Genomic DNA, 45,150 nt, shown 5'->3' with positions numbered 1-45,150 from the left:
GCACGCGCTCGTCGGGCTGCGTCTGTCGCTGTATCCGGCCGCTGCCGGCCAGGCGCCTCGGGCCTCGGACGGAGCACGCGCATGATCCGGCTTTCCAACCCGTCCTTCCGACCGCGACCATGATCGGCGAAATCGACATCTTCGGCGTATTCGTGCCGGCCCCGCTCGTGCTGATGCTGATCGCCTACCTGATCAACATCGTCGTGCGCGCCGTGCTCGAGCGCGTCGGCTTCTACCGCCTCGTCTGGCACCGTTCGATCTTCGACCTCGGCATCTACGTGTTCGTGCTTGCCGCCGTCGTCATCGCTTCCCACCATCTCGTGGCTTCCTAACGTGAAAAAAACCTGGCTCTCGGCAGGGCAAATCCTGCTCACCCTGATCGTCGTCGTCGTGGCCGGCCTCGTGCTGTGGCGGATCATCAACTACTACATGTTCTCGCCGTGGACACGCGACGGGCACGTGCGCGCCGACGTGATCCAGGTCGCGCCGGACGTGGCGGGCCTCATCACGTCGGTGCAGGTCGCCGACAACCAGGAGGTCAAGCGCGGCCAGGTGCTGTTCGTGATCGACCAGGCGCGCTACACGCTCGCGGAACGGCTCGCTGAAGCGACGCTCGCGCAGCGCCGCGCGACACTGGCCCAGGCGAAGCGCGAATACGCGCGCAACCTGCAGCTCGGCAACCTGGTCGCGAGCGAGCAGGTCGAGGAAAGCCGCACGCGCGTCGAACAAGGCGAAGCCAGCGTCGCCGACGCACAGGTATCGCTCGACACCGCGAAGCTGAACCTGCAGCGCACGACGATCGTGAGTCCCGTGGACGGCTACCTGAACGATCGCGCGCCGCGTGTCGGCGAATACGTGCCGGCCGGCCGCGCGGTCCTGTCGGTCGTGGACCGCCATTCGTTCCGTGTCGACGGCTACTTCGAGGAAACCAAGCTGCGCGGCATCCATATCGGCCAGCCGGTCGACATCATCGTGATGGGCGAGCCGCATGCGCTGCGCGGCCACGTGCAGAGCATCGTCGCCGCGATCGAGGATCGCGACCGCACGCAGGGCGCGAACCTGCTGCCGAACGTGAACCCGGCGTTCAGCTGGGTGCGGCTCGCACAGCGCGTGCCGGTGCGCGTCGTACTCGACGAAGTGCCCGACGATTTCCGGATGATCGCCGGCCGTACCGCGACCGTGTCGATGCGCGACGCCGACACGCGCCGAAACGACAACACAAAACCGGCTGCCGGTGCCGGCTCGGCCCCGGCACCGGTCACCGCGGCGTCCGGGGCCGCCGCCAGCGCGGCGGGAGCATCGCAATGAACCGGCACGGTCTGCGCGTCGCGGCCGCACTCGCGCCGCTTGCGCTCGCACTCGGCGCATGCAAATCCGTCGGCCCCGATTACACGCTGCCGCAGCAGGCGTACGTGAATGCGCCGCTCGCGAACCATGCGCTCGACGACGCGAACGGAACGCTCGTGTCGCGCGACGCGGTGCCCGGCAACTGGTGGCAGCTGTACGACGATCCCGTGCTCGACGCACTGGTGCGCGATGCGCTGAAGTCGAACACCGACCTGCGCGTCGCCGCGGCCAACCTCGCGCGGTCGCGCGCGGCGCTGGAAGTCGCGAGCCAGCAGGGCGGCTTCTCGGGCGGCGCCGAAGCCGCGGTGCAGCGCGCGCAGGAATCGGCCGAGCAATACCTGCTCGAGAACAAGCTGCCGGTCGTCAACGAAGGCGCGGTCGGCATCAACGTGTCGTACGAGCTCGACCTGTTCGGCAAGCTGCGGCGCGGCGTCGAAGCCGCACGCGCGGACAGCGAGGCCGTCAAGGCGGCCGGCGACCTGGCGCGCATCACCGTCGTCGCCGACGTCGTGCGCGCATATGTCGAATCGTGCTCGGCCGGCGACGAGCTGGCGATCGCGAGGCAGTCGCTCGCGCTGCAGAAGCAGCGCGTCGCGCTGTCGCAGCGGCTGCGCGATGCCGGGCGCGGCAACCAGACCGACGTGACGCGCGGCGTGACGCAGGTGCGCACGCTCGCGGCCGACATCCCGCGCTTCGAAGGGCGCCGCAAGGTCGCGCAATACCAGCTCGCCGCACTGCTCGCGCGCGCGCCGGCCGACCTGCCGAAGGCCGTCGTCGAATGCGAACGGCTGCCGAAGCTGCGTCAGCCGATTCCGATCGGCGACGGTGCCGCGCTGCTGCGCCGCCGCCCCGACGTACGCGAAGCCGAGCGGCAGCTCGCCGCCGCGACCGCGCGGATCGGCGTCGCGACCGCGGCGCTGTATCCGTCGATCAGCATCGGTGCGTCGGCCGGCTCGGTCGGCGTCGCCGCCGACCTGTTCTCGTCCACCACGAATCGCTGGTCGTTCGGCCCGCTGATCAGCTGGTCGTTCCCAGTCAACGGCCAGCGCGCCCGCGTGCGCGAAGCCGAGGCGTCGACGGGCGGCGCGCTCGCGCATTTCGACGGCGTCGTGCTGAACGCGCTGCGCGAAACACAGTCGAGCCTCGCGACCTATGCGGCCGACGTGCAACGTACGGACGCCTTGCGCACCGCGTACGAATCGGCCCGCAATTCCGCCGACGAAACCCATCGTCTCTATGCGGCCGGCCGCGAGTCGTTCCTCTCCGATCTCGACGCGACGCGCACGCTGACGAGCGTGAAGGCGCAGGTTGCGGCGGCCGAAGGCCAGGTCGCGGCCGATCAGGTGCGGCTCTTCCTCGCGCTGGGCGGCGGGTGGGACGGCGACGGTACGGCGGCCGCGCGCGGCAGCGCCCCCGCCGCCGCGCGTGCCGCCGCAACGATCAAGGACGGCGAGTCGCCACGGTAGCGTCATCGCCTTCAATACATCACCCCGGTGCGGCAAAACGCACTGCGGTGGCAGGTTTTACTGATTCGCGCCATAGCATCCGGATGGCGACGCGTCCCTGCGTTGACGGTAGACTGGGCGATGCATTTCCATTCATCCGCGGCTGCCGATCCGGCAGCCGCCTTCATTCGGAGCGTCATCATGCGAACCAGTGCCCGCAACCATTTCGCTGGCCAGGTCGGCGCCGTCAAGCCCGGTGCCGTCAACGACGAAATCACGCTGCACACGCAGGACGGCCTCGACATCGTCGCCGTGATCACCCACGGCAGCGCGGCTTCGCTGGGCCTCGCGGCGGGCACGAAGGCGTTCGCGCTCGTCAAGGCATCGTCGGTCATCGTGATGGTCGACGTCGACAGCAGCAAGGTATCGGCGCGTAACTGCGTCGCGGGCACCGTCGCGACGGTCACGAAGGGTGCGGTCAATTCGGAAGTCGTGATCAAGGCCGCGGGCGGCGCCGAAATCGTCGCGATCGTCACCAATGACAGCGTCGATCGCCTCGGCCTCGCGAGCGGCTCGGCCGCATCCGCGATCTTCAAGGCATCGAGCGTGATCGTCGGCGTCGAGTGAGCGCGTGACGGTCGCGACGGAGAACCGCCCAGTGCCGCGCGTTCGCGCGGCCCGGCTGCCATCCGGCGGCATGCGATGACAGCCGCGCTCGATCCCGCGCGGGAAAGCGCGCTGCACGCGCTCCGATCGGCGGCCGCGCATGCCGACACGCCCGACGCACGGCTGTTCGGCGTGCTCATCGCGGCTCGCGCGTGCCGTAACGAACTCTCGCTGCTGGGGCTGTCCCCCGACCAGTTCGCCGGCTTGCTCGCCCGGCAGTTTCCGTATCTGGCGCCCGTCGCCGCACTGATGCCAATGGTCACGTTGGCAGTGTTACCAGCCAACCATTCTGCGTTCGTCGCGACGCTGCGCTCGCGGCTGATGGACGACGCGAATCCCGGCGTCGCCCGCGACGATGCCGACTGCCTCGCGTCGATCATCGCGCATGCGTGCCTGCGCCCCGACCATCTCTGGCGCGATCTCGGGCTCGACGGGCGCGACGCGGTATCCGCGATGCTCGATCGTTATTTCCCCGCGCTGGCCGCGCGCAACGTCACCCACCTGCGCTGGAAGAAATTCCTCGCACTGGAAGTGGCGGCCTCGCTCGGCGCGCCGCCGGGCCCCGCACCGGGGTGCCCGGGCTGCGAAGATTTCGGTTTCTGCTTTCCTCGCGCGCGATAGCCATCGCGTCGACCAGCCTGTCCACTTGCGTCATCGACGTCATGAACCAGTGCGCGACACGCATCCCATAAACGGTCACCTGGCGGCGCATGTTGTCCGCCGTCCATGACCGCGGTCAATGTCGATGCCGGTGATGAATGTCCGGAAAGTGCGCGTGACTGTGCGTGATCGGTAAATGCACGTGCGAATGCGAGTGCGGCTCGTTGCCGTCGTACGCAAAATCGTGCGTGTGCTGGTGATGTTCGTCGTGCCGGTGCCGGTGCGCATGCTCGAGTCGCTCGTGCTCGTGCATGTGCTCATGCCGCTCGCGCACGTGCAGCCAGATACCGAATGCCATCAATGCGGCGGCGACCCAGAACGTTGCCGGCGGCAGCGCAGGCCAGATCAGCAGCGACAGCACGACGCCGAACAGCGGCGCGATCGAGAAATACGCACCGGTCCGCGCGCTGCCGAGATGGCGCAGCGCGACGACGAACAACACCAGGCTGATCCCGTAGCCGCCGAGCCCCGTCAGCATCGCAGCGGCCGTGACCGGTACGGCAGGCAGCGGCGCGCCGGTCGCCAGCGCAATGCCGATGTTCACGGGCCCCGCGATCAGCCCCTTGACGCACGCGATGACCATCGCGTCGTTCGCGGCGACCTTGCGGGTCAGGTTGTTGTCGATCGCCCAGCACAGGCAGGCGCCGACGATCAGCAACGCACCGACCGGCACGCCGGCCCGACCCGGCACCCACGACAGCAGCGTGCCGCCGGCGACGATCGCGACCATGCCGAGAAACACCTGCGTATCCACGTTCTCGCGAAACACGACCCATGCGATGACGGCCGTCAGTACGCCTTCGAGATTGAGCAGCAGCGCACTGGTCGCCGCCGGCGTGCTCGACAGCCCGAGCATCAGCAACGCCGGGCCGGCCACACCGCCCGCCACGATCGCACCGGCCAGCCACGGCAGGTCGGCGCGCTGCAGCGGCGCGGCATCCGCGGCCGGTGCGCGGCGGTTGTGCAGCCTGCGCAGCAGGATCCCGATGCCGAGCCCGACCCCGCTGCCAAGATAGAACAGGCCGGCGACCATGAACGGCGACATCGCGCCGATCAGCGCCTTGGCGAGCGGTGTTGCCGCGCCGAACAGCGCGGCGGCCGTGAGTGCGACCAGAATCGCGGAATGTCTCGGGTTCATGATCCGGTTTGAATGGACGTTGAAAATCGGTGGACGCGACTCCGGATCGCGTGGGCGCGGGTTTCCCGCACCTTTCGAAATGCAAGCTGCGTCGTGCAATCAGGAGCCTGTCGGGATTATCGCGCGTCGCCCTGTCGCGATGCGCCCGACCAGATCGCTCACGTCCCGGCCGGCGATTCCGATATTGCTATTTCAGGAAACCGAATTATCAAGCGACGACGCCAATAAATTAAGGTATGCAAATCGTTTTCCTGGAAATGGAAAAGCATGCAGTCCCGATTGACGAGCGTGCCTCGTCCGGTTGCATTGCCTGGTTGACGCGGGATAGGTAGGTGCTGGCCGGCAAGCGCCGGGGGAGGCAGTCCTGACCTGCCTCCGTCGAGGCAGGTCAGTCCGTCGTGTCATGCGCCGCGTGCGACATGCATGCGGGTACGCGCCGTGCGGCGGACGGCGGTGGCGTTACTCGTTGCCGGCCACTTGCTGCTCGACCTGCGGCGTAGCGTCGGTCTGAACTTCTGCTGCATCCGCCGCCTGCGGTGCAGTCGCGGCCTCGGCCTGCTGCTCGGCCTTCGGCGGCTGCTGTGCGCCCTTGGCCGCTTGCGCGGCGCCCTTGCCGGGACGGCGCGACTTCAGCCGGCGTGCCCGTGCCGCGTCCTCATGCGTGACGCGCCCTGCTTCGTTACCCTGCAGGTCGACGCGCACCGCGTCTTCGACGAGGCACGACCAGTAACGGTTGCCGCGGCACCACGTCGACATGGCTTCGCGCAGCTCGGCCTCGGTGAGGCCAACGGCCTGAGCTTCGCGCGCCAGGTCGTCCCAGATGCCGACCTTGAGCGGCACTTTGGGGGCCGGATTCTTCGGGAACGCGCTCGGAAACTTCCGCTGCAGTTTGCCGATCGCGACGATGACCGGATCGACCGGTGCCGACGGCTTGGCCGAAGCGGGCTTCGCGCGATGCGGTGCCTTCGCACCGGCCCCGGCCTTGGCGCCAGCGCCCGGTTTGGCACCGCGGGACGGCCGGTCGCCCGACGTCGGCTTTGCGCCGGTGTCCGCCGGTGCTGCCGGCCGCTTCGCGTTGCGCTCCTGCTTGGCCTTCGCTGCGAGCTGCGCCCGCAATTCGGCAAGTTGTTCAAAACCCATAAATTCAATCCACCAGGAATATAAGGTGTGGTTCGTGCGGCCATGCCGCGCGGCTCGAAAGCTCGCCGCCGTGCGGACGGCCCGTCTGCCGCCGATGCGGGACACTATGGGGCCGCATCGCGCACGCCACGCTGTTTTCAGGCACCCGGCCACGATGCCGGACAAGGCAGGGGTGGAAGTATACCGGTACGCGCGGTGGCCGGTTGACTCGCCGGTCTGCATTTGCCCGCCCCCGGAGGCCGGAAAGGCGTCCGCGCGGTCATGTTGCGCATTATATGGATACGCTCCCGGATGTCACGCCATTCGAGGACGTCACGGAAATCGGGCCGAAACCCGGCCCGGCTTCGGCAGCGGCCCGCCTCTCCCGTGCGGCATTCCGCGTGACGCGCGTCCTGCCAACGTCACGCGACAGGCCGTCCGACAGCCCGCGGCCGCACCGGACGCCCCCTCGATTCGTTGCGTTCGCATCGATCTCGTCGTGTACGAAGATGCCGGAAAATGCGTAGTATGGCCGGATTGACGTCGTCGGCAGCGCATCTCGGTCCGTTTCGCTGCACGCCCGATCAACCGGCGATGTTCTCCTTTGCCTGCGAAAAGAACCGGTTGTACGAAACGGAGCGGATACATGGTTCCCCGACACGACATCGCGCACGACGGCATCACGCGCGAGGAAATTCACCATCGGCACATCGACATGCGCGGCTATCGGCGCAGCGACGGCCTGTTCGAAGTGACGGCCTGCCTCGCGGACCGCAAGACCAGCGATTTCACGCCACCGGGCGGTACGCGAACGGTCGCGGCGCTGTCGCCGATCCACGACCTCGGCGTGACGCTCGTCTTCGACGCCGACATGGTCGTTCGCGCGATATCCACGTTCATTCGCTCGCATCCCTATGCGCAGTGTCCGGGCGGCGGCGACTCGCTGCAGGTGCTCGTCGGCCTGAGCATCGGCGCCGGCTGGAACAGCGAGGTTCGCAAGCGCCTGCCGTCCTGCGACACGTGCACGCACTTGAAGGAATTGCTCGGCCCGATTGCCACCACCGCCTATCAGACGATGGTCGGCATGCGGCGCTCGTCGCTGGACTACCGCGACAGCGAAGGAAAGCCGCTCAAGATCGACAGCTGCCACGCGTACAGCGCCTCGCGCGATCTCGTGAAACGTCTTTGGCCCGAATACCATCGGCCTTCGTCAACGGCAAAAGACGGCTAGGGTTTCGGTATTCGACCGGTTGTGCGTCCGCACGACCCGCGCCGCAAATCGCCACAACCACAACGCCGTCAAAAGACGCCCAGTGCGAGTCCCGCGGCAAGACCCGCACCCAGTTCCGCGCAGCGTGCGAGATCGTCGCCGTCGATCGTCTTCGCCGCGAGGATGCGCTCCGTTGTCTGCGCGTGGGTACAGACGATCAGCCCGGGCGCCACGTTCTTCAGCCGCCATCCGGTCGCGATCCGGTCGATCTGGCGCAACGCGTTCTGTCCGTCGCTTCCCGCGCAGATCATTGCCGCATACGGACGGCCGTTCACGCGATCGAGCGCCGCGTAGTAGCAGCGGTCGAAGAAGTCCTTCATCAGCCCGGACATCGCCGCGAGATTCTCCGGCGTCGCGAACAGGTATGCGTCGGCGGCCAGCACGTCGTCCGCGCTCGTCGCATCCGCGCGCTGCAGCCTGACGTCGATGCCGGGTTGCTCGCGCGCCGCGCCGGCAGCCGCTTCGGCCATCTGTTGCGTGCCCCCGGTCATCGTGTGATAGACGATCAACAGCGTCTTCATGGGTAGTTGCTCGCGTTCGGCTTCGGGTGCGCCGGCTTCGCTGTGCGCAGAGCATCCCGACGCACGGTCAGTCCGGTGTGGCGCGCACGGCATCGCCGTCATCCGGCCGCGTGTAGTACGCGAGAAACATGTCGGCCGCGGACTCCGCGACTTTCCGTTGCTCCTGCGCCGTGAGCGGCGGCTGACCCATCGTGATCTGCGGCCAGAACGCAAATGCCTTCACGACGCCATGCAACTGGTGCGCGGCGAACACCGGATCGGTGACCGACAGGCGGCCGGCCGCCGCGGCCGCACGCACCCAGACCGTCACGTCTTCCTCGCGCTCGCCGAGACGCTCGACCATGTCGCGCGCGCGATCCGGCGAATGGATCGCCGCCCCGATCGCCACGCGCGCGAGTGCGAGAAACGCTTCATCGTTCAGCAAGCGCAACTTGCGGTCCAACAACGCGAGCAGTTGCTCGCGCAGCGGCACGTCGGCGCGATAGGTCGGCGAGCTGCCGGTCTGCGTCGCTTCCCACAGCTTGTGCAGGATCGCCGCGAACAGCGTTTCCTTGCCCGGGAAGTGGTTGTAGACCGTGCGCTTCGAGACGTCCGCGCGCGCAGCGATACGATCCATGCTGGTCGCGTCGTAGCCTGCCGCGAGAAATTCCTCGATCGCCGCATCGACGATGGCCGCGCGCTTTCGATCGGTCAGGCGCAAGGGGGGAGTGCTGGTTTCCATACGAAAATTTTACATCGGGCAGTTTACTTATCCAAAAAATAAACTACACTGTTTAGTGTACTTTATTCTCCGGACGCCCCGACATGGCATCGCCTCTCGTTCTGATTCACCGTATTCTGGGTTTCGCCGCCGCCCGGCGGGGCCGCGCGCTGTCCGGCGGGTCGCCGCAGCACAACGGCGAGCGTTTCACCAATGTCGCGCCGCGTCCTGTCGAAGGATTCAGCAAGACACTCGGGATCGCGTGGAACATGCTGGTCAACAAGCCGCGCAACACCGTACCCACCGGCCCCGTGCCCGTCGATACGCTGACTCGCGCGACGCTCGATGCCGCCCCCGATCGCAGCCTGTACCGGCTCGGCCATTCGACGCTGCTGCTCAAGCTGCGCGGCGAATTCTGGCTGACCGATCCCGTATTCGCCGAGCGTGCGTCGCCGTTCCGACGCATCGGCCCCAAGCGCTTTCATGCCCCGCCGATCGCGCTTGACGATCTCCCGCCGCTGCGCGGTGTGATCCTCTCGCATGATCACTACGATCACCTCGACCGCGATACGATGCTGGCGCTTGCCGCAACCACCGATGTGTTCGTGACCACGCTGGGCGTCGGCGACCGCCTGATCGAATGGGGCATCGACGCAAGGAAAGTTCGTCAGCTCGACTGGTGGCAGAGTGTCGATGTGGCCGGCCTGACGTTGACGGCGACACCCGCGCAGCACTTTTCCGGGCGCAGCCTGTTCGACGGCAACAGCACGCTGTGGGCGTCGTGGGTCATCGTCGACGACGACCTGCGCATGTTCTTCAGCGGCGACACCGGTTACTTCGACGGGTTCCGGACGATCGGCGAGCGCCTCGGACCGTTCGACGTGACGCTGATCGAAACAGGCGCCTATGATGCGCAATGGCCGTACGTGCACATGCAGCCGGAAGAAACCGTGCAGGCGCATATCGATTTGCGCGGACGCTGGCTGGTCCCGATCCATAACGGCACGTTCGATCTTGCAATGCATCGCTGGCAGGAACCGTTCGAGCGGGTCACGGCGCTGGCGCTCGTGCGTGGCATCGAGTTGTCGACGCCCAGGATCGGTGAGCGCCTCGATCTCGACGCACCGCATCGCGGCGAGCGGTGGTGGCGCACGGTCGACGAGCATGCGACGGCGCCGGCAACGAAATCGCGCCGCTGGCAACTTTGCGCGTCGCAGGCGACGAAGTAGCCGCTCCACCGATCGTTGCGCTTTCCGGCAATGCGGCCATGCCGCGATTCCGGATGGCGCATGCGTTGCCGGAGCATCTGCATATCGGCGGCCTGCCCGCCCCCGATTACCTGAATAGAGAAGTCATGCATCCGGCACCCGTCCAATATACCCCCGGCCAACGAGACGACGACGTCGCCGTCGCTTCATTCGACGGTGCAGATCAACGACCAGCCGGCCGCAGCCCCATGTGCGCTCTGCGGCAAACGCTCGCGGCACGTGTCTCGAAGTGGACCGAAGGCGCCGACCACGTCACCACGCCCATTCCGAACCTGAGCTTCCACCGCCGGGAAGCGCCGACTCAGCCGATGGACTGCATGGTCGAGCCGAGCTTCGGTCTTGTCGTTCAGGGCACGAAGCGGGTCATTCAGAGCGGCGACGCCTACATCTACGACGCCAACCGCTTTCTGATCACGTCGCTCGATTTGCCTGGTTCGACCCAGGTCATCGAGGCCAGCCACGAGAAGCCGTTTCTCGGGATCGGTCTCAAGCTCGATTTCCGTGTCCTGACGGAATTGATGATGCAGGTCGCACCAGATCGCGACGAAGCCCCCGTGGGCCGCGGCCTCGTCGTCGGCGACATGACCGAATCGCTGTACGATGCACTGAACCGCTTGCTGGCGTTACTGGACGACCCGAACGCCATTCCCGTTCTCGCCCCGTATGTCGAGCGGGAAATCTACTATCGCCTGCTGACGAGCGACCAGGGCGTTCGTCTGCGTCAGATCGCGTCTGCCGGCAGCCAGGGCAACCGCGTGTCACGTGCGATCCGGTGGTTGCGTGCCCACTATGACGAGTCGCTGCGAGTCGACGATCTCGCAGCGCAAGTCCAGATGAGCAGTTCGACGTTCCATCACCACTTCCGCCAGCTCACGGGCATGAGTCCGCTGCAGTACCAGAAATGGATTCGGCTCAACGAGGCACGTCGGCTGATGCTGTCCGAGCGACTCGACGCCGCATCGGCATCGTTCAGGGTCGGGTATGCGAGCCCGACCCAGTTCAATCGGGAATACAGCCGGTTGTTCGGCAATTCACCACGGCGAGATATCGATAACCTGCGCGGCGGGATGGATGTCGTTCTGTCGATCGCAGCAAGTTATTGATCGCGGGCAATGATGGGGGGAGAAGAGAGGCGGGTGCTCCGTTTTGGCCGAATCCGCGGAACACCAGTATCGGCTTCACCCGTATTTGATTGAGCCGGTTGAATCGGGGGAGCGCGACAGAATGCGCGCGTCGTGCCCACTCAGGATCAAATTGCTCAACATCTGTCCGGGGAACTCTCTTGGCTGTCTTGCGCGTGACAACGATCGCGCTCGCGGGAGGCGCATCCTGCACCCATAGCCGGACCCGTGGCGGACTCGCGGTCACTCACCCCTTTCTGAAGGTATCTGGGCTTCCCCTCCCAACAACCGCGGTGCCTGTTTCAGCATTCTGGTCCTTGGGCGCATATGCCCATCTACCGACTTCTCTCGAGGCGCCACGCATCACCAAATCGTGCGACTGACATGACGCGTTGTCACGTGACAACTCGCGTTGAATATCAGCACTGCGCGTCGGGCCAGAGTGTCGACATGATCTCAAGCTGACCACGACTAGCAACGAATCCGCCGCCCGCAGGCCTGGGTCACCCAAAAGCATTTCATCAACCACAAATTACGTATCAAAAGATACATTTTGTATCGATCATCTGTGCATCGATGGCAACGGCAGACGGAAACGCCATGCGCCCCCATTTCCACGAGCCATTTCGTTCATTTTGCGTGAAACAACATGAAGAATGTGGCGCAAGCCATTGCCAGACAAGGATTTCCAAGAATACCCCGTTTCTCGAAAATGTTTCACGACACGATCCGCCTGCGTTGTCACGCGCCGTTTGGCGCGTGAATTCTCACCTATTCAGCCGGTTTCTCGGTGTCGCGGTCGCAGATGCGCGCCGGGATGCATTGACGGCAACACCGGCGTTCGACGAGACCACACCCCTCCCCTGCCGACTGGCGGACGAAACGAAACCACGTAGAGCCCCCCAAATAAATGGGGACATATCACTGACATTCGATACACCTGCAACGGATCCATATTATTCCAGGCAGTCCCAAGGACTCATGCAAGGGCAAGTGCGCGTTTGAGCAGGGAGTCAGCAGCGGTTCGTTCAGAGCGATAAGCCGCTCTCCATAACTCGCCATCCTCAGGCGCTTGCTCACGGTGATACCTGAGCGGCTTCTCTCGATCAATCCATCAAGCGGCCAAGTCAGGAGTTTTGGTTGTCACGTGACAACTCGCCTCATCAGATAGTCGAGCAAGGTCAAGAGCCGAATATCGGATATAGAAATGGAATAGTCGAGGGTCGACACCAGGGCCTGGTCAGAAACCTCCTGGCGATGTACCGCGATGCCCGGGACCGATTTCCAGCGACTTGTCACGTGACAACTGGATGCTTCTTCGATGTCCAAGATCCTAACCAATCGAAATCGCTACGAGTAAAGCGAGAGATGGAGATCTGTCGCGGCAGCCGGTTTTCACGCTGCGTCTTATCGTCGACATGAAACCGAGCAAATCTTTTCCTGGCTCTAGTGATCGCATTGGTGAAGCGATCGAAAGTTATATTTTTACTAGAACATTTTTGTTGATAGCAAATAGACCATTTGGCCTACTTGTCACGTGACAACCACATAGACCGTCAAGATATGCATTGCATCGAATGCTTTTCTGGACATTTTGCCAATAACTACATATATTATGCAAAACTCCTTGGAGGAATTTAATGGCTTTCAAGATCGCCGTCAGTAATCAAAAAGGTGGGACTGGGAAGACAACCATCTCCGTCAACATCGCGGCCGCGTTCGAGGCCGGCGGCAACAAAGTCGCGTTGATCGATGCCGACCCTCAAGGCACATCTGTCCGCTGGGTCACGAGTGGCGAGAACACCCTGCCGATGACGGTCCTTTCGCTGGCGCCCGCCGGCCGCGGCATTGGTGGCGAGATCAAGAAGCAGGATGCGAACTTCGACGTGATCGTCGTCGACTGTCCCGGCAACCTCGAAGATCCGCGCATCGCATCCGTCCTTGAAGTCGCCGACTTTTGCCTGGTGCCGCTGTCGCCGTCGCCGGCCGACCTGTACAGCACCGTCGCGATGATCCGTATGATCGAATCGATGCGCGCCGTTCGAAACCCTAATCTTTCTTCCGCATTAATGCTGAATAGCGTCAATGGAAAAACTAAAATGCGTGAAGAAATTTTAAAAATTCTAAGGGCTGAAGAAATAGGGGAGCATCTGCTCGACAGCCAGATCGCGCAACGCGAGGTCTATCGTCAGACATTCGCGCTCGGCACCACGATCCACCACCACAATCGATACCTGAAGGGCCTGAAAGAGGCCCGCGCGGAAATCGAAAAGCTGGTCACGGAAATGGCCCAATACATCGCGTCGACGCGCGCTACCGGAGCCGCCCATGGCTAAGGACACTTCGAAAGACAAGAAACCCACCGGCAACCTGCACCTCGCTGCCGGCCTGTTGCGCGGACTCGCGCAGGAAAATGCGGCCCTCGAAACGCGGCTGCCCGAACCCGCGGCCGTTGCAAATGTTGCCGCCGAGGCGACGCCTGCTGGCACGCCCCCCGCAGTCACGCCCGCCGGGACGCCAGATCTTGGCGCACCTCAGAAGGTGCTGGTCAAGGACTGCATCCCGAATCCGTTCAACCCGCGCGTGTTCTACTCGGAGTCGAGCCTGCACGAACTCGCGCTGACGTTGAAACGGGAAGGGCAGATCGAGCCGATCAAGGTCACGCGGCTTCCCGAGTTTCCCGGCAAGCTCGTCGTGATCGACGGGCAACGCCGGCTGCGGGCGACGAGCATCAACGGCGACGAGACCATCAACGCCACGTTCCGCACGGACCACACGCCCGAGCAGCTCTATACGATCGCGTATCGCGCGAACCACGACCACGAACGCCAGACGATCTTCGACGACGCGGTTGCGTGGAAGCGCCTCCTCGACGAAAAGGTCTTTTCCGACCAGAACACGCTGGCGGAAAAGATCGGCAAGGACAAGGCATCGATCAGCAAGACGCTGTCGCTCAACGCACTGCCCAACACGCTGCTGGAGCGGATGGCCGGCGCGAACGACGTGGTCGGCCTGCAGGCGGCGTACTTTCTGAAGCTGATTTTCGAACGCCTGGGCGAACCGACGGCCGACCGGCTGCTGACGGCCGTGATCGACCGGAAAAAATCGGTCCGCGATCTCGAGAATTTCCTGCGTGCGCAGAGCGACGGCAACAAGAAAACGGGCCGCACGCGCTACAGCGTCCGTCACGACTTCGCGCTCGAATCGCGCGCGATCGGCCAGTTGAAGACCTACCCGGACGGCCGTCTCGATCTGCAGCTCAAGGGCGTCGACGCGTCCCATCAGGAGGCGCTTGCCGACCAGCTCAAGATCGTCATCGATGCTTACGTCGCCGAGCTGGCGACGGCCGCGCAAAAGTAACTAACGCGCCCAAAGCAGAAGGCCTCGCATCCGCGTTGCACCGCGAAGCCGGACGACCGCAAAGTCCGGCGCGCGATGCAGCTCGGCTGCGAGGCCTGGATCAGTTGCCTGCGAGACTGCTTTTGAGCAGGAATTCCAGCAGGTCGTCCGAGGTCGGTTCGCCCCAGGTATCCAGTGCCAGCCATCGGAAGAAGCTGGTCTGCGCGAGCTTGCTCGCCTTCTTCTTCGGCGACAGCGTCAGGTCCTTCGAGCCCACTACCGTCTCGTTGTAGCGTTCGAGCAGCTTGGTCTGGTCATCGATCTCCAGTTCGCGGAAATACGCGCCGGCTTCCTCGACCTTCGCCGCCAGATACTTGTCGCGAATCTGCTCCTGCTTGCTCTGCGCGGATTCCTTCGCCGGTGCGACCGCCTCGGTTCCCTGCCCGTCTGCCAGCGTATAGCCGTGCGTCAGCGCCTTGCGGAAATACGCGGCCACGTTGTCGACCGGCGCCGCATTCTTCTTCGTTGTCCGATTGAGCGTATAGGCGATCGCCGCCTTGATGCGCTGCACGCCGTATTGCGTGATCAGCCGGCGCGCTTCCGAACGCGGAATGCCGAACTTGGCGACTTCCTCGACCAGCGCTTCGTTCTTGACGTCGCCGTCTTCCACCGTATCGGCGCTCTGCTTGCGCGTCACCTTGAACTGCACGGCTTCCACGCTGCGGCCGGACTTGTGTTCGATCAGCTCGAGCGTGTGATCCGATACTTCGTTCACCTCCTGAATGCACGGCACCAGGACCTTGCTCTTGAACAGCTTGTATTCCTTGTACGACTGCGACGCCTTGTCCTGGCCGAGAATGAGGTCACGGAATTTCGGCAGCGGGATCTTTGCGGTGATGCCGATCCCTTCGTAGCGCACCGTGTTTTCCCACAGGGCGAGCGAGTGCGACCGCCGGAATTCGCGAGCGATCCGCATATCGATCAGCGCGTAGATTTCGGGGTTCAGCAGTTCGCTGCGAATCTGGTCCGAGAAACTGTACTTCAGCACCGATTGCTCGAGCTCCGCGCCGGCGAGCAGGCCCGACGCTTTCCAGACCGTCGAACGGTCCGCGGCCAGGTAGTCCCAGTTGACGACGGTACTGATCAGCGAGTTGACCGTGTCCTTCACGTACTTCGTGTTGTTGCTGTTCAGCCCGCTTTCGTGCGAAAGCGACGCGATCGAGATCGAGAAGCTGGTCCGGCCAGGCTCGAACGCCTCCTGCCGAAGTGCGTTTTTGATCAGCGAGCTGAACATCTTGCGCTGCTGCAGCCCGATCTTTCCGGACTTGGGCGCGATATGGATCGCCTGGACCGCCTTGCGCAGCAAGTCGGGAGGCTCGGGTGTCTGAAACAGTGAAACCTGTTTGTCTGAGCCTTTGCTTGCGGGCTTGCGCGGCATCGTGATGTCCGGATAAGGTGACCTTGTTGATAGCAGACTTTATACCTTTTCTCGTCCGGGAGCAACGTCATTGCTCCAGTATCACTTTCACTATCACGTCTAACTATCAGATAAAAAAGGGGAAATTTCGATTATTTGATTTGCAAGGAGCCCCATATCCATCTACCTTTGGAAAAAAATGCTTCCCAAAAGCCGCTACCTTTCGTGTCCGGACACCGAAACCCGGCACGAGATTTGCCCCCAACGAAGGTAACCATCCATGGGAGACAATCGACCGCAATCGAGATCGTCGGCGGAATTCGTGGTGCCCTGCAGCACAGCACGTTTTTCCTCCCATAACTTGCTACCTTCATCGATTCCCACAGGAGGGTACCTTTCAGCGTCATCGATTTCATTGTTTTCGATCCCGCCCGCGGAAATCGCTCCCATAAATGGCAACCTGCCATTTCCCCCATAGCAGGTAACCTTTATGCTCCAACGATCCAGTCCATGGGAAAGGTTTCCGGAACACCACCGTGAATTTCAGCCAATCGACCCGAGCAGGTTCCCATAAAAAGGTACCTTCGAGATACCCCATAACTGGCTACCCAAAGAAAATCGCTGTGCCTTGGGGGACTCATGGATCGAGAAAAACGCCCCATAAAAGGCTACCCTCAAGCATCCCCATAGACGACTACCCAGCGCGATTTACGACCGATTTCCCATAACCGGGTACGCTCGCCCCATATCCACAACCCCCAATCCCCACAACTCGGTACCCCATTCCCCAAATCCACAGACCTGAAACCCCAGACCCTTCCACCTGTGCTCCCATAAATGGGTACCGAACACCGCTCAAACCCTTGTGGCACAAGGCTGTGAGCCGTCTAAAAGTAGTTAAAGAAGTAAACGTGGTTTACAAAAGATGTAAACACACGTGTGCTCCCACAGAAAGACGAACCCCATAAACCGCTACCTACGGTAGCCGTCTGTGGTACGGAAAACGCGCGGAACGACTGATCCAGCCGTGCAGAACCTGAGATTGGGACCCTGTCCTGCGAGGGTTTCAGGCCCGACAAGGCTTTCCGGAGGGGTGAGTGCCTACTCACAAACGCCGAAACGTAGAAACCTATGGGAGGAAACCACGAGGAAATCCTCCGATTCGGCGTACAGGTTCCCGTTTATGGGATCGACGAATCCACTTCCTGATTACCCGCGCACTTGCGTTTGGCCGACAGAGCAGGTCCGTGGCCACCGCGGTGGCCGTCTTCGGAATCGCCGGCAGCAGTTCGAAATCATCGTGGATTGCGGGCGAGTGGATTTTTGTCCTCGTGATCCCGCGTCCGTGGACAACTTTTTACCGGTCGCCAGCCGGCATGTTTCGAACAAATTCAGCCTGTGGACTGTGCGCAGAGGCAATCGTCCCGGACTGCGTGTCCACGCGGCGGCCTCCCGATTTTCTACCTTTGGACCAACCGAGCCGTCGCACTGTGGCTCTGGCAAGCCGCCAAAAGCCGCACGACCGACCGCGAGCGATCGTCATGGCGAACACCTTCCGCACAGGTCGCCGGCTCCAGGACCGATCCGAAAATCGTTCCGAGCCGACGTGAAGATCCGGTCTATGACGAAGCTCACCGTCGCCAAATCGCAAGTGGCTCCCGGAAAGGCTCACCTTTCGGTACCGCACTGGGTTCGGCAAACCGTGTCGATCGCGATACCGCTCAACGGGCGGGCCACCTAAGCGATCAAATAAAAAGTCTGTGGCAAAGCTCGAGGTGTGATGTACCCGCAAGCACAGTCGCTTGCGCTTTCTCGACGCATGCGTGAAGTGACGCCGATCGACGTCTTCACCACACAGTGTTCGGCTTTTCGTCATACGTACCCGTCAATGACGACCTTCACCTCGACAGGTCACCCAAGCCACAGGTGACCGCCAACATCACGGCGCGTCGAACCGAATCGTGACCGTTTATGGGAGGAACCGTCGCTCGAGCCGCGTCGAATGGCAACGTGACGCACAGATCGACTGCTGCTGCGGGGATCATGGATGAGCATGTCGACATCACCACCTGTGAAACAGCGGCCTATCGTGCGTGCCCAATCCGTCGCCGTTCCCGTACCGGGCGATAAGCGTCGCGGTCTCTAGCACATGACGCCGGTGCGGAGCCCCATCTTCTCCCATACATGTATCCCGATTCCGTCATCACGTTCACGCCACATTTTTCGCGACACGGTTATGATGCACAGGTCCTGATCGCGACATGACAACCGATCAGGACAGGGGCGGTATCTCGATGGTTGTTCAATCCGTGATAGTCATCAAAAAAGAGAGTTCAGCGATGCAAATCCAGATCAGAAAACTCGCGCTGGCTGCTACCGCAGCCGCTTTCCTGTTCGGCTCGGCAGCTCCCGCGTTTGCACAGACCGACGCCGCCAGCGCGCCTGCCGCACAGGATGCGAAGGCAGCGAAGAGCGAAGCACGCAAGGCGGCCAGGGCCAAACGCAAGGCCGAGCGCAAGGCTGCTCGTGCGAAGAACACCGCCGAGCTGAAGAAACTCGAAGATGCCGGTTACAAGCCGGCGGCCAATGATCCGAACTATCCGCAGAACCTGCAGAACGCGGAGAAGAAAGCCGGCGCTGCAGCAAGCCAGTAAGCGTCGTCCGACGGCAAGGCGCGGTGTGAGCCGCGCCTTGCCGTGTGCATCACGATCACGCGGTGCACGCCTGAAATCACGTTCCGTGAATTTCCGTTGTTTGATTCGGAATCCTGCCTTTCTCGTTACGCACGACCGACTCCTCGACGCGGTCAGTGCCGTCCGTCCCGCGCGGTCGCGTTCCCCGTCGTTTTCAGCCAGTCCTTGAATGCACGCACGGCATCGTCGTTTGCCCGCGCGGACGCGACGTACGTGAAGTAGCGCCACGGCGGCAGCGCCGGTTCGCTGAACGGCTGCACGAGCCGCCCTTCGGCGATATCGTCGGCGACGAGCGCGATCGGTCCCATGGCGACGCCCAGCCCGTCGAGCGCGCCTTGCAGCGTCAGGTAGAAATGCTCGAGCGTGAGCGAGTGCCGCGGTGCAAGATTCGGATGCCCGGCCGCCGCGAGCCACTCGGGCCACATGCCGGGATAGGTGGCCGCGTGCAGCAGCGTGAAGCCCGCGAGATCGGCCGGCGTGTCCAGCGGCCGTCCCTCCAGCAGCTTCGGCGCACACACCGGCAGCCGAACTTCCGACAGGAATTCCTCGGCAACGTAACCGTCGACGGCTTGCGGGCCGCCGCGAACGATCAGGTCGACCTTGTCGCGCAATTTCTCGATCGGCTCGTTCGACGTCGACAACCGCACCTCGATGGCCGGATGGGCGACCTGGAACGATGACAGCTTCGGCACGAGCCAGCGTAGCGAAAACGTCGCGGGCGCGCTGACGCGCAGCACGCGCTGCTGCGCGTGACCGAAGTGTTGCGCGGTGGCGAGCGCGATCCGGTCCAACGATGCGCCGACCTCGGCGAGATACGCACGGCCGGCGTCGGTCAGCTCGACGCGCCGGTTGTGGCGTTCGAACAGCGGCCGCCCGAGCCACGCCTCCAGTTGCTGCACGTGCCGGCTGATCGCGCCGTGCGTCACGCACAGCTCGTCGGCGGCCAGCGTGAAACTGCCGAGCCGCGCGGCGGCTTCGAACGCGCGCAGCGAATTCAACGGGGGAAGTCGTCGGGCCATTGCTTCGTTTCGCGTGATTTTTACTCACACGAAGGTTCAGGTTTAATCGTTTGATCGGGCGATCCAGCTCCGCCAATATGGCACACAAACGGCCGGCACGGCCGAACGAGTGTCTGAATTTCTCACATGGAGTGCGGAGCATGCCGAACGTGGTGGTAGTAGGCGCCCAATGGGGCGACGAGGGCAAGGGGCGCGTCGTGGACTGGCTGGCGGCCCAGGCCGATCTCGTTGCGCGCTACAACGGCGGCCACAACGCGGGCCATACGCTGGTCGTCGGCGACAAGACGTACAAGCTCGCGCTGCTGCCGAGCGGCATCGTGCGCGGCAAGCGCGGCGTGATCGGCAACGGCGTCGCGCTCGATCCGGAAGCGCTGCTCGCGGAAATCGGGCGGATGGCCGGGCTCGGGCTGTTGGTGACGCCGGACAATCTGTCGATCGCCGAGAACGCGACGCTGGTGTTGCCGATTCACCGCGCAATCGACCAGGCGCAGGAGCGCCAGCGCCGCGAACCAATCGGCACCACGCTGCGCGGGATCGGGCCGGCCTACGAGGACAAGGTCGGGCGCCGCGGTCTGCGCGTCGGCGATCTCGCGGAGCCTGGCCGGCTTGCCGCCAAGCTCGACGTGCTCGTCGATCATCACAACGCGTGGTTCCGGGGCCTGGGGCTCGACGAATACGACCGCGACGCGATGCTGGCGACGCTGGTCGGCCTCGCGCCGAAGATCCTGCCGTTCGTGCGCCCTGTCTGGGCCGATCTGAACGACGCGACCGATCGCGGCGAGCGCATCCTGTTCGAGGGTTCGCAGGCCGTGATGCTGGATATCGACTGGGGCACGTACCCGTTCGTGACGTCGTCGGGCACCGTGGCGTCGGCCGCCGCGGCCGGCACCGGCCTGGGCGCGTCGAAGCTCGGCCATGTGCTGGGCGTGACCAAGGCGTATGCGACGCGTGTCGGCGGCGGCCCGTTCCTCACGGAGCTGAACGACGTCACCGGCGAAGCGCTGCGCGCGCGCGGGCAGGAATTCGGTGTCAATACCGGCCGGCCGCGACGCTGCGGCTGGCTCGATGCCGCACAACTGCGTCAGGCCGTCAGGATCTCGGGCATCGATTCGCTCGCAATCACGAAGCTCGACGTGCTCGACGGCTTCGAGTCCATCGCGCTGTGCGTCGGTTACGAACTCGACGGTGCGCGTGTCGACCATCTGCCTGTGAGTCTCGATGCGCAGGCGCGCGCGAAGCCTGTATACGAAAGATTCGACGGCTGGCATGGCACCGTGAAGGGCGTGCGCGAGCGCGCGGCGCTGCCGCGCGCCGCTCAGGATTTCATCGCGCGCGTCGAAGCGGTCGCGGGCGCACCGGTGTCGATGATCACGACCGGTGCGGAGCGTGACGACACGATCGTGTTGCGCAATCCTTTCGACGTGGCGGCCGCTGCGTGACGCGCGAAACGGGGAGGGCGTAAATTGCGCCGCGGCATCGCGGCCGGCGGGGCGTTTTTGCCGGCCCGATGCCCAATGCCCGTTGATGCTCGGGTGCGTGCACGCGCGGCCCGGATGCCATGCGACAAGCGATTCCACGGCACGATTCGGCATCCGGATTACGCCGCGTACGGCGAACTGGACACGCCTGCAGCGCTGCTGTACTGTTCCGCACAATTCGCGCCAGACCGGCCTGTGCCGGAGCCGCCGGCACCCAGGCCGCACGGCGGCGCGACGTGATCTCAATCCCGGGGACAGGTCGATGGACACGTTACAGATGATGCGCATTTTCGTCCGGGTTGCGGAGGAGGGCAGTTTCACGAGCGCGGCCCATCGCCTGGACATCACGACGGCCTACGCATCGCGTTCGGTCGCACAACTCGAAACGCATCTGCGCACGCGCCTGCTCAACCGCAGCACGCGCCGCATTGCGCTGACCGACGCCGGGCAGCGCTATCTCGACCGCTGCCAGCGGATCCTCGGCTATATCGACGAAGCGGAAGCCGAGGCGGCCGACGCACAGGCGAAACCGTCGGGGCGGCTGCACGTTCACGCGACGACGAGTTTCGGCCAGTCCTACGTGGTGCCCGCGGTCGTGCGCTACCGTGAGCGTTATCCGTCGGTCGCGGTCGAGCTGACGCTGTCGCAGCACGTGCCCGACATCATCGACGAAGGCTACGACGTATCGCTGCAGTTGAGCACGACCGAACTGCCCGATTCAGGGCTCGTGTCGCAGCGGCTCGGTGACGTGGGCAGCGTGCTGTGCGCGTCACCCGCGTACCTGAAGGCGCGGGGTACGCCGCACACGGTGAGCGACCTCGAAGGTCATGCGTGCCTGCAGATCGTCACGTCGCTCTTTCCGCGGGACCGCTGGCATCTCGACGGCCCCAATGGTCGTGAAACGTTCGAGCTGCCGTTGCCGGATTTCCAGGTAAACATCGCCGAAGCGCTTGGCGCCGCGCTGCGTGCCGGCCTCGGGATCGGCTCGCTGCCGATCCCGGCCGCCCTGCCCGGGCTCGCGAGCGGTGCGCTGGTGCGCGTGCTGCCCGAATACCGGTTGCAGAAGCTGACGGTCTATACGCTGTACGCGTCGCGTCAGTATCTCGACGCGAAGATCCGCACGTTCGTCGATTTCCTGCGCGAATGCGTGCCCGAGTTGCTGGCCGCCGACGAGGCTGCGGTGACCGCGTCCTGCGCGTCACGCAATTCCTGATTCAGGCATGGTGCGGTGCGCGAGCGCCGCATACCGATCCTTACTAGCTTAAATAATACGTATTCCTATATTTTATGGCGGCGCTGGCTATTGGCGCACACCCGGCTCGCCACCTGTATCTTTTGTTTCGCGACAGCGTGGTGCCCACGTCGTCGGCCGAATACTTCGCCCGTGCATCGACGAAGCCGTGCTGGCCGAACGGGCGAATGAGAGCGGGAAGAAGGGCGGGGCACGCACGCGCATACGGCCCGCGTGAAGCGGCTTATGGCGCGACGCGCGACAGCGGCACCGCTTCGCCTCGCAGCCTCGCGACGTCGCGGCCCGGCGCGTCGCCGAACAGCCGCGCGTATTCGCGGCTGAACTGCGACGCGCTGACGTAGCCCACGCTGCGGCACGCTTGCCGCGCATCCATCGCCGACAGGCACATCAGGCGGCGCGCCTCCTGCAGTCGCAGCACCTTCTGGCATTGCAACGGGCTCATCGACGTGACCGCACGGAAGTGGTGATGAAAAGTCGACGGGCTCATGTCGACCTGCCGCGCGAGCGAGTCGACCGTCATCGGATCGCGGTAGTGGTCGCGAATCCACGCGACCGCGCGCGAAATGCGCTGCGCCGTCGAACCGGCCTCGCCAACCTGCGCGACGCGTGCACCCGACGGACCGCACAGCAGCCGAATGAGGATTTCGTCGACGATCAGCGGCGCGAGCAGGTCGAGCTCGACCGGTTGCGCCATCAACTGCATCAGCCGCGCGACGGCGTCGACGATTTCCGGCGTCGCGTCGTGCGTGTCGAGCGCGCCGCAGTCGACGGTTTTCGGCAACCCGCGCGGGAACACGCGTGGCGTGAGCGCGGCGATGCGCGCAGGATCGAGTTCGAGCTGCGCGTAAAGGAACGGCTCGGCGGGCGTTGCGCGCGTCACGCGGCCGGTGACGGGCACGTCGGCCGTCGCGACCAGCATCCGCGCTTCGTCGATCGTGTAGGTGTCGTCGCCGACCCGCATCGACTTCGCGCCTTGCCCGACGATGCTCATGCACGCGTGGTGCACGCCGTGGTTCCACTGCGCCGGCGCGCCGGACGCGCGTGAGATGCGCATGCCGCGCACCGGGAGGTCGAACCACCCGTCGTGCGGCGCGTAGGCGGCGATCAACGCCGCGAGCCGGGCCGCGTGCGGCCGTGCCGGCGACCGCGGGGCGTGATCGGGCAGGGGGCGCGGTTGCGGTGGCGTTCGGGCGTCGGTTTCCATGTTGCGTGAGCGGATGGCGGAGTGAGCGAGGCGAGGTGCGCGGCGGCGATTCCCCGTCGAGAAACAGGCAGGGGCGCCGGCACGGCGGTCACATCGTACGACCAGTTGCGTGCGCCGGATTGCCCAAACCTGTCGGAAATTAGCCCGATCATCCGGACCTGCATGGTCGGTGGTCGCATCGCCCGTCGTTGCGAGGTGTGCAGCGCACAAATTCGGAAATTAAGGCAAAACAATCGCAGGATCGGGCAAGCTATTTCCCGGTGGTTTTCATACCATTGCACCTGCTGAAAGAAATGTGTTCCAGTGCGTTCGTGTGACGCAGGCAAAACCGTCGCATGATCCGCTGCCGCTGCCGCTGCCGCTGCCGCTGCCGCTGCCGCTGCCGCTGCCGCTGCCGCTGCCGCTGCCGCTGCCGCTGCCGCACGTGTTGCCGCCGCGAATCGCTGGAAAAGACTCAGGACTGCTATCGAATGATCGTACATCGGGCCGGCCGAGGCTGGCTTGTGCCCGTTGTATGCCGGCTCGCGCCCGTCGCGAGCGTGCCGACCGGCCCGGCGTGGCCGGCGTCGGCGCCGCTGCATTGGCCGGGCTGATGCGGATCGGCACGCGACGTGCCGGCGGGTGCAGGTGGAACGGCAGCCGTCCGCGCAGGGGAATCCGGACAAATGGACCAACTTCAATCGATTCGGGCATTCGTGACGGTGGCAAGAGAAGGCGGGTTCCGCCGCGCGGCGACGCGGCTGCGTGTGTCGACGGCGATGGCGAGCCGGTTGGTCGATGCGCTCGAAACGCGGCTCGGCGCGCGCCTGCTTCAACGCAGCACCAGCCACCAGTCGCTGACGGAAATCGGCGAGCTGTATCTCGCGCGCGTCGAGCGGATTCTGGGCGCGATCGACGAGATCGACGGCCGTTTCGTCGCGATGGGCAGCAAGCCGGAAGGGGCGTTGCGCGTGGCCGCGCCGGTCGCGTTCGGGCTCAGCCAGTTGAGCGCGTTGCTCGATCGTTTCGTGCACCTGTTTCCGGACGTGCGGCCGACCGTGACGCTGACCGATGCGTACGTCGACCTGACTGCCGAGGACATCGACGTCGCATTCCTGATCGACGGTATGCCGGTATCCGGTGCGCACGCGCTGCATACGCTGGCCGCGTACGAATCCGTGCGCGTCGCGGCGCCGGGTTACGTCGCCGCACAGGGCGGCGCGGCGGCATCGGGCGGCTGGCCGGATCTCACGACCGTCCGGTTCGAACCGCCGGCGGCCGACGACGACCCTGCGGCCGCGATTCGACCGGGCTCGGCACCCGGCAATGCGGGCGTCGGCCATCTCGAGATGGCACGACGGCTGGCCGTGGCCGGCATGGGCGCGGCGGTGCTGCCCGCGTATCTCGTCGACGCCGATCTGGCGGCCGGCACGCTGGTGCGTATCGCACCGGTTCGCCCGCTCGCGCCCGTCACGCTGAAGCTCGCGCATGTGCGTGCCGCGCGTCTGTCGGCCGCCGCGCGCGCGTTCATCGAATTCGCCGGCGCCGCGTTCCGGCCCGCGCGCTAGCGTCCCGGCTGGCCGCCGCGGCAACGCGTGCCCGTCGGGGCCGCGGGCTCGCCGTTCCTTTTTACGGAAGCAGTTCGGCAAACGAACGCTCCGCAGGGTGCACCGCACACCCGAAGCACGTGCCCGCATGCGTGTCGGACGGAAGCGAGAGCATTCCGCCCGCGCATGCAGGCCGCGAGGAGATCTGGTGATTCCCATTGAATGTCGTCTATTTGTGAGAGGTCGCTCCATGCGCGTCGAACGGGTTCCATACCGCTTGATCACTGTCGCGGCAGCCGCGGTTTTCCTGGCTGCCTGCGGAAAAAAAGAATCGGCACCGCCGCCGCAAACACCTGAAGTCGGCGTCGTCACCGTCCAGCCGCAGGCCGTACCGGTCTTCACCGACCTGCCGGGCCGCACCAGCGCGTTCCTCGTCGCGCAGGTGCGCGCGCGGGTCGACGGCATCGTGCTGCGCCGTGAATTCACCGAAGGCAGCGACGTCAAGGCCGGTCAGCGTCTGTACAAGATCGACCCGGCGCCGTACGTCGCCGCGCTGAACAGCGCGAAGGCGACGCTCGCGAAGGCGCAGGCGAACCTCGTCACGCAGAACGCGCTGGTCGCGCGCTACAAGGTGCTGGTGGCCGCGAACGCGGTCAGCAAGCAGGACTACGACAACGCGGTGGCCACGCAGGGCCAGGCCGCGGCGGACGTCGCGGCCGGCAAGGCGGCGGTCGACACCGCGCAGATCAACCTCGGCTATACGGATGTCGTGTCGCCGATCACGGGCCGCGTCGGCATCTCGCAAGTGACGCCGGGCGCGTACGTGCAGGCGAGCCAGGCGACGCTGATGTCGACCGTGCAGCAGCTCGATCCGGTGTACGTGGACCTCACGCAGTCGAGCCTCGAAGGGCTGAAGCTGCGCCAGGACGTGCAGAGCGGGCGCCTGAAGACGAGCGGCCCGGGCGCGGCGAAGGTGTCGCTGATCCTGGAAGACGGCAAGACCTATTCGGAAGCGGGCAAGCTGCAGTTCTCGGACGTGACGGTCGACCAGACCACCGGCTCGGTGACGATCCGCGCGGTGTTTCCGAACCCGGGCCGCGTGCTGCTGCCGGGGATGTTCGTGCGCGCGCGGATCGAGGAGGGCGTGAACGAGAACGCGTTCCTGGTGCCGCAGATCGGCGTCACGCACGACCAGAAGGGGCAGGCGATCGCGCTGGTGGTGAACGCCAGCAACAAGGTCGAGCCGCGTCCGCTGAAGACGACCGGCATGCAGGGTCAGAACTGGATCGTCGAAGGCGGTCTGCAGGCGGGCGATCACGTGATCGTGCAGGGCGGCGAAAAGGTGCGCCCGGGTGCGACCGTGAAGACCGTCGAGGCGCAGCTCGCGCCGGCGCCGGATGCGGCGTCCGCCGTAGCGGCGGGTGCCACGCCGGCGAGTACCGCCGCCAATGCTGCTGCGAGTTCGGCCGCCGCGTCGGCCGCGCAATAACAGGGAGTCCGTTTCATGGCCAAGTTCTTTATCGATCGCCCGATCTTCGCGTGGGTGATCGCGATCGTGCTGATGCTGGCCGGCGTCGCATCGATCTTCAAGATGCCGATCGCGCAGTATCCGACGATCGCACCGCCGACGATCCAGATCCAGGCGAACTACCCGGGCGCATCCGCGAAGACGGTGGAAGACACGGTGACGCAGGTGATCGAGCAGCAGATGAGCGGTCTCGACAACTTCCTGTACATGTCGTCGACGAGCGACGACTCGGGCAATGCGACGATCACGCTGACCTTCTCGCCGGGCACGAATCCGGACGTCGCGCAGGTGCAGGTGCAGAACAAGCTGTCGCTCGCGACGCCGAACCTGCCGCAAGTCGTGCAGCAGCTCGGCATGCAGGTCACGAAGTCGAGCAGCAACTGGCTGATGTGGTTCGCGTTCAACTCCGAGGACGGCAGGATGTCGAAGGAGGACCTGACGAACTACGTGGCCTCGCACGTGCTTGATCCGCTGAGCCGCGTGAACGGCGTCGGCCAGACACTGCTGCTCGGTTCGCAGTTCTCGATGCGGATCTGGCTCGACCCGACCCGCCTGACCAACTACGGCCTTACGCCGATCGACGTATCGACGGCGATCACGCAGCAGAACGTGCAGATCGCGGGCGGCCAAATCGGCGGCACGCCGGCGAAGCCGGGAACGGTGTTGCAGGCGACGATCACCGAATCGACGCTGCTGCGCACACCCGAGCAGTTCGGCAACATCCTGCTGAAGGTCAACCAGGACGGCTCGCAGGTTCGACTAAAGGACGTCGGCCGCGCGGCGCTGGGTTCGGAGAACTATACGTTCGACACGAAATACATGGGGCAGCCGACGGCCGGTCTCGGCATCCAGCTCGCGACCGGTGCGAATGCGCTGGCGACCGCGACTGCGTTGCGGGCCAAGATCGACGAGCTGTCGAAGTATTTCCCGCACGGTCTGGTCGTCCACTACCCGTACGACACGACGCCGTTCGTGCGCCTGTCGATCGAGGAAGTGGTCAAGACGCTGATCGAGGGCATCGTGCTCGTGTTCCTCGTGATGTACCTGTTCCTGCAGAACCTGCGGGCGACGATCATCCCGACGATCGCGGTGCCGGTCGTGCTGCTCGGCACGTTCGCGATCATGGGCGTCGCCGGCTTCTCGATCAACACGCTGTCGATGTTCGGCCTGGTGCTTGCCATCGGCCTGCTGGTCGACGATGCGATCGTGGTGGTCGAGAACGTCGAGCGCGTGATGGCGGAAGAGGGCTTGTCGCCGAAGGAGGCGACCCGCAAGGCGATGGGCCAGATCACCGGCGCGCTGGTCGGCGTGGCGCTCGTGCTGTCGGCGGTGTTCGTGCCGGTGGCGTTCTCGGGCGGCTCGGTCGGTGCGATCTATCGCCAGTTCTCGCTGACGATCGTGTCGGCGATGGTGCTGTCAGTGCTCGTCGCGCTGATCCTGACGCCGGCACTGTGCGCGACGATCCTGAAGCCGGTTCCGCAAGGGCATCACGAAGAGAAGAAGGGCTTCTTCGGCTGGTTCAACCGGACCTTCGATCGCAGCCGCGATCGCTACACGGGCGGCGTGAATCACGTGATCCGGCGCTCGGGCCGCTGGCTCGTGATCTACCTGGCCGTGTTCATCGCGGTCGGCGTGATGTTTACGCGCCTGCCGAAATCCTTCCTGCCCGATGAAGACCAGGGCTACATGTTCATGATCGTGCAGACGCCGTCCGGCTCCACGCAGGAGACGACCGGCAAGACGCTCGACAACATCAATACGTACCTGACGACCGCGGAGAAGGACGTGGTCGACTCGGTGTTCACGGTCAACGGCTTCAGCTTCGCGGGCCGCGGCCAGAACGCGGGCCTCGTGTTCGTGAAGCTGAAACCGTACGAGCAGCGCCAGCGTTCGAACCAGAAGGTCCAGGCGCTGATCGGCCGCACCTTTGCGCACTATTCGACCTACAAGGACGCGATGGTGATTCCGTTCAACCCGCCGTCGATTCCCGAACTCGGCACGGCCGCCGGCTTCGACTTCGAGCTGACGGACAACGCCGGTCTCGGCCACGAAGCGCTGATGGCCGCGCGCGGCCAGTTGCTCGGGATGGCCGCGAAGGATCCCGCGCTCGCGCTCGTGCGCCCGAACGGCCTGAACGACACGCCGCAGTACAAGGTCGACATCGATCGCGAGAAGGCGAATGCACTCGGCGTCACGGCCGCTGCGATCGACCAGACGTTCTCGATCGCGTGGGCGTCGCAGTACGTGAACAACTTCCTCGACACCGACGGCCGGATCAAGAAGGTCTACGTGCAGTCGGATGCGCCGTTCCGGATGACGCCGGAGGACATGAACATCTGGTACGTGCGCAACAGTTCGGGCGGGATGGTGCCGTTCAGCGCGTTCTCGAGCGGCCACTGGATCTACGGTTCGCCGAAGCTCGAACGCTACAACGGCGTGTCGTCGATCGAGATCCAGGGGCAGGCTGCGGAGGGCAAGTCGACCGGCCAGGCGATGGCCGCGATGGAGGCGCTCGCGAGCAAGCTGCCGGAAGGCATCGGCTATTCGTGGACCGGCCTGTCGTTCCAGGAAATCCAGTCCGGCTCGCAGGCGCCGATCCTGTACGCGATCTCGATCCTCGTCGTGTTCCTGTGTCTCGCGGCACTGTATGAAAGCTGGTCGATCCCGTTCTCGGTGATCATGGTGGTGCCGCTCGGCGTGGTCGGCGCGCTGCTCGCGACGATGCTGCGCGGCCTCGAGAACGACGTGTTCTTCCAGGTCGGCCTGCTGACCACCGTGGGCTTGTCCGCGAAGAACGCGATCCTGATCGTCGAGTTCGCGCGTGAGTTGCAGGCGACCGGAAACATGGGGCCGGTGCGGGCGGCGATCGAGGCGGCGCGCCTGCGACTGCGCCCGATCCTGATGACGTCGCTCGCCTTCATGCTCGGTGTGCTGCCGCTCGCGATCAGCAACGGCGCAGGCTCGGCCAGCCAGCATGCGATCGGTACGGGCGTGATCGGCGGGATGATCACGGCGACGTTCCTCGCGATCTTCATGATCCCGATGTTCTTCGTGCGGGTTCGCGCGATCTTCAGCGGCGAGACGGAAAACGTCGATGATGCATGGCGTCTCGTGCAGGGCGACCTGCAGCGCGGTCACGACGACGCACACGATTCGAAGGGGCGGTAACGATGCAAAAACATGCTTTGACTGCAACGATGGCGGCACTGGCCGCCGCGCTGTTCGCCACGGGCTGCACGATGGCGCCGCATTACAAGCGGCCCGATGCGCCCGTCGCGCAGGCGTACCCGGCCGGCGGCGTCTACGCGACGCAGCCGGGTGCGGCCGGCGCGCGCAGCGCGAACGGCCAGGCGGCGACGACCATCGGCTGGCGCGAATTCTTCGTCGATCCGCGCCTGCAGCGGCTGATCGAGATCGCGCTGAAGAACAACCGCGACCTGCGCGTGTCGGTGCTGAATATCGAGGCGGCGCGCGCGCAGTACCAGATTACCCGCGCGGGCCTATTCCCGACGCTCGACGGTACGGGCACGGGCAACGTCCAGCGCGTGCCGCAGGGCTTGTCGACGACCGATGCGCCGTATATCTCGCGTGCCTACAACGTCGGGCTGTCGGCATCGTGGGAGCTCGACCTGTTCGGCCGCGTGCAGAGCCTGAAGGACCAGGCGCTCGCGCAGTACCTGTCGACGTCGTACGCACGGCAGGCGTCGGAAATCTCGCTGGTGTCTTCCGTGGCCGACCGGTACCTGACGCTGCTGTCGACCGACGACTTGCTGAAGGTCACGGAGAACACGCTGAAGTCCGCGCAGGCGCAGTACGACCTGACGAAGCTGCAGTTCGACAACGGCACGGGCTCCGAGCTCGAGCTGCGTCAGGCGCAGACGGTGGTCGAGACGGCGCTCGCGAACCAGCAGGCGCAGGCGCGTGCGCGTGCGCAGGCGCTGAACGCACTGGTGCTGCTGATCGGCGAACCGCTGCCGGACGACCTGCCGGCGGGCATGCCGCTGGACGCGCAGAACCTGCTGACGGACGTGCCGGCCGGGCTGCCGTCGGATCTGCTGACGCGTCGTCCGGACGTGATGCAGGCCGAGCAGACGCTGCTGGCCGCGAACGCGAACATCGGCGCGGCACGTGCGGCGTTCTTCCCGCGCATCTCGCTGACGGGCGCATTCGGCACCGGCAGCCCGACGCTCGGCGGCCTGTTCAAGGCCGGCACGGCGGCGTGGTCGTTCGCGCCGCAGATCACGATGCCGATCTTCGAAGGCGGCCAGAACATCGCGAACCTGAACCTGGCGAACGTGCAGAAGCGCATCGAGATCGCGAACTACGAGCGGGCGATTCAGTCGGCGTTCCGCGAAGTGGCGGATGGTCTCGCCGCACGCGGCACGTACGACCAGCAGATCGCGGCGCTGGAGCGCAACGAGCACGCGCAGCAGCGCCGTTTCGATCTGTCGGACCTGCGTTACAAGAACGGCGTCGACAGCTACCTGTCGGTGCTGACCGCGCAGACGGACCTGTACTCGGCCCAGCAGACGCTGATCAACGCACGTCTGGCGCGCTGGACGAACCTGGTCGACCTGTACCGCGCGCTGGGCGGCGGGTGGATCCAGCGGGCCGGCGAAACGCCGCGCGCGCCGGATGCGCCGGTCGATTACGACAAGGCGGCTGCGACGAACGGGTAAGCGCAACGAAGCGCAGGGGCGGGCAGCCGCGCCTGTCGTTTCGAACCGGTGGTATGCGGAAATGAAAACGCCACGGATTTGCGTCCGTGGCGTTTTCATTTGCACGGCCGCCCGCGAAGGGCGTCGCGTTACGTTACGCCTGTGTCGTCCAAAGCGTACGGCCGAAGAAGGTCAGCGTGCGATCCCAGGCCATTTGCGACCACACCGGATCGAACTGCGTGCTGGAGATGCGGCCCGGGCCCACGGCCGTTTCGTTCGCGAACCCGTGGTGCGCGAGATAGCGATGGAACTCGAAGCCGACCTTCGCATCGGTCAGCTTCTTTTCCAGCGCGTCGACCTGGTCGATTGTGAAGAATGCGTCCTGCGTGCTCCAGTGGCCCATCAGCGGCACCTTGAGCTTCGCCGGATCGATGTAGTCGAGCGGCGGGAAGCCGTACCACGTCACGCCCGCATCCGCATCGGCGTGTTGCAGCGACAGCAGCGTGAGGGCGCCGCCCATGCAGTAGCCCGTGATCGCGACCCGCGAGGCCAGCGTCTTCAGATACGTGACGGCGCCGGGAATGTCCTGCGACGCGGCATCGCCGAAATCGAGCCCGGTCATCAGGTGGTGCGCTTCTTCTTCCTCGACCGTTGACTTGCCGCGATACAGATCGGGTACCAGCGCGAAGTAACCGCAGCGCGCAAGGCGGTCCGCGACGCCGCGGATCTGGTCGTTCAGCCCCCACCATTCCTGGATGACGACGACGGCAGGCGCGCCTTCGGTTTTTGCCGGCGTCGCGAGATAGCCCTGCAGTTCCTGGCCGTCCGGGCGGCGAAACGTGATCATGGAACCGGATGTTTGAGACATGAAACCGCTCCTTTTCGAAAAATGCGTTGAGCGCGGCATCGGGCCGGCCAGCGGGCGCGGCGACGATCGGGCATGCCGGGCGTCGTGGTGCCGCTCGCGTTCGAGTCGGCCGGCGCCGACCACGCGGCCATTCTATGCGCAAACATCCACTGGCTGCGTGAACGGTGCTGTGCCGCACGTGATCGGTGTCCGGAGCGGGTGGCCGAAAAGCAAACACCCCGCCCCGATGAACGGGCGCGGGGTGTTGCGGGTACCGCGCGCGTACCGGGATACGCGCGCGGGATCGGCTTACTGGCCGAAATAGACCGAGTCGCGGCCTTCCTGCTTGACCGCGATTGCGCGGCCGGCACGCACGCCGGCGGCGGCTTGGGCGCCGTAACCGGCTTCATCTGCGTTCGTCACACGCGCCTGGGCGGTTTGCAGCGCGCGCGGGTAATACTGATCGGAGACTTCGGGCTTGTAGCCGGCCTGTTCGAGCTGCACGAGTTCCGCACGGACCTGGGCGCGCGTCAGCTGGCCCGACGGGTTCGATTGTGCGAATGCGCCGTACGAGGCGGACAGGGCGGTTGCGGCGACGACAGCGGTGATGAACGACTTCATGGTGACCTCCGGTTTTCATGGATTTCTCGCTTCGCTCGTTGCGTTCAGCGGTTGATTGCATCGTAGCGATCGCGTTACCGGTCGGAAATACGCGTTCCAGTGATTCATTATTGCAACTGGGTAAACGATCGGCGTGAGTGGCGGTTTCATCCGATGATTGCGGGCGTGACGGGCCGCGGGCATACGCCGATGAGCGCTCCGGATTCAGCCCGACAGGGCTCGATACCGTCAAACCGCCCATTGCCGCGTGACGCTCAATTACATCGCATTCCGAAATAGTTGCCCGATGCAGTCGCCATCGTCGATGCGTTGTCCTATCACTCCACAGGAACCGCCTGCCGTTTCCGGTACTCGGCCGGCGTAATCCCGACGTGGCGGGTGAACGACCGCCTGAGCGTGTCGACATTCGCGAAGCCGCATTTCGCGGCGACCTGCTTCGGCGTGTCGTGGCCGTTCTCGAGCAACTGGCGGGCCGCCGAGATGCGGGTTGCCTCGACCCACGCGGCCGGCGTCATGCCCACCTCGGCGCGAAACAGCCGCGCGAAGTGGCGGGGGCTCATGCCCGCATGCTTCGCCAGGTCGGCTACCGAATGCGCGAGTTCCGGATTCGCCGCGATCCAGCGTTGTACCTCCTGCAGCACCGAGCGCCCGGTGGGGCGCGCTTCGCCCTTGCGGCTGAACTGGAGCTGCCCGCCAGGGCGCTTGAAGAACATCACCAGTTGCGCGGCGACGCGCCGTGCGATCTCGCGGCCGAGATCTTCCTCGACCAGCGCGAGCGCGAGATCGAGCCCGGCCGTGACGCCGGCGCCCGTGCGCAGCTTGCCGTCGCGCACGTACAGCGCATCGGCATCGACGGCGAGCGACGGATAGGCTTCTGTCAGCGCGTCGGCGGCGGCCCAGTGCGTGGTCAGGCGGCGGCCTTTCAGCAGGCCGGTGGCGGCGAGGATGAACGCGCCGGTGCAGATCGAGCCGTAGCGCTTGCTCTGCACGGCCGCCGATCGCAGCCACGCGAGGACATCGGTGCGCAGCGTGACGCGGCCCGCGCTCGGCGCGCCCGCGACCAGCAGCGTGTCGATGCGCTCCGGGATGTCGGGAACGATCCAGTCGGGCAGCAGTTGCGCACCGGACGAACTGCGGATCGGACCGGATTCGCTCGCGATGATCCGCAATGCATAGAACGGCCTCCCGCATTCGGCATTCGCCTGTGCGAACACGTCGAGCGGTGCGGAGACATCGAGCAGTTGAACGCCCGGGACGGCGAAAATTCCCACGACCTTCGGCATGGTGATCGGATGCGTGCGGTATCTAAGGTGATGCGCAGCAGTATAGAGGGGCCGGTGGCGCATCGAGCGAGGCGGCGGAGCCCTTTTTCGGTGTTTTTTCGGTCACGCGGGCATCACGTCCGTCCATCGCGCGAAATGGCAGGATTTGACGTAATACGTCTATTAAAGACAGCTATCGGGCTTTGGAAAATCGGGAGTGTTTTCAATGGAGGTCAATCATGACTGAGAACGTTGCAGGCATCGCCATCCCCGATAGCCAATTGACGCGCGAGATCACCGAACTCGTTCGCGATACCGCGTCGCCGCTGCTGTTCCATCATTCGAGCCGCGTTTACTATTTCGCGGCGCTGGCGGGCCGGCGCCGCGGGCTCGAGTACGATCCCGAGCTGCTCTACTGCGGCTGCATGTTTCATGACATGGGGCTCACTCACCAGCACAGCAGCGCATGCGAGCGCTTCGAAGTGGACGGCGCCAATGCCGCCCGCGATTTCCTGAAGGGCAAGGGCATCTCGCAGCAGGATATCGACGTTGTGTGGACTTCGATCGCGCTGCACACCACGCCCGGTATTCCGCAGCACATGCATCCGGTGATCGCGCTCGTCACCGCGGGCGTCGAGATGGACGTGCTGGGCCTCACGTATCCGGAATACAGCGACGTCGAGCGCGAGGCCGTCGTTCGCGCGCATCCGCGTACGCCGCACTTCAAGGAAGACATCATTCAGGCGTTCTACGACGGGATCAAGCACAAGCCCGGCACGACGTTCGGCAACGTGAAGGCCGATGTGATCGCGGACAAGGATCCGCATTTCCGCGCCGGCAATTTCTGCAGCGTGATCCGGTCGTCGACGTGGGCCGGCTGATTGCATCGGGTATCGCGCACGTTCCGCTGCACCGGGCGGAACCGTGCGTGCCGGTGGCAGGGTAGCTGCCTATGGGAGTAGGGGCGTTGCCCTGCCGGATGTTCGACCGGGACCGGCGTTCTGATGGCGTCCATACTCAGGACGTATCCGACACCCGCTGCGTCGACATGGGCTCGACATGGTTCGACGACAGCTTCAAGTGGGGCCGTACGGCGATGAGATCTCGAACCGGATGTTCATGAGCGATGGCGAGAAGTGCGGGATCGGGGCGCGAATCCGGAGGGAGAGGGCCGCGGGACGTGTTTCGTCATGGCGGTCGGCGAGTAGCCGGGCCGGGCGCTCCGGTCGACAAATGTACATTGCGGGATGGCAGATGCCGGTTCAGCGGCGCGATTTAATTCAATAAAAGGGTTGTTACGTGACAACCGTAAGACATTTCAGCGGACTTTATATACTGAATAGTGGTTCCGCCTCATCGAAGCGAATCTTCGATTCGCATCCTCAGACGCTGCTGCCAGGGGCAGGAGGGGGATCCTTGGCCGAGCCCGTCGACCGGCCGACGACAGCAGCTTTGGCTCGTCCTCCCGCAAGTTTCCGGCAAAACGCCTATAATGGTTGGGCAAATTGCCGGAGAGAGGTCATGAGCACCATCGCTTTTCATCCTTCAGGCGTCGCGCATCCGCGCCAGGCCGAATTCACGATTCTCGAGCAGCTGCTGGCGATCCGTGTCCGTTCGGGCGCCGATCTGGCCGAGCTCGCGAGCGCGCGTGTCGACGTATCGGTGATCGACCGGCTGTCCGAGCGCGGGCTGAAATCGGACGAACTGGCCTTCATCATTCCGCGCCGCACGCTGAGCCATCGTCGCCAGGCGCACGAGCGCCTGTCGCCGGAGGAATCCGACAAGGCGATCCGCCTCGCGCGCATCGTCGCGCAGGCGACGGCCACGTTCGGCGACCAGGACAAGGCGATGGCGTGGTTGCGCAACGGGTTGCAGCGCTTCGGCGGCCGCACGTCGCTCGACATGGCGAGCACCGAGCACGGTGCTCGCCTCGTCGAGGAAGTCCTCACGCAAATCGACGAGGGGTATTTCGCTTGACGACGTTGTGGCGGATCAGCAATTACGCCGATCTGAAGGGCATCGGCGGGTTGCGGGCCGGCGGGCGCTGGCATTTTGCCGGGCAGCCCGTCGTCTATCTCGCCGAACACCCGGCGCTCGCGCTGCTCGAGACGCTCGTTCATTTCGAAATCGCCACCGTTGCCCAATTGCCGAGCGGATACCAGCTGCTGCGGATCGACGTGCCCGATTCGGTGGATGTCGCCGAAATCGCGGAAGGCGACGCACCGGACGACTGGCAAACGAACGTCGACTGGACCCGCAGCGCCGGCACCGAATGGCTGCATACGCGGCCGAGCGCGCTGTTGCGCGTGCCGAGCGTCGTCGTGCCGCACGCGCACAACTTCCTGTTGAATCCGCTGCATCCGGCCGCATCCGAGATTCGCATCGCGGAAGTCATGCAATCGCCGTACGACACGCGAATCCTGCGCCTGATCCAGTCGAAGTCGGGCGCATAACGAACGGGAAGGAAAAGGGTGCGTTCAGCGTTCGTGCGCAGCGCGATCCGCGGCTGCGTCCGGCGGCAGCGTCTGCCGGATGCGCGTGACCGTTCGCGTGCTGACGAGGCCGAGCATCGCACTGACCTCGGCATGCGTGTGGCCCGCGAGCAACTGCCGGCGCGCATACGTGTTGCGCAGCACGCGCGGGCTCATGTCCGCCGCGTGGAAGCCGATCGCGGTGAGCGCTTCGCGCACCACGAGCAGCAGGAACATGTCGTTCATCGCGCCACCGCCGCGCGGTGCGGGGAACAGCAGCGCCGGTGCCGGCGTATCCGTCGAATACGCGTGCCACGCGGCGAGCGGCGCCAGCGCGAATTCGGCCAGTTCGACCCGGCGCGCCGGCCGCGCGCGATCGCGCGGCACGGACAACGCCGGTGGCTGCGCATCGAGATCGGGCGCGGCGCGGGGCATCGCACGAATCTCGGCCGAGGTGATACCGCTGGCAAGCAGCAGCGCGACGATCGCGCGATTCCGGCAGTCGGTGGGCGAGTCGTCCGGCCGAGGCTGGACATGGCGCTGCAGCGCCGCGTCGGCGTCGGGCGGCAGGTAGCACGGCTCCGGCTCGCCGGCCGGCCAGGCGAGATCGCGCGTCGTCCGTCCTGCCGGGTGGATCGTCCGCACACCGGTGTCGACCAGATGCCGCCCCAGCCGGTCGATCAGCTTCGCATAGCGCACGCGCGTCGACGTGCCGGGTGCGCAGGTACGGTCGAGTTCCGCTAGGAACGCCGCGACGTGGTCGGGGCCGAACGTGACCAGCGACACGCGCTGTGCGGTCAGATGGCGCAGGAACCGCTCGAACATCGCGACGTGCTGCACGACCGAACGCGGCGCGAACGGCCGGCGGCCGGCGCCCGTCGCGGCGGTTTCCTGCCATGCGCGAAACGCGCCGACGGGGTCGTGAATCCAGCGATTCGTGTTCATCCACGATTTATAGCCGGACGCGGTGACGCCGGCAATCGTCCCGATGTCCATCCGTTCGGCGCGACACGCGTCTCGTCGATTCCGTCGGTGTTCATCGTCAGGTAGACGAGCACGAGCGGCAGCGTGATGAAGAAGCGGAACGCGTCCGGTACGCCGTTCCATTGCCTCGACATCCCCATCCCGAACCATTCGCCGCCGACCGACATGAACGCAACCTGTCACGTGAGGAGGCCGAGCGTCAGGCCGGCGATCGCGTGTGCCTTGGCCGTGCGGAACGCCGCTTCGCCGGCGCGGCGCGCGCAGCAACCGGACCGCGCCGATCCGGCACGGCAAGGCCGTCGCCGTTTCCATCGCGATGATGATGCCGATATACCCGAAGCCGGCGCGGCGCCGAGGAGACGCGCGTGCCGGAGCCAGGAGAGAGCGGCGCTTGCCGGTCGAACGGAGGATGTCGTCAAGCGGAGCGCAGCGTGCGCCGCGCTGCCCGTTATCGCCGTTACGCTTCGCGCGAAGGTGCCGGTGGCACGCTTGCCTGCGTCTGTCCGCTCAACCGCGCGAGCGCGGCGAATGCCAGTTGCGTTGCGATGGCCGCGAGCGTGCCAGCCGCCATGCCGTTGCCGAGCACGATCTGGACGGGCGCGCCGAATTGACGATACAGGTTCGGCACCAGGATCGGCGCGAGACCGACCACCAGCGCGGCCGCGAGCGTGTACTGGTTGGCGCGCGCGTGCAGGTCGACGCCGGCGAGCAGCCGGATGCCCATCACGCCGATCATCGCGAACACGACCAGCGCGGTGCCGCCGACGACGGCGGCCGGAATCGCATACGCGAGCCGCGCGAGCGGGGCGAACAGCGCAATGACGATCAGGATTGCGCCGGCGGCGGCCGTCACGTAGCGCGAGCGCACGCCGGTCGTCTGTACGACGCCGATGTTCTCGGCACTGGTCACGATCAGCGGCGTGCCGAACAGCGCGCCGGCCAGCGACGCCAGTGCATCGCCGCGTATCGTCTTCGGCACGTCGCGCGTCATCGAGACCGCCTTGCCGCACGTCTCGCCGACGGCAACGGTCTGCGCGGTGGCCTCGGCCATCGAGATCGCGGTGAAGATCAGCAGCGGCAGCGCGGCCAGCACGTCGAAGCGCGGCATCCCGAACGGCAGCCACACCGGATGCGTGAACCACGGGCCGTGCCATACGCCGGCGAGCGCCGGCATCGCGTCGAGCGCCCAGCCGAGCGTCGCGCCGGCCATCAACCCGATCAGTACCGCGAGGCGCCCGAGCGTGCCGCGAAACGCACCGGCGACGGCGACGGTGGCGACGATCGTCGCAAGCGCGAGACCGAGCGCGCGCGGTTGCGCGAAGTCGGCCGAGCCGGGCTGGCCGACGACGATCGCCGCGTAGATCCGGATCAGGTTGATCGACACGAGCAACAGCATCGCGCCGACGACGACGCGTGGAAAGAGCCGCAGGCAGCGCGTGAACACGGGCAGCAGCACCCAGTAGAACGCGCTGGCGAGCAGCGCCGCGCCAGCGGCGGTCGGCAGGCCCGACTGCGCGGCGATGCCCGCGAACAGCATCGTCGGTGCGCCGCCGGGCACCATTACGAACGGCATGCGTGCGCCGATCGGGCCGGCACCGAGCGCTTGCACCAGCGTGCCGACGCCGCACGCGAAGAACGTCGCGCCGATCAGCTGGACCGTCAGGTCGGCCGGCAGCGCCAGGACTTTCGCGATGAGGAAGACGGCCGTGATCGGCGACGCGGCCATCGACAGCACGTGCTGCAGCCCGAACAGCGCGAGCTGCCACGCGGGCAACCGTGCATCGACGGGCGGTGAGATCGGATCGTGCGACACGGCAGGCCCCTCGGAAGCGAACGGCGACGATGGCAGGAATGCAACGGCGAACGACGCGTCAGGTCCGCAGCCAGGGCAGTTGCGCGGCGCTGTAGCGGAACGTCTGGAACACGCTGTTCAGCTGGCCGGGGCCGGTCTTGCGCGCGGCCTCGTCCGGGTATTCCGCGAACCACGGGATCACGTATTCCCACACGACTTCGCCGGCCGGCGTCACTTCGAACAGCCGGCCCGTTGACGATTCGGTGATGTGCGTGTTGCCGTTCGGCAAGCGCTGCGCGTTGCCCATGAACGGCGTGTAGAACAGGTTCACGACGTCGTCCGTGTACGACCAGACGACGCGTTGCGTCGCGGGATCGATCTCGACGACGCGCGAGAACACGACGTGCGCGCCGTGGCGGAAATTGCCGTTGTCGAACGCGAGGATGTTGCCGTTCGCGAGCGGCACGGGCGCATGTTGGTGCGACACGACGTCCGGCCCGACGTGCAGGTCGACGCGGCCGGTTGCGCGGTTTACGCCGATGATCCCCGACGTCGTGCGCAGGCTCATCAGCACGCGCCCGTTCGCGTCGACCGCGAGACCGTTGACGAGCGGCCAGTGATAGCGGCCGAACCCGGCCGCGATCGGAAAATCCTCGGGTCGCAGGTGCTCGCGCGCGTGCCATTCCCACACGATCTGTCCGGCCCGGTTCACTTCGCGGATCACGTCCGCGTACATCACGTCGTCGTCGCCGTGCGGCGTACCGCCCGGCACGCGCCGCGCGAACGCGGCGTCGACCGGTTCGCACGCGGCGTAGAGCAGGTTGCCGTTCGGCAGCCACTGCGCATCGTGGTGATGCGCGGGATCCTCGTAGCGCCACACCGTTTCGCCTTGCGGCGTGACCTCGTAGAAGTCGCCGCCATGCCACATCGACCACGGCGCGTAGCGGGATTCGGATTGCGGGTGATTGCCGTTGTAGCCGAGGTTGCCGTTCGCGAGGATGACCGCGTGACGGCCGGGGCGCACGGGCATTTTCCACTGATGGGCGACCTCGCCGTCGATGCCGACGAGATAGACGTTGCCGTCCGCCGTTTGCGGCGCGATGAGCGTGTAGCCGCCCGCGGACAGGGCGGGATCGTGGGCGATGAGGCCGACGCCGCGGCGGCGCTGGGTAATCTGGTCGACGGTCGTCACTGCGGTCTCCATTCGAATCGAACACGGGAATGCAGCGCAATCTAGACGATCCAGAGAGTCAATGAAACTGGATTATTCTTGACGGCATGTTCGGAAAAATCTAACGGTCCATTCATGCGTTCGATATCGCAGACATTCCGCTGTTTCGACGAGGTCGCCCGGCGCGGCTCGATTCGCAAGGCAGCCGACGCGCTGCACCTGACCGCCGCGGCCGTGCACCAGCAGATCCGCAATCTCGAGGAGCAGGTCGGCGTGCCGCTGTTCGACCGGCTGCCGCGCGGCATGCAGCTGACGCTCGCCGGCGAGATCGTGATCGCCGCCGTGCGGCGCGGCCAGCGCGACTTCGACAACGCGCTGACGCAGGTCGAGGATTTGCGCGCACTGCGGCGCGGGCACGTGAACCTGGCCGTGCCCGCATCGACGGCCGAGAAGCTCGTGCCCGACGCGATCCTGGCCGCGATGCAGCGCTATCCCGGCGTCACGTACAGCGTGCGCTCGGGAAACGGCGAGAGCATCGTGCGCTGGGTCGAGACGGGCGAGGCCGACATCGGCTATGCGCTGCGCCGGCGCACGGCGGCGAGCGTCGTCGAGGTGCGCGCGTTCGCGCAGCCGCTGGGTGTCGTCACGGCACCTGGCCATCCGCTGGCGTTGTCCGGCGGCAAGGTGCGGATGCGCGACTGCTTCGCCCATCCGCTGCTCCTGATGACACCCGACACGGAGCTGCGCGCGATGTTCGACCAGATCGATGCGCGGCAGCCGCGCAACGCGCGGCCGCTGGTCGAGACGGGTTCGGTGTCGATGGTGCGGCGACTCGCGGCCGAAGGGGCCGGCATCGGCTTCCTGATCGCGGAGAACGTCGCGGACGACGTCGCGGCCGGCCGGCTCGCGTGGACGCCGCTCGCCGATGCGGGCGCGCGTTCGTTCAGCTGCATCTACCAGCGCGCGGACATGAGCGCGACTGTCGCGATGACGATGTTTCTCGAGTTTTTCTCGGAAGCGATCGAAGCGATGGAGCACGGTTTCGCGCGTGATGGCCGCGTGGCCGGCAAGCGTCGCCGGACGGCAACGTAACGAAGCCGCGTCGCGACGCAGTGCAGCAAATGGCCGGCAAGCCGGTTCGGTGGCGTTGTACGTGCAACGATCGGCCGCATTGCGTCATTTCCTTGTTGCGGAAAGAAAATTGTTCATGGGACTATCGAACGCGTTGCCCGCGCACCGAGGGGGTCGCAGGCAGCGTGATGCCCATCGCAACGCTCTAAAAGAACATCGACGAACAATGAACAGAACAGCGATTTTTCCGTATGCCTCTGTATTGCTCGCGGCCGCGCTGCTGACCGCATGCGGCGGCGATGTCGAGAACGACGCGGGTCACGCGACGACACCTTCAGCCGACACCAGCTGCCTCGCGGTCGACAACAGCGGTGCGACGGTCGTGGTCGGGTCGAACCAGCCGGGCGATCCGTCGCTGCCGGAAGCGTCGTCGGGTTATCGCACCGGGATGAAACCGGTCTACGCGAAGACCTACCTCGTGGCCACGTCGAACGCGTACGCGAGCGCGGCCGGCTGCGCGGTGCTGAAGAAGGGCGGCACGGCCGCCGATGCGGCGGTCGCCGTGCAGGCCGTGCTCGGCCTGACGGTGCCCGAGGCGACGGGCCTTGGATCGGGCGGCGTGCTGCTCTACTACGATGCCCGCGGCAAGACGCTGCAGGCCTACGACGGCCGCGAAACCGCGCCGGCCGCCGCGACGGAAAACTACCTGCGTTACGTCGACGACGCGACCGACCATTCCGCGCCGCAGCCGAACGCGCGCGCGAGCGGCCGCTCGATCGGCACGATCGGCGTGCCGCGGCTCATCGAGGCGCTGCAACAGGATCACGGCCGCCTGCCGTGGCAGAACCTGTTCGGCGATGCGATCACGCTCGCGACCAACGGCTTTCCGATCGGCGGCCGGCTCGCCGACGCGATCGCGGCGAACGCCACGAACCTGAAGCGCGATCCCGAGGCCGCCGCCTACTTCCTGAACGCCGACGGTTCGCCGAAGACGCTCGGCACGGTCCTGAAGAACCCCGCGTACGCGCGCACGCTGGCGCTGATGGCGCAGTCGGGTGCGAATGCGCTGTACACCGGGCAGATCGCACAGGACATCGTCGCGAAGATCGCGGTGACGAAGGGTGCGGACGGCTCGACGCTCACGCCGGGCAAGACGACCGTCGCGGATCTGGCCGCCTATCAGGCGAAGCGTCGCGTACCGGTGTGCACGACCTATCGCAGCTACTGGGTGTGCGGGATGCCGCCGCCGTCGTCGGGCGGCATCGCGGTCGCGTCGGCGCTCGGCATTCTCGAGAATTTCGACCTGAAGTCGCTGAAGCCGACCGCGATCGATCTCGAAGGCGGCAAGCCGACCGTCGCGGGCGTGCATCTCGTCACCGAGGCCGAGCGGTTCGCGTATGCCGACCGCGACAAGTACGTGGCCGATACGGATTTCGTGCCGCTGCCCGGCGGCACGTGGGACACGTTGCTGAACAAGCCGTACCTGAAGTCGCGCGCGGCGCTGATCGACACGACCAAGAGCATGGGGACCGCCCAGCCGGGCAATCTCGGTGCGGTGCCGCTCGGTGTCGACACGACGCTGATCGAGCACGGCACGAACCAGTTCACGATCGTCGACGGCGACGGCAACGTGCTGAGCGCGACGACGACGGTCGAGTCGAGCATGGGCTCGTTCCACATGACCAACGGCTTCCTGCTGAACAACCAGCTGACCGACTTCTCCGCGAACCCGGTCGACACGTCCGGCAATCCGGTGGCCAACCGGCTGCAGCCGGGCAAGCGGCCGCGCAGCTCGATGGCGCCCACGATCGTGTTCGGGCAGGCCGCCGACGGCTCGCGCGGCGATTTCGTGATGGCGACCGGTTCGCCGGGCGGCGGCACGATTCCGCAATACGTGGTCAAGACGCTCGTCGGCGCGCTCGACTGGGGGCTCGACGCGCAGCAGTCCGCGGGGCTCGTCGATTTCGGCGCGAGCAACAGCCCGACGACCACGATCGGCGGCGAGCATCCGAACGTCAACACGGCGAACAACGATGCGAACGATCCGCTGATCACGGGGTTGCTCGCGCTCGGGCACAAGGTGTCGACGTCGGCGCAGGCGAGCGGCGTCAATACGGTGATGCGCGTGACGGTCGGCCAGTCGCCGGCGTTGCAGGGCGGTACCGATCCGCGTCGCGAAGGCGTCGTGCTCGGCGATACGTTCCGGCCGTAACTGGGTGAGTGCGTACGGCCCCGGTCCGCCGACGGGCGGTCGGGGCCGTTTTTCATGGCGAGGCCGCATGGATGGCCGAGCAATGCACATCGTTCGGAATGCTGATGAAATAGGTTGGCCGCTTCACCAGCCGGGTGGGACGATGCGTGGCGATCGGGCGAATCACCCAGGCGGAGCGCCGCTCCCGTTCGCCGACGAATAGGGTGTCCATCCCGCCGCGAGCCCTCGATTGTCAAACAGTGTGAGTCAATCGTCAGCATTTGCAACCGAAGTAACAGTCCCCGCAATTCAATCGTTTTGCGCGCCGGCGCCGCTACATTAGCCCCACCTGCCGCACTTCGCGGTGAGGCATGCGACAAGCCGCACGAAGGCGGCCCGCAGCAACAACGTCTTTGGGGAGAATGACCATGAACAAGATTCGTACGATCCTGCTGGGTGCCGCTCTGACGGCGATGGCGACGTCGGCTGCATTTGCACAGACGGCCCAAACCGGCGCACAGGGTTCTGCTGGCGTCGGCGCACAGGTCCAGACGCCGCTGCTCGGCGGCGGCGTGGGTGTGCAGGCCGGCGCCGGCGCGAATGCGGCGGGCTCGGGTTCGGGCGCAGGCAATGTGGTTGGCGGCGCGCTGAACGGCGTCGGCAAGACGGTCGGCGGCGTCGGCTCGGCAGCCGGCAATGCGGTCGGCGGCGCGACGCAGGCGGTCGGTTCCGCAGCCGGTACGGCGAAGGATGCGGCGGCATCGGCCGTCCACTCGACGAAGTCGCACGTGAAGCACGTCGCCGGTTCGGTGAAGAGCCATGCGCAAGGCGCGATGTCGACGGCAGGCGACGTCGCGGGTGGCGCGAAGGCGAAGGCCGGCGAGGCGCTCGATGGCACGGCTAACGCAGTGCAAGGCGGCGCATCGGTCGGCGTGAAGGGTTCGGCGTCGGCGCAAGGCGGCGCGCTGTAAGCAGCACGCGTTCCGTCAAGGCCCGGCCCGCTTCGATGCGGGCCGGGCTTTTTTTATTGGCGCGCGCGGCCCCTGCCCATTGCCGGCCCGCCATGCTTAAATAGCGAGGCTCCCGGTCGCTGGGCCGCCGCGACGGCGATGCCGGTCGACCAGGGCAAGCATGTCCGATCGACATCGTGACGACAGACGACACCAAAGCGCCGCGTCGGCCAGCCCGGCGCGGTCCGATAACATTCCGAGGCATCACGTCATGACCATCCTGTTCCGTCTTCTCGCGCTTGGCGCGATGTCCGGCGCGAGTATAATTCCGGCTTCTTTCCCGTTCCGGGCGTCGCCGGCTCCGTTGCTGTCCGGGCTGCCGCCGCCGTCCCGCGTCGAATCATTCATGCGCCCCAGGCGT

37 protein-coding genes and 1 pseudogene are annotated in these 45,150 nt (G+C 65.5%); 23 read left to right on the top strand and 15 right to left on the bottom strand.

Features of this window, described 5'->3' with window-relative positions; all coding sequences use genetic code 11:
* Nucleotides 1-119 precede the first annotated feature (119 nt).
* From G3N62_RS17510 to G3N62_RS17490, 5 genes are all read left to right on the top strand, one after another.
* Nucleotides 120-332: a DUF1656 domain-containing protein gene (locus tag G3N62_RS17510; protein ID WP_034191733.1), complete on the top strand. Its 213-nt coding sequence runs from the start codon at nucleotides 120-122 to the stop codon at nucleotides 330-332.
* A 1-nt stretch (nucleotide 333) separates the two neighbouring features.
* Entirely contained in the window at nucleotides 334-1,308 is a 975-nt protein-coding gene (locus G3N62_RS17505; protein ID WP_059561938.1) for an HlyD family secretion protein, read from the top strand.
* Nucleotides 1,305-2,813: an efflux transporter outer membrane subunit gene (locus tag G3N62_RS17500; RefSeq protein WP_069245775.1), complete on the top strand. Its 1,509-nt coding sequence runs from the start codon at nucleotides 1,305-1,307 to the stop codon at nucleotides 2,811-2,813. Before G3N62_RS17505 ends, G3N62_RS17500 begins: the two co-directional genes overlap by 4 nt.
* A 180-nt stretch (nucleotides 2,814-2,993) precedes the next feature.
* The gene (locus G3N62_RS17495; RefSeq protein WP_034191730.1) at nucleotides 2,994-3,419 is read left to right on the top strand and encodes a TOBE domain-containing protein; all 426 of its coding nucleotides are present in this window, start codon (nucleotides 2,994-2,996) and stop codon (nucleotides 3,417-3,419) included.
* Nucleotides 3,420-3,494: 75 nt separating this feature from the next.
* A complete protein-coding gene (locus G3N62_RS17490) occupies nucleotides 3,495-4,079 on the top strand; it encodes a nitrogen fixation protein NifQ (protein ID WP_124671240.1) in 585 nt (194 codons plus the stop codon).
* Between the two features lie 115 nt (nucleotides 4,080-4,194).
* On the opposite strand, the gene G3N62_RS17485 is transcribed toward G3N62_RS17490, so the two are convergent.
* Both G3N62_RS17485 and G3N62_RS17480 read right to left on the bottom strand, forming a co-directional pair.
* Nucleotides 4,195-5,256, bottom strand: coding sequence for a DMT family transporter (locus tag G3N62_RS17485; RefSeq protein ID WP_034191728.1), 1,062 nt, complete (start codon nucleotides 5,254-5,256; stop codon nucleotides 4,195-4,197).
* A gap of 459 nt (nucleotides 5,257-5,715) precedes the next feature.
* Nucleotides 5,716-6,396 (bottom strand): ProQ/FinO family protein, encoded by a 681-nt coding sequence (locus tag G3N62_RS17480; protein WP_059561929.1) that lies wholly within the window; start codon nucleotides 6,394-6,396, stop codon nucleotides 5,716-5,718.
* Between the two features lie 625 nt (nucleotides 6,397-7,021).
* On the opposite strand from G3N62_RS17480, the gene G3N62_RS17475 reads away from it, so the two are divergent.
* Complete coding sequence (locus G3N62_RS17475) at nucleotides 7,022-7,606, top strand: DUF2889 domain-containing protein (protein WP_124671241.1); 585 nt, start codon at nucleotides 7,022-7,024, stop codon at nucleotides 7,604-7,606.
* Between the two features lie 68 nt (nucleotides 7,607-7,674).
* On the opposite strand, the gene G3N62_RS17470 is transcribed toward G3N62_RS17475, so the two are convergent.
* Together G3N62_RS17470 and G3N62_RS17465 are read right to left on the bottom strand one after the other, a co-directional pair.
* Nucleotides 7,675-8,166: an NAD(P)H-dependent oxidoreductase gene (locus G3N62_RS17470; protein ID WP_034191725.1), complete on the bottom strand. Its 492-nt coding sequence runs from the start codon at nucleotides 8,164-8,166 to the stop codon at nucleotides 7,675-7,677.
* 67 nt (nucleotides 8,167-8,233) lie between these two features.
* Complete coding sequence (locus tag G3N62_RS17465; protein ID WP_034191724.1) at nucleotides 8,234-8,887, bottom strand: TetR/AcrR family transcriptional regulator; 654 nt, start codon at nucleotides 8,885-8,887, stop codon at nucleotides 8,234-8,236.
* An 83-nt stretch (nucleotides 8,888-8,970) separates the two neighbouring features.
* On the opposite strand from G3N62_RS17465, the gene G3N62_RS17460 reads away from it, so the two are divergent.
* From G3N62_RS17460 to G3N62_RS17445, 4 genes are all read left to right on the top strand, one after another.
* On the top strand, nucleotides 8,971-10,095 hold the full coding sequence (locus G3N62_RS17460; RefSeq protein ID WP_124671242.1) for an MBL fold metallo-hydrolase: 1,125 nt from the start codon (nucleotides 8,971-8,973) through the stop codon (nucleotides 10,093-10,095).
* 125 nt (nucleotides 10,096-10,220) lie between these two features.
* Nucleotides 10,221-11,237 carry an AraC family transcriptional regulator gene (locus G3N62_RS17455; protein ID WP_059561952.1) on the top strand — a complete coding sequence of 339 codons (1,017 nt, stop codon included), beginning with the start codon at nucleotides 10,221-10,223 and terminating at the stop codon, nucleotides 11,235-11,237.
* A gap of 1,658 nt (nucleotides 11,238-12,895) precedes the next feature.
* Nucleotides 12,896-13,591, top strand: a complete 696-nt coding sequence (locus tag G3N62_RS17450; protein ID WP_031398033.1) for a ParA family protein — start codon at nucleotides 12,896-12,898, stop codon at nucleotides 13,589-13,591.
* Nucleotides 13,584-14,615: a ParB/RepB/Spo0J family partition protein gene (locus tag G3N62_RS17445; protein ID WP_034191721.1), complete on the top strand. Its 1,032-nt coding sequence runs from the start codon at nucleotides 13,584-13,586 to the stop codon at nucleotides 14,613-14,615. The genes G3N62_RS17450 and G3N62_RS17445 overlap by 8 nt, the downstream gene beginning before the upstream one ends.
* Before the next feature lie 100 nt (nucleotides 14,616-14,715).
* On the opposite strand, the gene G3N62_RS17440 is transcribed toward G3N62_RS17445, so the two are convergent.
* Nucleotides 14,716-16,032, bottom strand: coding sequence for a replication initiation protein (locus tag G3N62_RS17440; RefSeq protein WP_034191720.1), 1,317 nt, complete (start codon nucleotides 16,030-16,032; stop codon nucleotides 14,716-14,718).
* Nucleotides 16,033-18,350: 2,318 nt separating this feature from the next.
* Between G3N62_RS17440 and G3N62_RS17435 the strand changes: the two genes are divergently transcribed.
* Nucleotides 18,351-18,665, top strand: coding sequence for a DUF4148 domain-containing protein (locus tag G3N62_RS17435; protein WP_124610123.1), 315 nt, complete (start codon nucleotides 18,351-18,353; stop codon nucleotides 18,663-18,665).
* A 152-nt stretch (nucleotides 18,666-18,817) separates the two neighbouring features.
* Here the strand turns inward: G3N62_RS17435 and gcvA are convergent, their stop codons facing one another.
* The gene (gene gcvA / locus G3N62_RS17430; protein ID WP_124671243.1) at nucleotides 18,818-19,723 is read right to left on the bottom strand and encodes a transcriptional regulator GcvA; all 906 of its coding nucleotides are present in this window, start codon (nucleotides 19,721-19,723) and stop codon (nucleotides 18,818-18,820) included.
* Between the two features lie 140 nt (nucleotides 19,724-19,863).
* Between gcvA and G3N62_RS17425 the strand changes: the two genes are divergently transcribed.
* Both G3N62_RS17425 and G3N62_RS17420 read left to right on the top strand, forming a co-directional pair.
* Nucleotides 19,864-21,162 (top strand): adenylosuccinate synthase, encoded by a 1,299-nt coding sequence (locus tag G3N62_RS17425; RefSeq protein WP_124671244.1) that lies wholly within the window; start codon nucleotides 19,864-19,866, stop codon nucleotides 21,160-21,162.
* Between the two features lie 301 nt (nucleotides 21,163-21,463).
* Entirely contained in the window at nucleotides 21,464-22,414 is a 951-nt protein-coding gene (locus G3N62_RS17420) for a LysR family transcriptional regulator (protein WP_034191717.1), read from the top strand.
* 262 nt (nucleotides 22,415-22,676) lie between these two features.
* Here G3N62_RS17420 and G3N62_RS17415 read toward each other — a convergent pair whose 3' ends face one another.
* Complete coding sequence (locus G3N62_RS17415) at nucleotides 22,677-23,507, bottom strand: AraC family transcriptional regulator (protein ID WP_226252510.1); 831 nt, start codon at nucleotides 23,505-23,507, stop codon at nucleotides 22,677-22,679.
* 815 nt (nucleotides 23,508-24,322) lie between these two features.
* On the opposite strand from G3N62_RS17415, the gene G3N62_RS17410 reads away from it, so the two are divergent.
* The 4 genes from G3N62_RS17410 (at nucleotide 24,323) to G3N62_RS17395 (ending at nucleotide 31,390) form a co-directional block, all read left to right on the top strand.
* On the top strand, nucleotides 24,323-25,204 hold the full coding sequence (locus tag G3N62_RS17410) for a LysR family transcriptional regulator (protein WP_034191715.1): 882 nt from the start codon (nucleotides 24,323-24,325) through the stop codon (nucleotides 25,202-25,204).
* A 229-nt stretch (nucleotides 25,205-25,433) separates the two neighbouring features.
* Nucleotides 25,434-26,672, top strand: coding sequence for an efflux RND transporter periplasmic adaptor subunit (locus tag G3N62_RS17405; RefSeq protein ID WP_206141265.1), 1,239 nt, complete (start codon nucleotides 25,434-25,436; stop codon nucleotides 26,670-26,672).
* A 15-nt stretch (nucleotides 26,673-26,687) separates the two neighbouring features.
* Entirely contained in the window at nucleotides 26,688-29,879 is a 3,192-nt protein-coding gene (locus G3N62_RS17400; RefSeq protein ID WP_175868201.1) for an efflux RND transporter permease subunit, read from the top strand.
* A gap of 2 nt (nucleotides 29,880-29,881) precedes the next feature.
* Nucleotides 29,882-31,390, top strand: a complete 1,509-nt coding sequence (locus G3N62_RS17395; protein ID WP_206141264.1) for an efflux transporter outer membrane subunit — start codon at nucleotides 29,882-29,884, stop codon at nucleotides 31,388-31,390.
* 133 nt (nucleotides 31,391-31,523) lie between these two features.
* Here G3N62_RS17395 and G3N62_RS17390 read toward each other — a convergent pair whose 3' ends face one another.
* The 3 genes from G3N62_RS17390 to G3N62_RS17380 all read right to left on the bottom strand — a co-directional run bounded on the left by G3N62_RS17390 (nucleotide 31,524) and on the right by G3N62_RS17380 (nucleotide 34,120).
* Complete coding sequence (locus G3N62_RS17390) at nucleotides 31,524-32,237, bottom strand: dienelactone hydrolase family protein (RefSeq protein ID WP_034191110.1); 714 nt, start codon at nucleotides 32,235-32,237, stop codon at nucleotides 31,524-31,526.
* A 288-nt stretch (nucleotides 32,238-32,525) separates the two neighbouring features.
* The gene (locus G3N62_RS17385; RefSeq protein WP_034191126.1) at nucleotides 32,526-32,837 is read right to left on the bottom strand and encodes a DUF4148 domain-containing protein; all 312 of its coding nucleotides are present in this window, start codon (nucleotides 32,835-32,837) and stop codon (nucleotides 32,526-32,528) included.
* A gap of 317 nt (nucleotides 32,838-33,154) precedes the next feature.
* Complete coding sequence (locus tag G3N62_RS17380) at nucleotides 33,155-34,120, bottom strand: GlxA family transcriptional regulator (RefSeq protein WP_034191111.1); 966 nt, start codon at nucleotides 34,118-34,120, stop codon at nucleotides 33,155-33,157.
* Between the two features lie 218 nt (nucleotides 34,121-34,338).
* Between G3N62_RS17380 and G3N62_RS17375 the strand changes: the two genes are divergently transcribed.
* The 3 genes from G3N62_RS17375 to G3N62_RS17365 all read left to right on the top strand — a co-directional run bounded on the left by G3N62_RS17375 (nucleotide 34,339) and on the right by G3N62_RS17365 (nucleotide 36,552).
* Nucleotides 34,339-34,980: an HD domain-containing protein gene (locus G3N62_RS17375; RefSeq protein WP_124671306.1), complete on the top strand. Its 642-nt coding sequence runs from the start codon at nucleotides 34,339-34,341 to the stop codon at nucleotides 34,978-34,980.
* A 640-nt stretch (nucleotides 34,981-35,620) separates the two neighbouring features.
* The gene (locus G3N62_RS17370; RefSeq protein ID WP_031403156.1) at nucleotides 35,621-36,076 is read left to right on the top strand and encodes an antitoxin Xre/MbcA/ParS toxin-binding domain-containing protein; all 456 of its coding nucleotides are present in this window, start codon (nucleotides 35,621-35,623) and stop codon (nucleotides 36,074-36,076) included.
* Nucleotides 36,073-36,552 carry an RES family NAD+ phosphorylase gene (locus G3N62_RS17365; RefSeq protein ID WP_124671307.1) on the top strand — a complete coding sequence of 160 codons (480 nt, stop codon included), beginning with the start codon at nucleotides 36,073-36,075 and terminating at the stop codon, nucleotides 36,550-36,552. The genes G3N62_RS17370 and G3N62_RS17365 overlap by 4 nt, the downstream gene beginning before the upstream one ends.
* Nucleotides 36,553-36,576: 24 nt before the next feature.
* Here G3N62_RS17365 and G3N62_RS17360 read toward each other — a convergent pair whose 3' ends face one another.
* The 4 genes and pseudogenes from G3N62_RS17360 to G3N62_RS17345 all read right to left on the bottom strand — a co-directional run bounded on the left by G3N62_RS17360 (nucleotide 36,577) and on the right by G3N62_RS17345 (nucleotide 40,550).
* Nucleotides 36,577-37,515 (bottom strand): site-specific integrase, encoded by a 939-nt coding sequence (locus G3N62_RS17360; RefSeq protein WP_124671308.1) that lies wholly within the window; start codon nucleotides 37,513-37,515, stop codon nucleotides 36,577-36,579.
* A pseudogene (locus G3N62_RS17355) lies at nucleotides 37,512-37,890 on the bottom strand (DUF2165 domain-containing protein); the annotation flags it as partial. The gene G3N62_RS17360 and the pseudogene G3N62_RS17355, both read right to left, overlap by 4 nt.
* 121 nt (nucleotides 37,891-38,011) lie before the next feature.
* A complete protein-coding gene (locus G3N62_RS17350; protein ID WP_124671309.1) occupies nucleotides 38,012-39,367 on the bottom strand; it encodes a uracil-xanthine permease family protein in 1,356 nt (451 codons plus the stop codon).
* A 58-nt stretch (nucleotides 39,368-39,425) separates the two neighbouring features.
* Nucleotides 39,426-40,550, bottom strand: coding sequence for an aryl-sulfate sulfotransferase (locus G3N62_RS17345; RefSeq protein WP_034191116.1), 1,125 nt, complete (start codon nucleotides 40,548-40,550; stop codon nucleotides 39,426-39,428).
* A 102-nt stretch (nucleotides 40,551-40,652) separates the two neighbouring features.
* Here G3N62_RS17345 and G3N62_RS17340 point away from each other — a divergent pair, with 102 nt between their 5' ends.
* Entirely contained in the window at nucleotides 40,653-41,609 is a 957-nt protein-coding gene (locus G3N62_RS17340) for a LysR family transcriptional regulator (protein ID WP_059557380.1), read from the top strand.
* Between the two features lie 205 nt (nucleotides 41,610-41,814).
* Nucleotides 41,815-43,800: a gamma-glutamyltransferase family protein gene (locus tag G3N62_RS17335; RefSeq protein ID WP_124671310.1), complete on the top strand. Its 1,986-nt coding sequence runs from the start codon at nucleotides 41,815-41,817 to the stop codon at nucleotides 43,798-43,800.
* 52 nt (nucleotides 43,801-43,852) lie between these two features.
* On the opposite strand, the gene G3N62_RS17330 is transcribed toward G3N62_RS17335, so the two are convergent.
* Nucleotides 43,853-44,011, bottom strand: coding sequence for a hypothetical protein (locus G3N62_RS17330; RefSeq protein WP_185733146.1), 159 nt, complete (start codon nucleotides 44,009-44,011; stop codon nucleotides 43,853-43,855).
* 196 nt (nucleotides 44,012-44,207) lie between these two features.
* On the opposite strand from G3N62_RS17330, the gene G3N62_RS17325 reads away from it, so the two are divergent.
* On the top strand, nucleotides 44,208-44,750 hold the full coding sequence (locus G3N62_RS17325; protein WP_124671311.1) for a hypothetical protein: 543 nt from the start codon (nucleotides 44,208-44,210) through the stop codon (nucleotides 44,748-44,750).
* Nucleotides 44,751-45,150 lie beyond the last annotated feature (400 nt).

This window comes from Burkholderia sp. Tr-20355, assembly GCF_017104685.1.
Lineage (GTDB): Bacteria > Pseudomonadota > Gammaproteobacteria > Burkholderiales > Burkholderiaceae > Burkholderia > Burkholderia seminalis.
This window is presented reverse-complemented; position numbering and strand designations above follow the sequence as displayed.

Bases quoted from the DNA above. Each gene is read 5' to 3' on its own strand.
- G3N62_RS17380 (WP_034191111.1), bottom strand. From the start codon at position 34,120: ATGCCGAAGGTCGTGGGAATTTTCGCCGTCCCGGGCGTTCAACTGCTC.
- G3N62_RS17325 (WP_124671311.1), top strand. From the start codon at position 44,208: ATGAACAAGATTCGTACGATCCTGCTGGGTGCCGCTCTGACGGCGATG.
- G3N62_RS17455 (WP_059561952.1), top strand. From the start codon at position 10,221: ATGCATCCGGCACCCGTCCAATATACCCCCGGCCAACGAGACGACGAC.
- G3N62_RS17510 (WP_034191733.1), top strand. From the start codon at position 120: ATGATCGGCGAAATCGACATCTTCGGCGTATTCGTGCCGGCCCCGCTC.
- G3N62_RS17445 (WP_034191721.1), top strand. From the start codon at position 13,584: ATGGCTAAGGACACTTCGAAAGACAAGAAACCCACCGGCAACCTGCAC.
- G3N62_RS17345 (WP_034191116.1), bottom strand. From the start codon at position 40,550: ATGGAGACCGCAGTGACGACCGTCGACCAGATTACCCAGCGCCGCCGC.
- G3N62_RS17335 (WP_124671310.1), top strand. From the start codon at position 41,815: ATGAACAGAACAGCGATTTTTCCGTATGCCTCTGTATTGCTCGCGGCC.
- G3N62_RS17360 (WP_124671308.1), bottom strand. From the start codon at position 37,515: ATGAACACGAATCGCTGGATTCACGACCCCGTCGGCGCGTTTCGCGCA.
- G3N62_RS17425 (WP_124671244.1), top strand. From the start codon at position 19,864: ATGCCGAACGTGGTGGTAGTAGGCGCCCAATGGGGCGACGAGGGCAAG.
- G3N62_RS17460 (WP_124671242.1), top strand. From the start codon at position 8,971: ATGGCATCGCCTCTCGTTCTGATTCACCGTATTCTGGGTTTCGCCGCC.
- G3N62_RS17440 (WP_034191720.1), bottom strand. From the start codon at position 16,032: ATGCCGCGCAAGCCCGCAAGCAAAGGCTCAGACAAACAGGTTTCACTG.
- G3N62_RS17375 (WP_124671306.1), top strand. From the start codon at position 34,339: ATGACTGAGAACGTTGCAGGCATCGCCATCCCCGATAGCCAATTGACG.
- G3N62_RS17400 (WP_175868201.1), top strand. From the start codon at position 26,688: ATGGCCAAGTTCTTTATCGATCGCCCGATCTTCGCGTGGGTGATCGCG.
- G3N62_RS17470 (WP_034191725.1), bottom strand. From the start codon at position 8,166: ATGAAGACGCTGTTGATCGTCTATCACACGATGACCGGGGGCACGCAA.
- G3N62_RS17390 (WP_034191110.1), bottom strand. From the start codon at position 32,237: ATGTCTCAAACATCCGGTTCCATGATCACGTTTCGCCGCCCGGACGGC.
- G3N62_RS17385 (WP_034191126.1), bottom strand. From the start codon at position 32,837: ATGAAGTCGTTCATCACCGCTGTCGTCGCCGCAACCGCCCTGTCCGCC.
- G3N62_RS17450 (WP_031398033.1), top strand. From the start codon at position 12,896: ATGGCTTTCAAGATCGCCGTCAGTAATCAAAAAGGTGGGACTGGGAAG.
- G3N62_RS17465 (WP_034191724.1), bottom strand. From the start codon at position 8,887: ATGGAAACCAGCACTCCCCCCTTGCGCCTGACCGATCGAAAGCGCGCG.
- G3N62_RS17435 (WP_124610123.1), top strand. From the start codon at position 18,351: ATGCAAATCCAGATCAGAAAACTCGCGCTGGCTGCTACCGCAGCCGCT.
- gcvA (WP_124671243.1), bottom strand. From the start codon at position 19,723: ATGGCCCGACGACTTCCCCCGTTGAATTCGCTGCGCGCGTTCGAAGCC.
- G3N62_RS17415 (WP_226252510.1), bottom strand. From the start codon at position 23,507: ATGCGCATCTCACGCGCGTCCGGCGCGCCGGCGCAGTGGAACCACGGC.
- G3N62_RS17330 (WP_185733146.1), bottom strand. From the start codon at position 44,011: ATGGACACCCTATTCGTCGGCGAACGGGAGCGGCGCTCCGCCTGGGTG.
- G3N62_RS17485 (WP_034191728.1), bottom strand. From the start codon at position 5,256: ATGAACCCGAGACATTCCGCGATTCTGGTCGCACTCACGGCCGCCGCG.
- G3N62_RS17490 (WP_124671240.1), top strand. From the start codon at position 3,495: ATGACAGCCGCGCTCGATCCCGCGCGGGAAAGCGCGCTGCACGCGCTC.
- G3N62_RS17370 (WP_031403156.1), top strand. From the start codon at position 35,621: ATGAGCACCATCGCTTTTCATCCTTCAGGCGTCGCGCATCCGCGCCAG.
- G3N62_RS17475 (WP_124671241.1), top strand. From the start codon at position 7,022: ATGGTTCCCCGACACGACATCGCGCACGACGGCATCACGCGCGAGGAA.
- G3N62_RS17420 (WP_034191717.1), top strand. From the start codon at position 21,464: ATGGACACGTTACAGATGATGCGCATTTTCGTCCGGGTTGCGGAGGAG.
- G3N62_RS17405 (WP_206141265.1), top strand. From the start codon at position 25,434: ATGCGCGTCGAACGGGTTCCATACCGCTTGATCACTGTCGCGGCAGCC.
- G3N62_RS17480 (WP_059561929.1), bottom strand. From the start codon at position 6,396: ATGGGTTTTGAACAACTTGCCGAATTGCGGGCGCAGCTCGCAGCGAAG.
- G3N62_RS17410 (WP_034191715.1), top strand. From the start codon at position 24,323: ATGGACCAACTTCAATCGATTCGGGCATTCGTGACGGTGGCAAGAGAA.
- G3N62_RS17500 (WP_069245775.1), top strand. From the start codon at position 1,305: ATGAACCGGCACGGTCTGCGCGTCGCGGCCGCACTCGCGCCGCTTGCG.
- G3N62_RS17495 (WP_034191730.1), top strand. From the start codon at position 2,994: ATGCGAACCAGTGCCCGCAACCATTTCGCTGGCCAGGTCGGCGCCGTC.
- G3N62_RS17395 (WP_206141264.1), top strand. From the start codon at position 29,882: ATGCAAAAACATGCTTTGACTGCAACGATGGCGGCACTGGCCGCCGCG.
- G3N62_RS17340 (WP_059557380.1), top strand. From the start codon at position 40,653: ATGCGTTCGATATCGCAGACATTCCGCTGTTTCGACGAGGTCGCCCGG.